Source organism: Streptomyces caelestis, from assembly GCF_001279005.1.
GTDB classification, from domain to species: domain Bacteria; phylum Actinomycetota; class Actinomycetes; order Streptomycetales; family Streptomycetaceae; genus Streptomyces; species Streptomyces heliomycini.
The window spans coordinates 1-56824 of sequence record NZ_LGCN01000196.1; the positions used below are offsets into that span (position 1 = coordinate 1).

Annotated in this window: 51 protein-coding genes, 1 pseudogene and 1 riboswitch (1 of these 53 cut by a window edge); of the genes and pseudogenes, 19 read left to right on the forward strand and 33 right to left on the reverse strand. The window is 72.4% G+C overall.

From position 1 onward, the window contains the following. Positions 1–1007, forward strand: a pseudogene (locus ADK41_RS17875) (IS1380 family transposase); the annotation flags it as partial. A gap of 162 nt (positions 1008–1169) precedes the next feature. On the opposite strand, the gene ADK41_RS17880 reads toward ADK41_RS17875, so the two are convergent. The 5 genes from ADK41_RS17880 to ADK41_RS17900 form a co-directional block, all read right to left on the reverse strand. Continuing rightward, positions 1170–2885 carry an ISAzo13 family transposase gene (locus ADK41_RS17880; protein ID WP_030822157.1) on the reverse strand — a complete coding sequence of 572 codons (1716 nt, stop codon included), beginning with the start codon at positions 2883–2885 and terminating at the stop codon, positions 1170–1172. A 67-nt stretch (positions 2886–2952) separates the two neighbouring features. After that, a complete protein-coding gene (locus ADK41_RS44280; protein ID WP_051843032.1) occupies positions 2953–3201 on the reverse strand; it encodes a hypothetical protein in 249 nt (82 codons plus the stop codon). A gap of 514 nt (positions 3202–3715) precedes the next feature. After that, positions 3716–4285 (reverse strand): hypothetical protein, encoded by a 570-nt coding sequence (locus tag ADK41_RS17890; protein WP_158717644.1) that lies wholly within the window; start codon positions 4283–4285, stop codon positions 3716–3718. Further along, a complete protein-coding gene (locus tag ADK41_RS17895) occupies positions 4282–10506 on the reverse strand; it encodes a DNRLRE domain-containing protein (protein WP_420706733.1) in 6225 nt (2074 codons plus the stop codon). The genes ADK41_RS17890 and ADK41_RS17895 overlap by 4 nt, the downstream gene beginning before the upstream one ends. 1028 nt (positions 10507–11534) lie before the next feature. Then, positions 11535–12299, reverse strand: a complete 765-nt coding sequence (locus ADK41_RS17900; protein WP_030822168.1) for an IS5 family transposase — start codon at positions 12297–12299, stop codon at positions 11535–11537. Positions 12300–13018: 719 nt separating this feature from the next. On the opposite strand from ADK41_RS17900, the gene ADK41_RS17905 reads away from it, so the two are divergent. Together ADK41_RS17905 and ADK41_RS17910 are read left to right on the forward strand one after the other, a co-directional pair. Beyond that, entirely contained in the window at positions 13019–14182 is a 1164-nt protein-coding gene (locus ADK41_RS17905; RefSeq protein ID WP_030822171.1) for an exonuclease SbcCD subunit D, read from the forward strand. Further along, positions 14179–17172 (forward strand): AAA family ATPase, encoded by a 2994-nt coding sequence (locus ADK41_RS17910; protein WP_030822174.1) that lies wholly within the window; start codon positions 14179–14181, stop codon positions 17170–17172. The genes ADK41_RS17905 and ADK41_RS17910 overlap by 4 nt, the downstream gene beginning before the upstream one ends. 8 nt (positions 17173–17180) lie before the next feature. On the opposite strand, the gene ADK41_RS17915 is transcribed toward ADK41_RS17910, so the two are convergent. Next, positions 17181–17627, reverse strand: a complete 447-nt coding sequence (locus ADK41_RS17915; protein ID WP_030822175.1) for an Lrp/AsnC family transcriptional regulator — start codon at positions 17625–17627, stop codon at positions 17181–17183. 94 nt (positions 17628–17721) lie between these two features. On the opposite strand from ADK41_RS17915, the gene ADK41_RS17920 reads away from it, so the two are divergent. The 3 genes from ADK41_RS17920 (at position 17722) to ADK41_RS17930 (ending at position 19779) form a co-directional block, all read left to right on the forward strand. After that, positions 17722–18198, forward strand: a complete 477-nt coding sequence (locus tag ADK41_RS17920; protein ID WP_030822177.1) for a rhodanese-like domain-containing protein — start codon at positions 17722–17724, stop codon at positions 18196–18198. A gap of 43 nt (positions 18199–18241) precedes the next feature. Beyond that, the gene (locus ADK41_RS17925; RefSeq protein ID WP_030822179.1) at positions 18242–18754 is read left to right on the forward strand and encodes an immunity 21 family protein; all 513 of its coding nucleotides are present in this window, start codon (positions 18242–18244) and stop codon (positions 18752–18754) included. Positions 18755–18933: 179 nt separating this feature from the next. Next, the gene (locus ADK41_RS17930) at positions 18934–19779 is read left to right on the forward strand and encodes an SDR family oxidoreductase (RefSeq protein WP_030822182.1); all 846 of its coding nucleotides are present in this window, start codon (positions 18934–18936) and stop codon (positions 19777–19779) included. 6 nt (positions 19780–19785) lie between these two features. Here ADK41_RS17930 and ADK41_RS17935 read toward each other — a convergent pair whose 3' ends face one another. Continuing rightward, positions 19786–21474 carry a DUF885 domain-containing protein gene (locus tag ADK41_RS17935; RefSeq protein ID WP_030822185.1) on the reverse strand — a complete coding sequence of 563 codons (1689 nt, stop codon included), beginning with the start codon at positions 21472–21474 and terminating at the stop codon, positions 19786–19788. A gap of 32 nt (positions 21475–21506) precedes the next feature. Further along, a complete protein-coding gene (locus ADK41_RS17940; RefSeq protein ID WP_030822187.1) occupies positions 21507–21998 on the reverse strand; it encodes an Lrp/AsnC family transcriptional regulator in 492 nt (163 codons plus the stop codon). A gap of 71 nt (positions 21999–22069) precedes the next feature. On the opposite strand from ADK41_RS17940, the gene ADK41_RS17945 reads away from it, so the two are divergent. After that, on the forward strand, positions 22070–23245 hold the full coding sequence (locus ADK41_RS17945; protein ID WP_234318633.1) for a trans-sulfuration enzyme family protein: 1176 nt from the start codon (positions 22070–22072) through the stop codon (positions 23243–23245). A 160-nt stretch (positions 23246–23405) separates the two neighbouring features. Here ADK41_RS17945 and ADK41_RS17950 read toward each other — a convergent pair whose 3' ends face one another. The 4 genes from ADK41_RS17950 to ADK41_RS17965 form a co-directional block, all read right to left on the reverse strand. Then, positions 23406–24665 (reverse strand): GNAT family N-acetyltransferase, encoded by a 1260-nt coding sequence (locus ADK41_RS17950; RefSeq protein WP_030822195.1) that lies wholly within the window; start codon positions 24663–24665, stop codon positions 23406–23408. Between the two features lie 97 nt (positions 24666–24762). Then, positions 24763–26346 carry an alkaline phosphatase D family protein gene (locus tag ADK41_RS17955; protein ID WP_030822199.1) on the reverse strand — a complete coding sequence of 528 codons (1584 nt, stop codon included), beginning with the start codon at positions 26344–26346 and terminating at the stop codon, positions 24763–24765. Between the two features lie 114 nt (positions 26347–26460). Beyond that, positions 26461–27891, reverse strand: coding sequence for a PLP-dependent aminotransferase family protein (locus ADK41_RS17960; RefSeq protein WP_030822202.1), 1431 nt, complete (start codon positions 27889–27891; stop codon positions 26461–26463). A gap of 56 nt (positions 27892–27947) precedes the next feature. Further along, positions 27948–28778, reverse strand: coding sequence for an alpha/beta fold hydrolase (locus ADK41_RS17965; RefSeq protein WP_030822205.1), 831 nt, complete (start codon positions 28776–28778; stop codon positions 27948–27950). Between the two features lie 332 nt (positions 28779–29110). On the opposite strand from ADK41_RS17965, the gene ADK41_RS17970 reads away from it, so the two are divergent. Beyond that, on the forward strand, positions 29111–29872 hold the full coding sequence (locus ADK41_RS17970; protein ID WP_030822208.1) for a GntR family transcriptional regulator: 762 nt from the start codon (positions 29111–29113) through the stop codon (positions 29870–29872). A gap of 129 nt (positions 29873–30001) precedes the next feature. On the opposite strand, the gene ADK41_RS17975 is transcribed toward ADK41_RS17970, so the two are convergent. From ADK41_RS17975 to ADK41_RS17985, 3 genes are all read right to left on the reverse strand, one after another. Further along, on the reverse strand, positions 30002–31159 hold the full coding sequence (locus ADK41_RS17975; protein ID WP_030822210.1) for an ROK family protein: 1158 nt from the start codon (positions 31157–31159) through the stop codon (positions 30002–30004). Between the two features lie 95 nt (positions 31160–31254). Next, the gene (locus ADK41_RS17980; RefSeq protein WP_030822213.1) at positions 31255–31917 is read right to left on the reverse strand and encodes a response regulator transcription factor; all 663 of its coding nucleotides are present in this window, start codon (positions 31915–31917) and stop codon (positions 31255–31257) included. A gap of 14 nt (positions 31918–31931) precedes the next feature. Next, positions 31932–33095 (reverse strand): sensor histidine kinase, encoded by a 1164-nt coding sequence (locus ADK41_RS17985; RefSeq protein WP_030822224.1) that lies wholly within the window; start codon positions 33093–33095, stop codon positions 31932–31934. Between the two features lie 108 nt (positions 33096–33203). On the opposite strand from ADK41_RS17985, the gene ADK41_RS17990 reads away from it, so the two are divergent. The 3 genes from ADK41_RS17990 to ADK41_RS18000 are packed head-to-tail and all read left to right on the forward strand — an operon-like array spanning position 33204 to position 35331. Next, the gene (locus ADK41_RS17990) at positions 33204–34124 is read left to right on the forward strand and encodes an ABC transporter ATP-binding protein (protein WP_030822226.1); all 921 of its coding nucleotides are present in this window, start codon (positions 33204–33206) and stop codon (positions 34122–34124) included. Positions 34125–34126: 2 nt separating this feature from the next. Further along, the gene (locus tag ADK41_RS17995) at positions 34127–34852 is read left to right on the forward strand and encodes an ABC transporter permease (protein WP_030822229.1); all 726 of its coding nucleotides are present in this window, start codon (positions 34127–34129) and stop codon (positions 34850–34852) included. 56 nt (positions 34853–34908) lie between these two features. After that, positions 34909–35331: a hypothetical protein gene (locus ADK41_RS18000; protein WP_030822233.1), complete on the forward strand. Its 423-nt coding sequence runs from the start codon at positions 34909–34911 to the stop codon at positions 35329–35331. Between the two features lie 10 nt (positions 35332–35341). Here the strand turns inward: ADK41_RS18000 and mug are convergent, their stop codons facing one another. The 6 genes from mug to ADK41_RS18030 form a co-directional block, all read right to left on the reverse strand. After that, positions 35342–35890 (reverse strand): G/U mismatch-specific DNA glycosylase, encoded by a 549-nt coding sequence (mug, locus tag ADK41_RS18005; RefSeq protein ID WP_051843049.1) that lies wholly within the window; start codon positions 35888–35890, stop codon positions 35342–35344. Beyond that, positions 35887–37329 carry an adenylosuccinate lyase gene (gene purB / locus ADK41_RS18010; RefSeq protein WP_030822237.1) on the reverse strand — a complete coding sequence of 481 codons (1443 nt, stop codon included), beginning with the start codon at positions 37327–37329 and terminating at the stop codon, positions 35887–35889. Before purB ends, mug begins: the two co-directional genes overlap by 4 nt. Before the next feature lie 72 nt (positions 37330–37401). Further along, a complete protein-coding gene (locus ADK41_RS18015) occupies positions 37402–38178 on the reverse strand; it encodes an SGNH/GDSL hydrolase family protein (RefSeq protein ID WP_030822241.1) in 777 nt (258 codons plus the stop codon). Between the two features lie 58 nt (positions 38179–38236). Beyond that, positions 38237–39250, reverse strand: a complete 1014-nt coding sequence (locus tag ADK41_RS18020) for a hemolysin family protein (protein ID WP_030822253.1) — start codon at positions 39248–39250, stop codon at positions 38237–38239. Further along, a complete protein-coding gene (locus ADK41_RS18025) occupies positions 39247–40614 on the reverse strand; it encodes a hemolysin family protein (RefSeq protein ID WP_030822256.1) in 1368 nt (455 codons plus the stop codon). The genes ADK41_RS18020 and ADK41_RS18025 overlap by 4 nt, the downstream gene beginning before the upstream one ends. A gap of 159 nt (positions 40615–40773) precedes the next feature. Next, positions 40774–41199 carry a GNAT family N-acetyltransferase gene (locus tag ADK41_RS18030; RefSeq protein WP_030822259.1) on the reverse strand — a complete coding sequence of 142 codons (426 nt, stop codon included), beginning with the start codon at positions 41197–41199 and terminating at the stop codon, positions 40774–40776. Positions 41200–41322: 123 nt separating this feature from the next. On the opposite strand from ADK41_RS18030, the gene ADK41_RS18035 reads away from it, so the two are divergent. Both ADK41_RS18035 and ADK41_RS18040 read left to right on the forward strand, forming a co-directional pair. Then, positions 41323–41598 carry a hypothetical protein gene (locus ADK41_RS18035; protein WP_030822262.1) on the forward strand — a complete coding sequence of 92 codons (276 nt, stop codon included), beginning with the start codon at positions 41323–41325 and terminating at the stop codon, positions 41596–41598. 4 nt (positions 41599–41602) lie between these two features. After that, positions 41603–41977, forward strand: coding sequence for a hypothetical protein (locus ADK41_RS18040; RefSeq protein WP_030822265.1), 375 nt, complete (start codon positions 41603–41605; stop codon positions 41975–41977). Here the strand turns inward: ADK41_RS18040 and ADK41_RS18045 are convergent, their stop codons facing one another. The 4 genes from ADK41_RS18045 to bioB all read right to left on the reverse strand — a co-directional run bounded on the left by ADK41_RS18045 (position 41978) and on the right by bioB (position 45891). After that, the gene (locus ADK41_RS18045; protein ID WP_030822268.1) at positions 41978–42679 is read right to left on the reverse strand and encodes a class I SAM-dependent methyltransferase; all 702 of its coding nucleotides are present in this window, start codon (positions 42677–42679) and stop codon (positions 41978–41980) included. Between the two features lie 69 nt (positions 42680–42748). Further along, the gene (gene bioD / locus ADK41_RS18050) at positions 42749–43465 is read right to left on the reverse strand and encodes a dethiobiotin synthase (RefSeq protein ID WP_030822271.1); all 717 of its coding nucleotides are present in this window, start codon (positions 43463–43465) and stop codon (positions 42749–42751) included. 1 nt (position 43466) lies between these two features. After that, positions 43467–44747, reverse strand: a complete 1281-nt coding sequence (locus ADK41_RS18055; RefSeq protein WP_030822274.1) for an adenosylmethionine--8-amino-7-oxononanoate transaminase — start codon at positions 44745–44747, stop codon at positions 43467–43469. Next, entirely contained in the window at positions 44740–45891 is a 1152-nt protein-coding gene (gene bioB, locus ADK41_RS18060) for a biotin synthase BioB (protein WP_030822276.1), read from the reverse strand. Before bioB ends, ADK41_RS18055 begins: the two co-directional genes overlap by 8 nt. A 147-nt stretch (positions 45892–46038) precedes the next feature. On the opposite strand from bioB, the gene ADK41_RS18065 reads away from it, so the two are divergent. Next, complete coding sequence (locus ADK41_RS18065; protein ID WP_030822289.1) at positions 46039–47166, forward strand: 8-amino-7-oxononanoate synthase; 1128 nt, start codon at positions 46039–46041, stop codon at positions 47164–47166. A gap of 53 nt (positions 47167–47219) precedes the next feature. Here the strand turns inward: ADK41_RS18065 and ADK41_RS18070 are convergent, their stop codons facing one another. After that, complete coding sequence (locus tag ADK41_RS18070; RefSeq protein ID WP_030822292.1) at positions 47220–47444, reverse strand: DUF397 domain-containing protein; 225 nt, start codon at positions 47442–47444, stop codon at positions 47220–47222. 9 nt (positions 47445–47453) lie between these two features. Then, entirely contained in the window at positions 47454–48314 is an 861-nt protein-coding gene (locus ADK41_RS18075; RefSeq protein WP_030822296.1) for a helix-turn-helix domain-containing protein, read from the reverse strand. A 211-nt stretch (positions 48315–48525) separates the two neighbouring features. On the opposite strand from ADK41_RS18075, the gene ADK41_RS18080 reads away from it, so the two are divergent. Continuing rightward, entirely contained in the window at positions 48526–48987 is a 462-nt protein-coding gene (locus tag ADK41_RS18080) for an ATP-binding protein (protein ID WP_030822299.1), read from the forward strand. Between the two features lie 37 nt (positions 48988–49024). Here ADK41_RS18080 and ADK41_RS18085 read toward each other — a convergent pair whose 3' ends face one another. The 3 genes from ADK41_RS18085 to ADK41_RS18095 all read right to left on the reverse strand — a co-directional run bounded on the left by ADK41_RS18085 (position 49025) and on the right by ADK41_RS18095 (position 50989). Further along, positions 49025–49498 carry a C40 family peptidase gene (locus tag ADK41_RS18085; RefSeq protein WP_030822301.1) on the reverse strand — a complete coding sequence of 158 codons (474 nt, stop codon included), beginning with the start codon at positions 49496–49498 and terminating at the stop codon, positions 49025–49027. Positions 49499–49501: 3 nt separating this feature from the next. Then, positions 49502–49688, reverse strand: a riboswitch (cyclic di-AMP (ydaO/yuaA leader). A gap of 349 nt (positions 49689–50037) precedes the next feature. After that, the gene (locus ADK41_RS18090; RefSeq protein ID WP_030822304.1) at positions 50038–50346 is read right to left on the reverse strand and encodes a hypothetical protein; all 309 of its coding nucleotides are present in this window, start codon (positions 50344–50346) and stop codon (positions 50038–50040) included. 7 nt (positions 50347–50353) lie between these two features. After that, positions 50354–50989 (reverse strand): ATP-dependent Clp protease proteolytic subunit, encoded by a 636-nt coding sequence (locus tag ADK41_RS18095; protein ID WP_030822307.1) that lies wholly within the window; start codon positions 50987–50989, stop codon positions 50354–50356. Between the two features lie 67 nt (positions 50990–51056). On the opposite strand from ADK41_RS18095, the gene ADK41_RS18100 reads away from it, so the two are divergent. After that, the gene (locus ADK41_RS18100) at positions 51057–51344 is read left to right on the forward strand and encodes a type II toxin-antitoxin system Phd/YefM family antitoxin (RefSeq protein ID WP_030822310.1); all 288 of its coding nucleotides are present in this window, start codon (positions 51057–51059) and stop codon (positions 51342–51344) included. A 93-nt stretch (positions 51345–51437) separates the two neighbouring features. Here the strand turns inward: ADK41_RS18100 and ADK41_RS18105 are convergent, their stop codons facing one another. Beyond that, positions 51438–52439, reverse strand: coding sequence for an ABC transporter permease (locus ADK41_RS18105; RefSeq protein ID WP_030822313.1), 1002 nt, complete (start codon positions 52437–52439; stop codon positions 51438–51440). 107 nt (positions 52440–52546) lie between these two features. Here ADK41_RS18105 and ADK41_RS18110 point away from each other — a divergent pair, with 107 nt between their 5' ends. Next, a complete protein-coding gene (locus tag ADK41_RS18110; protein WP_030822316.1) occupies positions 52547–53176 on the forward strand; it encodes a TetR/AcrR family transcriptional regulator in 630 nt (209 codons plus the stop codon). A gap of 265 nt (positions 53177–53441) precedes the next feature. After that, complete coding sequence (locus ADK41_RS18115; RefSeq protein ID WP_030822319.1) at positions 53442–55040, forward strand: alpha/beta hydrolase; 1599 nt, start codon at positions 53442–53444, stop codon at positions 55038–55040. Between the two features lie 61 nt (positions 55041–55101). On the opposite strand, the gene ADK41_RS18120 is transcribed toward ADK41_RS18115, so the two are convergent. Then, on the reverse strand, positions 55102–55827 hold the full coding sequence (locus ADK41_RS18120; protein WP_030822320.1) for a lysophospholipid acyltransferase family protein: 726 nt from the start codon (positions 55825–55827) through the stop codon (positions 55102–55104). 187 nt (positions 55828–56014) lie between these two features. On the opposite strand from ADK41_RS18120, the gene ADK41_RS18125 reads away from it, so the two are divergent. Then, the gene (locus tag ADK41_RS18125) at positions 56015–56470 is read left to right on the forward strand and encodes an RpiB/LacA/LacB family sugar-phosphate isomerase (RefSeq protein WP_030822322.1); all 456 of its coding nucleotides are present in this window, start codon (positions 56015–56017) and stop codon (positions 56468–56470) included. Between the two features lie 180 nt (positions 56471–56650). Here the strand turns inward: ADK41_RS18125 and ADK41_RS18130 are convergent, their stop codons facing one another. Next, positions 56651–56824: the end of a SpoIIE family protein phosphatase gene (locus ADK41_RS18130; protein ID WP_030822324.1), read on the reverse strand. Its footprint extends 2274 nt past the window's final position; only the last 174 of its 2448 coding nucleotides appear in the window; its start codon lies beyond the right edge, outside the window; its stop codon occupies positions 56651–56653.

Here is a 56824-nt window from a genome sequence, read left to right on the forward strand (position 1 = left end):
AAGGCCCTGCGGGCGATCCGGTCCGCACGGTCCGAAGTCCGTCACCGTGTCTGGTCGTTGGCCGGTGAGAACGCCCCGGACACCGACGGTCAGGTCACCGTCGATCTCGACGGCGTCCTCGTGGTCGCGCACTCCGACAAGGAGGACGCGGCCGCGGCCTGGAAGAAGACCCACGGCCACCATCCGCTGACGGCCTTCGTCGACCACGGCCCGGGCGGAACCGGAGAGCCGGTCGCCGCCCTGCTCAGGCCGGGGAACGCGGGCTCGAACACGGCCGCCGACCACATCACCACCGCCCAGCTCGCCCTGGCCCAGCTGCCCAAGCGCTACCGGCGAGGGCGGCAGACGCTGATCCGCACGGACTCCGCCAGCGGCACCCACGACTTCGTGTCCTGGCTCGCCAGGCGAGGACGATGGCTGTCCTACTCGGTCGGCATGACGGTCACCGAGGTGATCCACGAACACGTGCTGAAGGTCCCCGCCCCGGCCTGGACGGCGGCCGTCGAGACCAATGGCGAGGTCCGTGACGGGGCCTGGGTCGCCGAGCTCACCGGCAAGCTCCTGGACGGCTGGCCGAAGGGCATGCGGCTGATCGTCCGCAAGGAACGGCCTCACCCCGGCGCCCAGTTGAGGATCACGGACGCGGACGGCATGCGGATCACCTGCTTTGCGACCAACACCCCCGGCCGGCCGATCGCCGAACTCGAGCTCCGTCACCGGCTACGGGCCCGGGCCGAGGACCGGATCCGGGCCGCCCGGGCCACCGGCCTGCGCAACCTGCCCCTGCACCGGGCAGCTCAGAACAAGGTCTGGCTCGAGATCGTCCAGATCGCCCTCCCGCCAGGCTCTGGGAACCCCGCCGCCTGCGGCTCCGCCTGTTCACCGCGGCCGGACAACTCGTCATCACCGGCCGCCGGCGGATCCTCCGCCTGGCCCGGCACTGGCCCTGGAGCCGCCACATCACCACCGCACTCGACCGGCTCGCACTCCTGCCGAACCCCGGCTGACCAGCGGATCCACCCGTCCCTACGAGAGCCCTTCACCATCCGGAGCAGTGGAACCCGGCGCCACCCCGAGACGACACTCGGGCCCTCGGCCTGCACGGACTCAACTCAGGACACGGATACGGGCCACCGACTCGGTCGGCGGCCCGTCACGAAACTTCGAGGCTAACTACTGCCTGACTTGATCTTGCTTTCGTAGTCGGTGATCACGTCCTGGAGGGCGTCGATCGTGCGAGGTGGGTGGGTCCGGCGGGGTTGGGTGAGGGCTGCGGTGATGTCGGGGGCGGCGGCGAAGGCCAGCAGGGGCATGGTGCGATGGGCGTGGTAGCTCAGGGTGTTGCGGTCCCGGCCGAGCAGTCGGGCCGTCAGGGTGAGAGTGACGGTGTTGCGGCGGTTCAGGACGGCGGCCAGGACGCGGTGGCGGTGGTCGAGGAAGCCGAAGCCGGGGTTGTATCCGCGCCGGTTGAGGCCCTTCCTCTTCTCCCGCTCGGCCTCGGCCAGGACCCGGCGGCAGGGTTCGAGTTCCTCCACGAGCCGGTCGAACAGCTCGCGGGACATGCCGGTGAGGGCGGGGTGCGTGAGCAGGTGGGTGGCCTCGGCCGGGATTGGCGGTGCCTTCGCCCGGTCCGGCTCGGGTGGCGGTGCCGTCTGGGGATCGTATGGGGCGATGGTGTAGTTCCACTCGCCGTGGAAGTCGTCGCGCTGGACGCGCCGCAGGATGGCCTTGCGCTCGTCCTTGGTGAGCGTGCGTCCAGTGGGGTAGTCGTTCTCGTCGAGGGCAGCCTTGACGGTCAGTCCGGTGCGGGTGCGGGTGCGGGTGCGGGTGGCCGAGATGCTCTGGAGCAGTATCTCGTAGCTGCTCAGGGGCCGTCCGCGCAGGCTGTGGGTGATACGGGAGAACAGACGGTGCTCCACCTTGTTCCACTTCGACGTTCCCGGTGGAAAGTGCAGGACGGTGATGGTAAGTCCGCACTCGTCGGCGAAGGCGGCCAGGTCCATTTTGAACAGGTGGGAGGCTGCGGAGTTGGCTCCTCCGGAGTCTGCGGTGGTCAGCAGCCGGTTCGCGTCGGGATAGTCCTGCCGGCCCTGCTGGCTCCACCAGCGGCGGAGGGACTCCACCGCGAAGGCGGCGGTGTTGTGGTCGGTGCCGACGTTCACCCAGCCGGTGTCCTGTCCCAGGTCGTAGACGCCGTACGGGATTGCGACCGGGGTATCGGGGTCCACGAAGTCGTGGTCCGGGGCCGTGATCGGCACTCCCTTGGGGCGGTAGGCGCGGCCCGCGCGGGCGAAGTCGCCGATCGGCTCCTTCTTCTTCGCATCCACGCTCACCACCGGCAGTCCCTGGGACAGGAACCGCTCGGCTGTGGCGTTGATGTGCCGGAACTGGGCGTCACAGTCCGGGACTTGACTACCGGCGCGTGTCTTCGCCATGCCCTGGAGGCTGAAGCCCATCGAATGCAGCAGGTTGCCTACGGCCGGGGCGCTGACCGGATGGCCTGCCGCGGTCAGTTCCCGGGCCAGGTCACGCAGCGAGGCCGTGGTCCAGCGCAGCGGGGAGATCGGGTCGCCGATCTCCTGCGGCTCGATCAGGGCCGCGAGTGCCGGCACCAGGCCGGGATCACGTTCGGCGGCCGACTTGCGTCCGCCGCCGGGGCGGCGCACCCGCCCCAGTACCGGTGTTCCAGCCGCGAGTTCGTCGCGGCCCCTCGCGATGGTCGACTCTGACACCTCCGCCATCCTGGCCACTGCGGTGATCCCGCCGTGCCCGAGCGCGGCAGCCTCGGATGCCAGATACAGGCGGCGCTGCCGCTCGTCCAAGTGCGGAAGGATCGCCGCGAACTTCACGTCGAGTACTGCCAGGGTTGCTTCCGGAATCCCCACAGATGTTGACTTACCACACCATCAACCTCAGCGGGCCCGAATCCGGCAATAGTTAGTTGACGGCTCCTCATCGTGTCGTCTCCCGCGCGAAATAGGCGGCGGTCTTCCGGAGGATCTCGTTGTCCTCCTTGAGCCGGGCGTTCTCCCGCCGCAGACGTCTGAGCTCTTCCTTCTCGTCGGGAGTCATACCGGCATCACCCCCGCCGTCCGCGTCCAGGCCGGAGGCTCTGGCTTGCAGGAACGCGCTCACCGCGGCGTTGAAGGCGTCGCCGTCGAGGCGGCCGAGCAGTCGCATGACCGTGGTGAGGTGCGGCACCGTGACCGCCTTGCTGAGCGGGTCGAACGCGAAACCGAGGGCCAGAAGGACCCAGCGGGGCGCGTCCGATCCACTCGGCGATCGCGGTCAGGGATCTCGCACCGGCCAGCACGCTCGCCGCGGCCGTCACGATCGCCGCCAGCGGGAACCGCCGGCCACGGCGGTCGCCCGGATCCGGCAGGCCCGCGAAAAACCGGGCCAGGCACACCGCGTCGGGCAGTAGCTGCGGTGACGGGGTACGGGCCAATTGCTCCAGCCCCGTTGGCATAGGAGAAGATGAGACAGCAGGCACGGTCTTCGGTTGTGGTCACGTGAACTCGACACTCACATGATCAACGAGGCTGTGCCTGCACCTGTATCCGGGCCTCGCGACAGCCCAACACCGGGCAACCTCACTCAACCCGCGACCTTGCAGAGTCCCTGGGAGGTACGCCCTCTCCGCATGGCGTGGGCAGCAGGCCGGCCCCGGTCCCGCGCGTGCGGGTTACGGGGCCGGACTGCCGTCAACGACGCGTCAGCATTCCATCGGCTCTCCGTCCAAGGAGGACTCGACGCTCATCAGGAAGGTCCGCGTCGACTCGAAGCGCAGTCGAAGGAGAGCCGGCGCGCCCGCCAGGTCCTTGTCGAAGCAGACATCGAAGGGCGCCTCCGACGCACTCGCTTCAGCGGATCCCGGACCGCTCGGCATCCAGCCACTCTTCTCCGCCGCCTGCCGGTAATGGATGACGACGGCTTCCCGACCACCGTTGAACCGGTAGTAGCGGTCGATGGCGAGCCAAGGCGCACCACTGTCCTCCATGCACTCGCCGCCGGCCTCCTCATGTCCCTCGAGAAGGGCGGCGCCGGCGGGAGGTGGCGGGACGACGGACGCCGAAGAGACCTGCGCCATGCGCTTGCCACTCTTCTCGCAGCTGACTCCCATTCGGTCCAGGAACAGGCCACCCCCGAGGAAGTAAGCCGCTCCGAGCTCCCCAGCGCACAGAACCGCCACGACTGACACGGTGAGGGACACGAACGGTACCCGTGACTTCGTGGGGGCGCGCCCGCCTTTCGGCACGTCTTCCCGGACCTCATTTGTCGTCACTTGAGATACCCCCTCCGGTAGAGCCAGTCGCCCACGGCGTAGAGGTAGCCGAGGAGCTGGCCCCTTCTGTGGAAGCGTGCCATCTCCCTCCTGTTCCAACTGCTGGAGGCGAAAGCACGCGCCTGGCGGTTGTTGAACTGGTCGGTCCTCGTGTCGCAGCGTCCCCTGCGCGGGCACTTCTCTCCCCACTCGTGTGCGTCACCAAGGCGCTTGGCCGCCCTCGCGCCGTACAGGAAGGTGAGGCTCGCCTGCCACATGAAATGCCGGATCGCGTTGTTCCTGCGACCCCGGCCTGTCATGCGCAACGCCATCCCGGAAATCGTGGAGGCGACGACACAGTTCCGGTAACCGAGGCTCATGCACGCCTTGGCCTCGATGGCCTTCTTCTTCGCCTTCTTCGAGATCCGGCCGTCGAGATCATACTGGTTGACCGGGTCGCCGTTCCCGTACTCGTAGGCATTGGCGCTTCCGCCGGGGACCGGGTCGGTCGAGAGGAAGCGGCCGTTCTCTGCGTTGTAGAGGCGGACTCCCATAAGGACAAGGCCACTGAGCGTTTCGGCCGAGCGTTGCTCTCCGCCCAGCCAGTGATAACGGACGGCTGCCCGGTCCGTCCGGGAGTTGCCGTATTCGTCGTTGTCCAGGGCGACGGGTGCGTTGTCGGCGTCCAGAGGGAGTTGCAGGGCGACATCGCCGTGGATCGTGGTGAGGAGCAGAACCGTGCCACCCGACTTGTCGGTGGTGGCGACGAAGTCACCCGCTGTCGACGTCACATGACGCGTCAGTTCGCCCGTGGTGGTGTCCTCAGTGATCCACCGAGGGCTGTCGCCGTCGTCACCGTAGTGGTTGACCTTGGACGCGGTTTTCGTCCATGTGGTGCCACTGCTGGTCTCGACCGTCCAGGACCGCAGTCGCATGGTCGCGTCGAGTTGCCAGGTTTGGCGCTTACCGTTGGCGGTCTGCCGGTGGACGAGGTCGTTGGTGTAGTAGCCGATGGTGCTGCCCGGCAGGGCGGTGGTGCGACCGAAGGCGTCGTACGTGTACCCGGAGTCGACGAGTCGGTCGGCGCTGTCGTAGCTGTGGGTGGTGGTGGTGGCTCCGCTCGAGGTACAGCCGCTGCCGGGCCCGGCGGTCGAGGTGGCCAAGGATGTGCGGTTGGCGCGCTTGTCGAAGGTGTAAGCACGACGGGTGCAGACCTCGCCGACGGTGTCGTCGACCCCTGTCAGACGGCCGGCCTTGTCGTAGGCGTACTTCTGGGCGGACCAGCCCTGGTGACTGGTCACCTGACCGTGGACGGACTCGGCGACGGTGTCGGTGTAGACGGTGGCGCCGTCACTGTTGCGGGTGTAAACGCGCGAGGATTCCGAGCCGGTGGTGTCCTGGGCAACGGTCAGCGTGTAGCCGCCGGGCAGGCTCTCGGTGGCAAGGGAGCCGTTGGCATCGTAGCCAGCGGAGAACTCACCCGCGACGGAGTCGGTGGCCTTTGTGGCCAGACCGCGAGGTTCGGCACTGTGGTCGTAGGTGTAGGTCACCGTCGAGGGAACGGTGTCGCTGATCTTGACCGGGCGGTCCAAGTGGTCGTATTCGCTGGTTGTCCGGCCTCCGTCGGCGTCAGTGTAGGACATGAGGCGACCGAGCTTGTCGTAGGTTTTGGTGATAGTACCGGCCGTCGCGGAAGTCACCTTGGTGACCATGCCCGTCGCCGGATCGTAATTGGTGGTCGACTCCGGGGCCATCTGTCCCGGGCCGCCAGTCACCGTGGTCTTCAGCGGCCGACCCGCCGCGTCGTGCGTAATGGTCGTGGTACGAGTCGCGCCGTTGGCGGTGTCGGTAACTTGGGTAGTCTGGCCGTAGTAGCCGTACTCAGTGGTGGTGTCCACGAGTTCGGCGGGCTGGGAACCACCGCCAGTGGCATTACCAGCTGGACCGGTCCAGCACACCAGGTCGGCCCATTCCGGACGCCCCTTGCAGAAGCCGGTTCCATCGGCAGCCCAGTACTCGGTGATCTGCGTGACCGCGTCCTCACCGGTGCCACCCGGCATGACGTGGGACGTGATCCTTCCCCGAGCGTCGTAGCCGGTGCTCGTCGTCAGGTTCAGACCGCCTGGATCCTGAATGCTGAGGGTGGGGAGTCCCTTGGCCCAGTCGTACTGTGTCTCGGTCAAGCGTTTCTCACCCATGACCGAGTAGTGGTCGCGTATCCGGGCACCGCTGATCTCGAGGGTGACCTGGTCCTTGACGGTGGCGGTGCCGTCGGTGGGCCGTCCCGTGTCGTACTCCTTGACCGTCCAGGAACGGGCGGGCACCGAGGTGCCGGAATCGACCAGGACGGTGGTGCCGTCCTTGAGGTCCGTGGTGAGCTCCACGCGGTGGATCGGGCCGAACTCCTCCTCCTTACGGGTACCGGACTCGTTGTAGTGGGAGGTGGTAGACAGCAGGTGAGCGCGTTCGGCCGCGGGCCGGGAGATGATGCCCAGGTCGGTCAGTGTGGCCTTCTGCATGCCCGTGGTGCCGAGCGCCAGCTCACGGTTGGCCGCGGTCAGCTCACGGACCGCGTTGCCGAATCGGTCGTACTCGGCGGTGGTGACGTTCCCAGCGGGATCTGCGTTGTTCACTTGGTGACCGGAGGCGTTCAGGTAGTGCACTGTGGCACGGCCGTAGCCACCGGCGGTGAGGTCCGCGCCGTCATGGGACAGCGGCACGGAGTCCGCCGGGAAGACGGCGGTGGCGTCGCTCGGTGCGTCGGCTTGACCCCACTTGGCGACATCACCGGTGCCCATGGCGTGGGGCGCCTTGGTGCCGGTCAGTGGAACGCCGTAGACGATACTGGTTGTCGCGGTCCCGTTGATGGTGTCCGCTGTGCCCTGCTGCAGCGTGGGGCGGGCGACCTTTAGCAGCATTCCCGCGCCGGGGGTGGAGCCGCTGCCCGCGTTGCCGTAGGTGAGAGTGTATGGCAGTTCTCCCGGGGGTTCCATCCAGGTGACGCGGCCCTCGTAGTAGGCGTACTGGGTTTCGGCCTGCGCGCCGATGCGCGGGTCCCAGGACTGCCGCAGCCGCCCCTGGGAGTCGTAGCGGTAGGTGGCCACGGCGGTCGCGGTCGCGGCGGAGGCGCCAGGCTCAGTGGCCCAGAGCCTGATCTGCTTGACCTGGCCGGTGAAATCGCCGAAGTCGGCGTCGGTGGTGGTGCCAGTGGCCGTGGTGGCCGTGGCGTAGACAAATTCCAGGACCCGGCAGCCCTTGGTGGACTGATCGGCCTCACACGCGGCCGCGGTCGCGGCAGACGTCGGGGCGATGATGCGCTTGGGGCGGGCCAGCGTTTCGCCGCCCATCGTCAGGGTCTCCGACACCACGGTGGTAGTGGAGTCGGCAAGGTCGTCCACGAGACTGCTGGAGACCTGCCATGTGGTAGCCGTCGAGGACGGTTTGGTGAAGGTGGTGACCGTGCCCTCAGTGTCGGAGAGGGTGAACGAGCCGCTGACGCTGCCCTTGAGTGTGAGGCCACCCGTCCCCGGCTCGGGGATCCAACCGGTCTTGGCGGCGTTCGCAGTGAAGTGGAGGGCATCCCCCTCCTCCAGTACCACGTCGACCGCGGTGTCGGAGACCCTGCGGATGTGGGAGTAGTCCGACTCCGTCATGTCCGCAACCGTGCCTGCCACCCATTCCTTGCCGAAGATTGCGGCCTGGCCCTCTTGCTTGGCGCCCTGATCGGGATTCCGCGAGGAAGCGGTCCGCGTCACCGTCATGCCGAAGAAGGAGGCGTCGGTCTCGGAAAGGGTGTAGTCACCGGTGAGCAGGTTCACCGAGCCGGGACCCACTTCGGTGGTGGCCGCGCCCTCGGCATTGCGGTCCACGACGACGGTCAGCGGAGCGGTGCTGTCAGCGGCCAAATTGGGGCCGGTGAAATCGGCCTTGATCTCGACACTGCCGTCCGGATTCACCGTGTCCGTGGCATTCCAGACCACAACGGCATTCTTGCCGTTCGTCAGAGGTACTGGCCACTCGGTCAGTGCACTGCCACCCGAGGTGACGTCGCCGACGGGGATTTTTATCCATGCGTCAGCCTCGGAACGCCGCCAGGAGAACGAGACCTTGTCGTACGTGCCCGCCTCGGCCTCGGCGACCAGTGGCAGGCGGCGCGCGGTCCGCTCTCCCGCGGACGGCTGAACGAAGCCGCCGGAGCCAGCGTGGAAGACGTACTCCTTCGCCTCGGACTTGTTGTCAGCCTTGTCCACCGATCGCACCTGCAGGGTATGGGTACCGTTCGTCGGCGGAGTGACGGAGATCGCCTTGGTCGCGCTGGAGCCGCCGGTGGCAACCTTGGTCCAGGTCATACCGTCCAGCGACCACTCCAACCAGTTGTGGTCCGTGCCAGAGGGCGGGGTGACGGTGAACGTGCCGGCCTGCCCCTCGCCCTTGACCCAACTCCCGCTCGGATAGTCGGTGGAGGTGATCTGCGTCGGGGCGGACGGGACCGAGGTGTCGACGGTGAACGTCCTCCACGCCGACCAACCGTTGTTGTAGTGCGTCCCGTCGTAGGGGGACGTGCGGAACTTGTACGTCTTGCCGTTGCTCAGCATCCCCGACGGGACCGTCACCGACGCCGCGGAACCCGATGCCACGTACTTGGAGACGATGACGTCGCCGACCTGCGCGTTGGTGACATTGTCGTAGATCTGAAAGGTGCCGTTGACCTTGTCACCGTCGGCGTCGACGAAGGTGTCGCGCAGCGTCGGCGTGGCCGTGTTGACCGCGTAGGCGCCGCCGGAGGAGAAGAACGGCGGTCCGGCCTCCTGCTTGGTGCCGGTCTTGGGCCGGAAGTTGTAGTTCACCACCAGCTTCGGCGGGTTGGAGGCGGCGTTGGCGGAGTTGACCCGCTTCCACTGCGCGACCACCGACTCGCTGGAAGCCTGCAGGCCCATGTGGCCGCGGCTGGTCTTGGCCGACGCCCATTCCTGCACCAGTGACGTCACATCCGCGTTGATCCAGCCGTCGGGCTGCGTCGAGCAGGCAGTGTTGCCGCGGGTCTCGGTCGAGGTGGCCTTTTTCGCGGTCATCGTGGGGCGGTTGGTCCACCGGCTGGAGGTCGAGGCCGCTCCGGAAGACCACACCTCCCACGGGTAGAGCTTGCAGTCGGTGTTGGCGGAATGGAAGTTCCACAGGGACAGCTTGGCGCTGGAGACCAGTGCGTCCTGCAGGCCCGCGGTGTTCCAGGTGATGAAGGACTGCGCGGTGCGCGGCGTGCCGTTGCTGTTCGTGGTGCCGGGGTTGCCGAAGTCCAGCTCGGTGTCGGTGGACAGGTCGACGGTCTCGCCCTGCTGCACGTAGGTGTCGAAGACGTTCGACAGGGACGACGTCGACGGGTCGATGGTGACCGGGTACTTCGTCTCCGGATCCGTCAGGAACTTCGCGTCCGGAGTGACGACCAGGTCCACGCCGTCCTTGGTCTTGACGACCTTCATGGCGACCCTGGCCCGGTTGGTGTGCTCACCGGAGCGCTCGTCGACGCCCGCGTCCCACATTACTGGCGCGGGCATGACAGCCCGCTTCCTGCTCTTCTTGTCAGTGAAGAGCACACTGCCGTCCTTGAGCTGTTTGGTCTTCAGCCCTTTGGCTCTGAGTGGCAGCGTGTAGGAGTAGCCGTCCGTGCCGGGGCGCTGCTTGAGCTCGACGTACTGCTCGAACCCGGTACGGGTCGCCTCCACCACGACGTCGGCACCGGGCACAGCGTTGGTGTACTCCGCCCGCGTGCCGTCCAGCTTCGGCTTGGGCAGACCGCCCTTCCACTGCAATGTGATCTGCTCGTCGCCCTCACCCAGCGTCACCAGATCGACGGCCTCGGCCTGCTGTGCCGCCTTCAGTGACTTCGCCGGCGTGCCCGTCCGCCCTGCCATCCGCAGCTTGTTGGGGTGGGCCACGGGGGCCACCCCGTCGTCCGAGGCGCGCAGATTCACGTCGACATTGACCCAGGTGCTGTCCTGCTTGAAACGGACCGGACCCGCCGACAGCTCCGTGGTCAGGCTGCCGTCCTTGTTCACCCACGTCGTCGACGTCTCGGTGCGTTCGCTCAGCGCCTCTACCCGCCGGCCCGACAAGCGGGCCGCGACCTTGGCCGACGCGATGTCCGACGCAGCGGACACCCCCTCGGCCTGACTTCCCTTCCCCGTGCGGTCCGCATCGGCCGGAGTGGCCGCCCCAGCCGCTCCCTCCAGCATCGCCGCCGACAGGAGAACAGCAAGCCCGCCTGATATCCAGCGCAGACTTTTGCTTTTTTCATGCCACACCCGCCCTCTCTCCTCAGGGGGAGGCAGCGCCACTTCAGATCTCACGAACCCATCTCCGTCTTTTGTAAGGAAACCGTGAACGACTCGAAAAGTAACCAGGGACGCAAGATGATCAAGATCACTAAAGGTGCAACTTGGACACCGCTCCTCCCGTTCACCCACGTGATCCTGATCACAGTAGGTAATGCGATGGATTCGGAAGCTCTACCTCCGCATAATCAAATCAGCCAATGAGGAAATAACGAGCCAGTTGAGTTGGCCAGAAAACATCCCTTGCCGCACTCGCCATTGCCCCCTCCCTGGTCGACCACGGCTGCGCTCTCACGCCAAGCGCGCGTCCAGAGGTAAGCTCCCCGCACGCATGCTCTCACCAGCAGCTTCGTCCACACGCAGCCTCTGCCTCGTGAGTTTTCAATCAGTAAGAAAAGCACCGGAACGGCATCCACATGAGCCCTCGTGCGCCATTCATCTGTGCCTGCATCTTCGTCGCACTCACCTGCGCCGCAGCACTTTTTACACTTGCCAAATACGGCACCCGAATGGCCTTGAATTTTACCGCCCCCACACTCGGATCATTCGTTGCCGTATGGCTTACCCGCCGTGGAACACGTACTCGCGCAAGAAGAGCCCAAGCTGCTAGACGCGCCACTCTCTCTCCTGAATTTTCCACAATTCACATAGATGGAAAAACTCGCCCTCAAAAGGTCGAGAATTAGCTCTGAAGTACCGCACTGCCGTGATTAATTGGTTCGAGGGTGGCGGCTTACGGCTGAACCCGTAACGCGGCAGGGCTCCTGGCCGTTGCGGCTGGTGATCTTGCTCGCCAACGTCACAGCACAAGAACCCTGTTGGTCCCATATCGAGCCATGCTCGACGTCCCGCACGAGGCCGTTGAGCGCGTTTCCTGGCTCATATGTGCCCGAAGGTGTGAGCTGAAAAGTCGTATCTCAACCAATGAGCTGTTTCCAACCTCAGTTTGAGCAGGTCAGGTGCAGGGTGAGGACGGCCTGAACGAGGCTGGTGATGCGGGTGGTGGAGCATCGCAGCTTGCGCAGGAGCCGCCAGGTTTTGAGGGTGGCCATGGCCTGTTCGACGAGCGCGCGGATCTTCGCGTGCGAGCGGTTGACGGCCTGCTGTCCTGCGGAGAGCGTCTCCCAGCGACCCCAGTAGGGCAGCCGTATGGTGCCGCCGGCGCCCCGGTAGCCCTTGTCGGCCCAGCATTCGACGCCGGCTTCGGCCAGGGCGTCGATGATGCCGTGGGTTCGCGCGGCCTTGATGTCGTGGACCGCTCCGGGCAGAGCGGGCGAGGCCCACAGCAGTCTCCCCGCAGGATCGGTGATCACCTGCACGTTCATGCCGTGCTTCTTGTGTTTCCCGGAGTAGAAGGGACGGTCGGCCGCGATCCGGTCGATCGGCAGCAGCGTGCCGTCCAGCATCACGAATGCCTTGGTGGAGGCGGTCTTCATGGCCTCGGCCAGGGTCGGTGCGAGGGAGGCCAGGGCATCGATGGCCTCGGCGATGTATCGGTAGGCGGTCGTGGTGCCGACGCCGAACCCGGCGGCGAGCTGGGCGTAGGTATGGCCGGAGCGCAGGTGCGCGAGAACGAGCAGGGCCTGGCGGCCCACGCTCACGCGGCGCCAACGTGTTCCGCGTTCCTGGCGACGGGCCCGCAGGAGAGCGGACAGGTAGCGCAGGGTCGAGGTGGACACATCGATGCCGGAGGGGTAAACAAGCACGTGGAAGCTCCTGTTGGACAGGCGATCTTGGTCGTGAACCCGTCTACCAGGAGCTTCTTCACGTCCGGACACCGCCCCTCCAGCCCAACTACCCACTCACCCGGTCAGGTTGGAAAGCGCTCAATCATGGAACGTGCAAGTCGAACAGGTTTCCCGCCGGGGTGATCTTCTGGCGATAGGCGCATGAAGGCAGGGCCCCTTGGTGGCTCGGAGGCGCGAACCGAACTGAGCAGCGTTCAGGAGGTCCTGCCGCAGTCATACGCGCACGCCCACTTATCTCAACTCGGGCACTCGATCGGGAGATTGCCTCGCGCACGTGTACGGCAATGCGGCCGATCACTCTGATCGGGTGGGTCGCTGTCCGTCGGACATGGAGGATGCGAAGTGGGCGGCCGTGCAACCGTTACTGCCGGGATGACGTTACCTCGTGGGCGTCCCCTCGTTCGCAGTCCTCCTGGAGTGCTCGCCTCACGCGCTGGCGAGGCCGATCATGAAACATCGGTCCACCAAAACGCACCAAGATCGGCAAGATGTCTGCGTAGTGCACCACGCTACTCCTCAAGGTCCTGAGGCAGGAGACAGGAGACAGGCATTGAGCGCTCAGTGATGGATCAGGGGACGGTAGGCGTTAGCGTGGTGGGTGTTGGCGGCGAGCCCGTGCTGGTTCGTGCTGGTTTTAGAGGCGTAGTAGGGGCAAACATGCAGGTCAGAGCGATTTAATGAAATTGCTGCACACTTCCGACTGGCACCTCGGCCGGTCCTTCCACCGGGTCGGCATGCTCGGTGCCCAGGCCGAGTTCATCGGCCACCTCGTCAGCACCGTGCGTGAGCGCGAGGTGGACGCGGTGGTCGTGTCGGGAGACGTGTACGACCGCGCGGTGCCGCCGCTCGCCGCGGTCGAGCTGTTCGACGACGCCCTGCACCGTCTCGCCGGCCTCGGCGTGCCGACGGTGATGATCTCCGGCAACCACGACTCGGCCCGCCGTCTCGGCGTCGGCGCCGGGCTCATGGGGCGCGCCGGCATCCACCTGCGGACCGAACCGTCCGCGTGCGGCACGCCCGTGGTGCTGTCCGACGGGCACGGGGACGTCGCCTTCTACGGGCTGCCGTACCTCGAACCCGCCCTGGTGAAGGACGAGTTCGCGGTGGAGAAGACCGGCCACGAGACGGTGCTCGCCGCCGCCATGGACCGCGTCCGCGCGGACCTCGCCGCCCGCGCGCCCGGCACCCGCTCGGTCGTCCTCGCGCACGCCTTCGTCACCGGCGGCGAACCCAGTGACAGCGAGCGGGACATCACCGTCGGCGGGGTGGCCGCCGTGCCCGCCGGGGTGTTCGACGGCGTCGACTACGTGGCGCTGGGGCATCTGCACGGCTGCCAGACCCTCACCGAGCGGGTGCGCTACTCCGGCTCCCCGCTGCCGTACTCCTTCTCCGAGGCCACGCACCGCAAGAGCATGTGGCTCGTCGACCTGGCCGCCGACGGGGCGGTCACCGCCGAGCGCGTGGACTGCCCGGTGCCGCGCGCGCTGGCCCGGATCCGCGGCACCCTCGAGGAGTTGCTCGCCGATCCCGCGCTGGCACGGCACACGGAGGCGTGGGTCGAGGCGACCCTCACCGACCCGGTGCGCCCCGCCGACCCCATGGCCCGGCTCACCGAGCGCTTCCCGCACACCCTCAGCCTCGTCTTCGACCCGGCCCGGACGGCGGACGACCCCGCGGCCTCCTACGCCCGCCGCCTCGCCGGCCGCGACGACCAGCAGATCGCCGAGGACTTCGTCGCCCACGTGCGCGGCGCCGGCCCCGACCCGCACGAACGGGCCGTCCTGCGGGACGCCTTCGACGCGGTCCGCGCGGACGACGCGGTGCGGGAGGTGGCGCGGTGAGGCTGCACCGGCTGGACATGACGGCCTTCGGGCCGTTCGGGAGCACCCAGAGCGTCGACTTCGGCGAGCTGTCCGCCGCGGGGCTCTTCCTGCTGCACGGCCCCACCGGCGCCGGCAAGACCTCCGTCCTGGACGCCGTCTGCTACGCGCTGTACGGCTCCGTGCCCGGCGCCCGGCAGAGCGGTCAGGGCATGACCCTGCGCAGCGACCACGCCGCCCCGGGCGTCCGCACCGAGGTCACCCTCGAACTCACCGTCGCCGGACGCCGGCTGGAGATCACCCGGCAGCCGCCCTGGGAGCGTCCCAAGAAGCGCGGCACCGGCACCACGCTGGACAAGGCCCAGACCTGGCTGCGCGAACGCGACGCCGCCTCGGGCGCCTGGAAGGACCTCAGCCGCTCGCACCAGGAGATCGGCGAGGAGATCACCCAGCTCCTCGGCATGAGCCGGGAGCAGTTCTGCCAGGTCGTGCTGCTGCCCCAGGGCGACTTCGCGCGCTTCCTGCGTGCCGACGCCGAGGCCCGCGGCAAGCTGCTGGGCCGCCTCTTCGACACCCGTCGCTTCGCCGACGTGGAGAAGCGCCTCGCCGAACGCCGACGGGCCGCCGAGTCCCGGGTGCGCGAGGGCGACGCCGACCTGCTCGCCGACGCGCACCGGATGCAGCAGGCCGCGGGCGGCTCCATGGAGCCGCCCGAGCTGACGCCCGGTGAACCGGGACTGGCCGAGGCCGTGCTGTCCGCCGCCGCCGTCGCCCGCAGCACCGCGCGGGAACAGCTCACCGCCGCCCGCTGCCGCCTCGCCACCGCCGAGTCCGCCCTCGCCGACGCCGGCCGCGCCCTGGACGCCGTACGCGAACGGGACCGGCTGCAAAGGCGGTTCGCCGAGGCACGGGAGCGGGCGGACCGGCTTCGGGAGCGGTCCGGCGCCCACCAGGAGGCGCGGGCCCGCATGGAGCGGGCCCGCAAGGCCGGGACCGTCGCCCCGGCCCTGGAGCTGCGGGACTCCGCCGGGGCCGAGCACGGACGGGCGGCCGGTGCCGAGCTGCGCGCGCGTGCCCTGCTCCCGGCGGCCCTCGCGGACGCGGGAGCGGCCGGGCTCGCGGCCGCCGCCCGCCGGGCCGCCGAGGAACTGGGCGGACTGGAGTCGGCCCGCCGCGCCGAGCGGCGGCTGACGGAGCTCCTCGGCGAGCGCGCCGACCTGGACCGCCAGGAACGTGCCGACGAGGAGGCGCGGGAGGACGCGGAGACCTGGCTCGCGGACTGGGAGGAGACCCGCGCGGGTCTGCAGGCCGGCATCGACTCCGCTCAACAGGCCGCGACCACGGCCCGTGAACTCGCCGTGCTGCGCGACCCCGCGCGGCAGCGGCTGAACGCCGCGCGGCTGCGCGACCGGCTGGCCGGAGAGACGCGAACGGCCGAGGAGCAGGCCCGCGCCGCCCGGGAGCGGGCGCTCGCGGCGAAGCAGCACTGGCTCGACCTCAAGGAACAGCGGCTGAACGGCATCGCCGCCGAACTGGCCGCCGGTCTCACCGACGGCGAACCCTGCGCGGTCTGCGGCGCCACCGAACACCCCGCCCCCGCCCGCAAGGTCGCCGGACACGTCGACCGCGAGACGGAGGAACGCGCCCTCGCCGACCATCAGCGCGCCGACGACCACCGCGCGGAGGCCGAGCGGCGGCTCGGCGCCGTACGTGAGGCGCTGGCCGCCGCGAGCGCCGAGGCCGGGGACGGCGCCACCGAACAGCTCTCCCGCGCGGTGGACGAGTTGGAGCGGCAGTACGCGCAGGCGCGGGACGCCGCCTCCGCGCTGCACGCCGAGCAGGAGCGGCTGCGCCGCGCGGAGGACGAGCACGAGCTGCGGATCACCGCCCAGCGCGAGGCGGCCGTCCGGGCCGCCTCCCGCGTGGGCCACCGCGAGCGGCTGGACCGGGAACACGCCGCGCTGGAGGAGGAGTTGGCGCAGGCGCGGGGGGACGCCCCCAGCGTGGCCGCGCGCGCCGCGCAGCTGGAGCGGAGCGTCGGGCTGCTCACGGACGCCGCCGACACCGCCCGCGCCGCCGAGGAAGCGGCCCAGCGGCTCAAGGAGGCCGACGCCCGGCTCGCCGACGCCGCCTTCCGCGCGGGCTTCGACACCCCGGAGGCCGCCGCCGAGGCCCTCCTCGACGACGCGGCCCACCGCGAACTCCAGCGGCGCCTGGACGCCTGGCAGCACGAGGAGGCCGCCGTACGGGCCGTCCTCGCCGAGCCGGAGACCGTCGCCGCCGCACAGCAGCCGCCCGCCGACCTCGGCTCCGCGCAGCGGGCCGCCGAGGACGCGGACCGCAGGGTGCGTGAGGCGGCCTCCGCGCGGGACGCCGCCGACCGGCGCTGCGCCGAACTCGACCGGCTCTCCGCGCGGGCCGCCGCCTCGGTGCGCCGGCTGGGCCCTCTGCGCGAGGAGTACGAGCGGGTGGCCCGCATGGCCGGACTCACCGCGGGCACCTCGGCGGACAACGAACGGAAGATGCGCCTGGAGTCGTACGTCCTCGCCGCCCGCCTGGAACAGGTCGCCGCCGCCGCGACCGTACGGCTGCACCGCATGTCGTCCGGCCGGTACACCCTCGTCCACTCCGACGACCGCACCGGCCGCGGCCGCAGCGGACTCGGACTGCACGTCGTCGACGCCTGGACCGGACGGGAGCGCGACACCGCGACCCTCTCGGGCGGCGAGACCTTCTTCGCCTCGCTCGCCCTGGCGCTCGGTCTCGCGGACGTCGTCACCGACGAGGCGGGCGGGGTCCGGCTGGACACCCTCTTCATCGACGAGGGCTTCGGCAGTCTCGACGACCAGGCCCTCGACGAGGTCCTGGACGTCCTGGACTCCCTGCGCGAACGCGACCGCAGCGTGGGCATCGTCAGCCACGTCGGCGATCTGCGGCGCCGGATACACGCCCAGCTGGAGGTCGTGAAGGGACGCTCGGGTTCGGAGCTGCGCCGACGCGGCACCCGCTGAGGGCCGGCTCAGCGCCCCAGCGGGCGGCGCGGCAGCGGCGAGGAGTAGACGACGCTGGTGGTCACCGAGCCGAGCGTGCCGATCCGGCCCGCCACCTCCTCCAGGTGCCGCATCGAACGGGCGGCGACCTTGATGACGAAGCAGTCCTCGCCCGTCACGTGGTGCGCCTCCAGGATCTCGGGCGTCACGGCGACGAGGTCGTGGAACGGCTTGTAGTTGCCGGTCGGGTAGCGCAGCCGTACGAAGGCCAGGATCGGCAGCCCGATCCGTTCCGGGTCCACCACCGCCGTGTAGCCCTGGATGACCCCGGCCTCCTCCAAGCGGCGCACCCTCTCGGTGACCGCGCTCGCGGACATCGAGACGGCACGGGCGAGTTCGGCGAAACTGGCCCGTCCCTCCCGCTGGAGGACGTCGAGGATGCGCCAGTCGGTGGCGTCCGGGGAATACGCGGTCATGTATGAGGAGTAGCAGGGGAATCCCCGGCCGATCAAGGTGAAGGCCGGGGTTCTCCGCTTCAGGGCCGGCTCCCGCGGCCGTAGTTTCTCTCGCATGACGACCACCACCGTGAATCCCGTCCTGCGCGTCGCCCCCGCCTCCCCGGCGGAGGCCGCCGCCCACTTCCGCGCGAGCCTCGCCTTCCACGCCGATGCCTCCGACGTGGCCGCCGCGCTCGCGGCCGGCGGGGACCCCGGGTTCGTCCTGGTGGACTCCCGTTCCACCGAGGCCTGGGACCAGGGACATGTCCCCGGCGCGGTGCACCTTCCCACCGCGCTCGTCCCGGAGCGGGCCGCCGGGCTCCTGGATCCGTCGGTCCCGGTCGTGACGTACTGCTGGGGCCCCGGCTGCGACGGCGCCACCCGGGCCGCGCTCGCCCTCGCCGAACTCGGCTACCGGGTCAAGGAGATGCTCGGCGGATTCGAGTACTGGGTGCGCGAGGGCTTCGAGTTCGAGACCTGGCGGGGCCGGGAGCGCCGTGCCCCCGACCCGCTGACGGCGCCCGTGGGTGCCGACGACTGCGGATGCTGAACCCCCGGTTCCGGTAAGGGAGTCGGCCCGGTAGGTTCTGCGCATGGTGCGATACGCGGAGCCGGGCACGGTCGAGTGGGTGGAGTCGGGCGGCGGTCCGCTCGTCGCGGTGCCGGAGGCGGTGCTGCCGTTCTGGACGGGCGCCGACGGCGAGGAGACGGCCTCGGACTATGACCGGGCCTGCGAGGTGGACGGACTCCTCGGACTCCTCCCGGTCGGCGACGCGACGGCCCTGGTCCTGGGCGACGAGCCCGCCGCGACCGCCTTCCTCCCCGAGCACGGCACCCTCGTCCGCTGGATCGCCGGTGACTCCGAGGCGGAACTCCTGGCGAGCGTCCCGGCCGCGCTGCACACCGCGCGGTGGCAGCCCGAGGTGCACTGGAAGGTGCCCGGCACGGTCGTCCTGTTCGACGCGGCCTGGCCCGGCACCGGCTCCACGGGCACCGACCAGGTGAGCCTCACGCTCGCTGCGGGCCGCTACGCGGTCCGCGCGGCGCGGGTCCAGCCGGGCCCGGAAACCTGGCTGGTCCTCGTCCAGCTCCGCCCGCTGCCCTGACCGGCGTCCGGCCGTCAGGGCGGGCAACCCCGCCGGCCCCGGTCCGCGTACACCGCGGACGGCCACGGCGCGCACGGGCCGGGGCCGGGAGCACGGTGGCGACCGCACCACCGGGCGGGCGGGTCGTCCGGCCGATATTCGCGTGCGCCGGCCCACCCGGCCCCGCATGATGGACGATCATGCCCAAGCTCCCGCACCCCGCACCCGAAACACTCCGCCGCGACCCCCTGCCCCTGCGGGGCCGGACCGCGCTGGTCACCGGGGCCAGCCGGCGCGGCGGCATCGGTCATGCCGTGGCCCGGCGTCTCGCCGCCTACGGGGCGAGCGTCTACCTGCACCATCACGTGCCGCACGACGCCGCCATGCCCTGGGGTGCCGACCGGACCGAGGACGTGACCGCCTCCGTGCGCGACGCCCTCGGCGCCCCCGGTGCGACCGTGCTCGCCGGTCCCGGCGACCTCACCGACCCCGCGGCCCCCGCCGAGCTGCACGCCCGCGCGACCGAGGCGCTCGGCGGACGGCTCGACATCCTCGTCGCCAACCACGCCCTCAGCGGCTCCGACGGCGACCTCGACACCGTCGACGCCGCCATGCTCGACGCGCACTGGGCCGTCGACGCCCGCTCGGTGCTGCTGCTCGTCCAGGCCCACGCCCGGCACCGCGCCGCCCTGCCGCCGCGCACCCCGGGCGGGCGCGTGGTGATGATGACCTCCGGGCAGGACATCGCCGGCGGCATGCCCGGCGAGATCGCCTACGCCCTCCAGAAGGGCGCCCTCGCCTCCATCACCCGCTCCCTGGCCACCGCCCTGGCCGAGCACGCGGTCACCGTGAACACCGTCAACCCCGGCCCCGTGGACACGGACTACCTGACCGGCGACACCTACGACGCCATCGCCGCCCTCTTCCCCGCGGGCCGCTGGGGCATGCCCGACGACCCCGCCCGCCTCATCGCGTGGCTGGCCACGGACGAGGCGGACTGGATCACCGGTCAGGTCATCGACTCCGAGGGCGGCTTCCGGCGCTGAGCCGGCTCACAGCGCCGACAGCTCGTCCACCAGGTCGTCCAGACCCAGCGAGCCCTGCGACAGCGCGGCCATGTGCCACGCCTTGAGGTCGAAGGCGTCACCGTGCCGCTTGCGCGCGTTCTCCCGGCCCAGCAGCCACGCCCGCTCACCGAGCTTGTAGCCGATCGCCTGACCCGGGATCGTCAGATAGCGGGTCAGCTCGCTCTCCACGAAGTCCGCCGGGCGGCTGCTGTGCGCCCCGAAGAACTCCTCGGCCAGCTCCGGCGTCCAGCGCTCACCCGGGTGGAACGGCGAGTCCGCCGGGATCCGAAGCTCCAGGTGCATGCCGATGTCGACGATGACCCGGGCCGCCCGCATCATCTGCGCGTCCAGGTAGCCCAGCCGCTCCTCGGCGTCCGTGAGGAAACCGAGCTCGTCCATCAGCCGCTCCGCGTACAGCGCCCAGCCCTCGGCGTTGGCGCTGACCATGCCCACGGAGGCCTGGTAGCGGGAGAGGTCCTCGGCCACGTGCACCCACTGCGCCAGCTGGAGGTGATGGCCGGGCACGCCCTCGTGGTACCAGGTCGACACCAGGTCGTAGACCGGGAAGCGGGTCAGGCCCATCGTGGGCAGCCAGGTGCAGCCGGGCCGGGAGAAGTCCTCCGACGGAGGCGTGTAGTACGGCGCCGCCGCGCTGCCCGGCGGGGCGATCCGCGACTCCACCTTCCGCACCCGCTCGGCGAGGTCGAAGTGGGTGCCGTCCAGGGAGTCGATCGCCCGGTCCATCAGGCCCTGGAGCCACCGGCGGACCTCGTCGACGCCCTCGATGTGCCGGCCGTGCTCGTCCAGGTGCGCCAGCGCCACCCACGGCGTCCCGGCGCCGGGCAGGATCTTCTCGGCCTCCTTCCTCATCTCGCCGAGCAGCCGGTGGTACTCGGACCAGCCGTACGCGTACGCCTCGTCCAGATCGAGATCGGTGCCGTTGTAGTAGCGGGCCCAGCGGGCGTACCGCTCCCGGCCCACCGTGTTCGGCGCGCCCTCGACGGCCGGCGCGTACACGTCGCGCATCCAGTCCCGCAGCTCCACGACGGCCGCGGTCGCCGCGCGGGCGCCCTCGTCCAGTTCCGTGCGCAGCGCGTCCGGTCCCGCCGCGGCGAAGTCCTCGAACCAGCCCCGGCCCTCACCCGTGTCCGCCCACTCGGCGAGCTGTCCGGTGAACGTCTCCGTCGGGCGCGGAGCCGCGTACAGCTTGCGCTCCAGGCCGAGGGCGAGGGACTCCCGGTAGCCCGCCAGCGCGGCCGGGACCGCGCGCAGCCGCTCGGCGATCGCCGCCCAGTCCTCCTCCGTCTCGGCCGGCGTCACGGTGAACACCTCGCGCACCGAATGCGCGACCGTGCCCAGGTTGCCGACCGCGCGCAGACCCTCGTCGGCCTCGTGCACGGCGAGTTCCGCGGTGAGCCGCTCGCGCAGCAGGCGGGCGCAGCGGCGTTCGATGTCGCTGTCCGCGCCCGGCCGCCGCTCGGCCTCGTCGAGCCGTGCGAGCGTGGCCCGCTGGAGCTCGGCGAGCGCCTCCTGCCCGGCGGGCGAGAGATCGGGCAGACGGGGGGAGCTCTCCCTCACCCCGAGGAACGTTCCGGTGACCGGGTCGAGGGCGATGAGCTCGTCGACGTAGGTGTCGGCGACCTGACGGGGAAGCGCGCTGTTGGTCTGAGACATGCGGACCATCCTGGTACGCGGCCCGTCGCACGTCATCCGGTTTGAGCTGTGGGCGAAGGCGGCAGCAGGGGACCGCAGTCCCACCGCTGGAAGATCAGCCGGGTCTCCACGCGGGCCACCTCCCGCCGCGCGGTGAACTCGTCGAGCACCAGCCGTTGCAGGTCCGCCATGTCCGCGACCGCGACGTGCACCAGGTAGTCGTCGGGGCCGGTCAGGTGGAACACGGTCAGCGACTCCGGCAGCGCCCGGATCCGCTCCACGAACGGCCCCACCAGCTCCCGCCGGTGCGGTCTGACCTGCACCGACAGCAGGGCCTGGAGCCCGCGCCCCAGCTTGGCGGGGTCCAGCTCCAGCCGGTGCCCGAGGATCACGCCACAGCGGCGCAGCCGGGTCACCCGGTCCAGACAGGTCGACGGCGCGACCCCGACCTGTGCGGCGAGATCCCGGTACGTCGTCCGGGCGTCGTTCTGCAACAGCCGCAGCAGGTGGAGGTCCACCGGATCCAGTACGACAGATTCGGCCATCGGCCGAACGTAGCACGGGGAATGGCTCCCAAGACCCGTTCGGTGTTCACCCTTCCCTCATGGACTTGGGCATGGACACGCGACGCACCCCACGCGCACTCGCCACCGAGGCCGTGCACGCAGGCCGCGACGACCTCGCCGGACTGGGACTGCACGCCCCGCCGATCGACCTGTCGACCACCTACCCCTCGTACGACAGCCGCGCCGAGGCGGCCCGCATCGACGCCTTCGCCGCCACCGGGGCCGAGCCGGAGGGCCCGCCCGTCTACGGACGGCTCGGCAACCCGACCGTCGCCCGCTTCGAGACCGCCCTGGCCCGGCTCGAAGGCACCGGGGCGGCGGTCGCGTTCGCCAGTGGCATGGCCGCGCTCAGCGCCGTCCTGCTGGTCCGCGGCTCGATGGGGCTGCGGCACGTCGTCGCCGTACGTCCCCTGTACGGGTGCAGTGATCACCTGCTGACCGCCGGACTGCTCGGCTCCGAGGTGACCTGGACCGACCCGGCCGGGGTCGCCGACGCGCTGCGCCCCGACACCGGCCTGGTGCTCGTGGAGACCCCGGCCAACCCCACGCTCGCCGAGATCGACCTGCGGGCCGTCGCCCACGCCTGCGGCTCGGTGCCGCTGCTCGTCGACAACACCTTCGCCACGCCGGTCCTCCAGCACCCGGCCGAGCACGGGGCGCGGCTGGTGCTGCACAGCGCCACCAAGTACCTCGGCGGACACGGGGACGTACTGGCTGGCGTGGTGGCCTGCGACGAGGAGTTCGCCGGGCGGCTGCGCCAGGTGCGGTTCGCCACGGGCGGCGTGCTGCACCCGCTGGCCGGCTACCTGCTGCTGCGCGGTCTGTCGACCCTGCCGGTACGGGTGCGGGCCGCGTCCGCGAGCGCCGCCGAACTCGCCGGCCGGCTCGCCGCCGATCCGCGCGTGGCCCGGGTCCACTACCCGCGCATCGGCGGGGCGATGGTCTCCTTCGAGGTGCACGGGGACCCGCACGAGGTGATCGCCGGCGTACGCCTGATCACCCCGGCCGTCAGCCTGGGCAGCGTGGACTCCCTCATCCAGCACCCGGCCTCCATCAGCCACCGCATCGTGGACGCCGGCGACCGCAGGGACGCCGGGGTGAGCGACCGGCTGCTGAGGCTCTCGGTCGGCCTGGAGGACGTCGAGGACCTGTGGGCCGATCTGGACACGGCCCTGGGGGAGCGGGCCGGGACGCCCGAACGCCCGAAGGCGTCGGCCCGGGGCTGAGGCCGGGCGCACGGGGAACGGCCCGGCGGATCGCTCCGCCGGGCCCTTCCCCGGCTGTCCGCGCCGTCCGGCGCGCCGTGGCCCTCGCGCCGCGGCCGGGCGGCGGACACGGCCGCGTGCCCGGGCGCGGCGCCGGCGGCGCGTGTCCGCCCGCGAGGGGCTACGACCGGCCGATCCGCTCGCCGTGCTCCCGCTCCCCGGGCCCGCCGCGGCCCGCCACGGCGTCCAGGCGGGCCGTGATGACCAGCGTGCCCTCCTCGATCTGGTAGTCGAGCGGCAGCCCCAGGCCGCGCATCGCGGCGACCATGCCGGTGTTGGACGCCTGTGTCACGGCGTACACCTGGGCGCAGCCGTCCTCGGCCGCCATCGCCACCAGCCGGGTGAGCAGCTCGGCGCCGATGCCCCGGCGCTGCCAGGCGTCCTCCACGACCAGCGCGACCTCGGTCTCGTCGCCGTCCCACAGCAGATGACCGAGGCCGACGACGCGGCCCGAGGCGGTCTGCGCGGCGAGCGTGCGGCCGAAGCGCGGGCTGAGCAGGTGGTTCAGATAGCGGTCCGCGTCGCCGACCGGCCCGTGGTACCGCATGCGCAGGGTCTCGCCGGAGCACCGCTCGTGCATCTCCCGCGCGGCCGCCAGATCGCCGGTGTCCGCGCGGCGCACGGAGATGGCGCCGCCTTCCGGCAGCGTGAGGACGTCACGGCCGCGCGGGATGCGCGGACCGAGCCGGGCGTCCAGTTCCACCAGCGCGCGGGCGCGGGCGAACTCGGTGGGCGTGAACGGCAGGTACGGCCGTTCCACGGTGATCACCCCGCCCTCCGGGGCGCGCAGCCGGATCACGGTGTCCTCCAGGAGGCCCTCCTCGGGGACCGGCCGGCCGCCCCTGGAGGTGGCGGGCCGGGAGCGGATCGTGCACCGGCCCAGCAACTGGCGCAGCGCGAGCGGCAGTTCGGCCGCGTCCTGGGCGGTACGGGCGGCCAGTCCCAGGACCCGGGTCGGCGCGTCCACCAGATCGTGGGCGTCGGCCCGCTCGGTCCAGGTGTCCGTGCCCCCGGCGAGCGACACGGCGGCGACGAGGTCCGTTCCCTCCGGGGCGCGCAGCAGGAACTCGTCGACGGTGTCCTCGCCCAGCGGGTGCGTCTGCAGGCTCAGGATGTCGACCCGCAGCCCGGCCAGCGCCGTGCAGAGCGTGGCCAGCGCGCCCGGTTCGTCCTTCACCGTCGTCCGCATCCGCCACAGCACGCTGCCGCCGGCCGCGGTGGAGGGCGGCCGGGCGCCGCCGGTATCGTGCGCCGGCGGCGCGTGGCCGTGGCGCCGTGCCCACCACGCGTGGAAGGCGGCCGCGCACCGCGCGGTGAGCTCGGCGGGGTTCCACCGGCGGTGCACGGGCCCGCCGTTTCGGGTGTTCGTCACGTCAGACATGTCTCGACTCATACAGTCACTGTGAAGGAATCGTGTTTCGTGATCACGAACGTACTGTGACTGATGGGTAAAGCGCGCTTCTGCCCGTTTTGTTGATTTACTGACCGACCAGGCCCGGCCGCAGCGTCTTCGTGAACAGCACGGTGCCGTCCTGCTCCCGCATCCGCACCGTCAACTCGCCGCTGCCGCCGTCGATGTCGACCTCGCCGAAGAACTGGTAGCCGCCGGCGGGCGAGACGTTCGAGGCGCTCGGCGCCTTCACCCACACCCGCTCGGGGCCGAAGGTGCCGTCGAGCGCGCTTGCCGGGAAGGCGCCCGCGTTCAGCGGACCGGAGACGAACTCCCAGAACGGCTCGAAGTCGTCGAACGCGGCCCGCGAGGGCTGGTAGTGCTGCGCCGAGGTGTGGTGCACGTCGGCCGTCAGCCACACCGTGCCGGTGATCCGCCGGTGCTTGACGAACCGCAGCAGCTCCGCGATCTGCAGCTCCCGCCCCAGCGGCGCCCCCGGGTCGCCCTGGGCCACCGCCTCGACGTGTCGCGCGCCCTCGGTCGTGTCGGGCACGACGAGTCCGATCGGCATGTCGGCGGCGATCACCTTCCACACCGCCCGCGACCGCGCCAGCTCCCGCTTCAGCCATTCCAGTTGCTCCCGCCCGAGGATGCCCTGCGGGTCCACGGCCTGGTCGCCGGAGGAGTTGGCGTTCCGGTACGTCCGCATGTCCAGCACGAACACGTCGAGCAGCGGACCCTGCCGCAGCACCCGGTACACCCGGCCCTCCCGGGCGCCCGGCCGCAGCGTGGACATCGGGAAGTACTCGCCGAACGCGCGCCGCGCCCGGGCCGCCAGCACGTCGACGCTCTTCTCCGTGTACCGGGCGTCCGTCTCCGCGATCCGCTGGCCCGGGTACCAGTTGTTGCGCACCTCGTGGTCGTCCCACTGCACGATGGACGGCACCTGGGCGTTGAACCGGCGCAGGTTCTCGTCGAGCAGGTTGTAGCGGAAGTTGCCCCGGAACTCGGCCAGGGTCTCGGCGACCTTGGCCTTCTCCTCGGTGGTGACGTTCCGCCAGACACCGCCGTCCGGCAGGGCGGCGGTCGCGGAGACGGGCCCGTCGGCGTAGACGGTGTCGCCGCTGAACAGGAAGAAGTCGGGGTCCAGGCGCGCCATCGCGTCGAAGATGCGGTAACCGCCGATGTCGGGGTTGATGCCCCAGCCCTGGCCCGCCAGGTCCCCCGACCACAGGAACCGCACGCCGTCCCGGCGCCGGGCGGAGACCGTGCGGAACGTGCCGGTGACCGGCTCACCGGTGCGGCGCGGGTCGTCGGGGTCGGCGAGCAGCACCCGGTAGTGGACCTGCTCCCCGGACGGCAGCCCGCGCAGCCGGGTCGTGCCGGTGAAGTCGGTGTCCGCGCCGAGCAGCGGACCGTGCCATCGGCGCGGGTGACGGAACGACTCGGTCGCCGACGTCTCGACGATCATCCGCGCCGGACGGTCGGAGCGCACCCACACCAGCCCCGAGTCACGGGTGACGTCGCCGGTCTGCACGCCCCACTCGGCCCGCGGACGCCCCGAGCGGGCGAAGGCGGGCGCCGCGAGCGCGGTGGGCAGGGTCAGGGCCGCCGAGGCCGCGAGCGAGCCGCGCAGAACGGTGCGACGGCCGGGGAGCGGACGGTGTGACATGGATGCGCCTCCAGGGACGGGATCCGGCCAGTGTGTGCGACCACACCTACGCGGGCGGCGCGGCGCGCACGCGAACCCCGGGTGAACAACTCGCGCGGGCGGGGGAGCGGGCGGCTACCGGGCAGCGGCCTTTGCCATCAGGCGCACACCCTCGTGGATCCGCGCGGGCGCCACGTGCGCGTAGCCCAGCACGAGCCGTACGTCCTCCTCGGGCGCCCCGCCGTGCGCGTGGTCCGCGAGCGGGCGCACCGCCACACCGGCCTCCGCCACACGTGCGAGGAAACGCTCCCGCGGCCCGTAGCGCTCGGGCAGCGTGACGATGACGTGCAGTCCCGCCGCGATCCCGGACACCCCGGCGCCCGGGAAGTGCTCCCCGAGGGCGGCGACCAGGGCGTCGCGCCGCTCGCGGTAGGCGCGCTGGCAGCGGCGCAGCTGACGGTCGTAGTCGCCGCGTTCCAGGAACCGGGCGAACAGCGCCTGGTCCAGGGCGGGATGGCCGAGATCCATGGTGCGCTTGCGTTCCACCACCTCCTCGGCCCACCCCCGCGGCACCAGCAGCCAGCCGAGCCGCAGCCCCGGGGCGAGGGACTTGCTGACCGAGCCGGTGTAGGCCACGTGCTCGGGGTCGAGCCCCTGGAGGGCGCCGACGGGCGCCCGGTCGTAGCGGAAGTCGCCGTCGTAGTCGTCCTCCAGGAGGATCCCGTCCACGGACCGCGCCCAGTCGAGCAGTTCGGTCCGGCGCCGCGCGGAGTACGCGATGCCGGTGGGGAACTGGTGCGCCGGCGTCACGACGGCCGCCCGCGCCCCCGAGGCCCGCAGCGGCTCCATCGCGAGCCCCTCGCCGTCCACCGGCACGGGTACGGCGGTGACCCCGGCGGCGGCGTACAGGGACGCGTGCTGCGGACTGCCGGGGTCCTCCACGGCGACGGCGCGCACCCCGCGCGCGTGGAGGGCGGACCCGAGCAGCGCCGACGCCTGCGCCACCCCGGAGACCACCACGATCCGCTCGGGGTCGGCCACCACGCCCCGGCGCCGCGCGAGCAGCCCGGCCAGTGCCGTACGCAGCCGGGGCAGCCCGCGCGGATCGGGGTAGCCCAGCTCCTGGTGCGGAAGGTCCGCGAGCACGCCGCGCTGCGCCGCCGCCCACGCCGCGCGGGGGAACAGCGACAGGTCGGGTGTGCCGGGGACGAAGTCCACGCGGGCGCCGGGGGTGCGCGGGGCGAGGTCGCGGGCGTGCGGGCGGGCGGCCCGCACCGCCGCTCCCACCCACGTCCCGGAGCCCCGGCCGGAGCGCAGGTAGCCCTCCGCCGTCAGCTGCTCGTACGCCTCCGTGATCAGCCCGCGCGACACGCCGAGGTCGGCGGCCAGGTCACGGCTGGAGGGCAGCCGGGTCCCCGGCGCGAGCCGCCCCGACCGCACCGCCTCGCGCAACGCGGCCTGCAGCGAACGGCCCCGCGCGCGTGGCGGTGCGGCGGCGGCCGGCAGCAGCAACTCCCAGGCGGAGGAGGCGGCGGGCCCCTCGGGGCCGGTCTGCGGTGACGTCATGACAGGACCACCCTAGGCGTGTCCGGGCCGCGGGACGCCTCCGTGCGGCCCCGCCCTCAGCGGCTGCCGTCGAGGATGACGCGCGCGACCAGCGCCGGGTCGTCGTTCATCGGGACGTGGCCGCAGCCGGGCAGTCGGACCAGCCGGGCCCGGGGGATGATCCGCTTGGCGCGGATGCCCTGCCGGGGGATCAGGATCCGGTCCCGGGCGCCCCAGGCGACGGTCACGGGGATGCCGGGCACGTCGTCGGTGAACCGTACGGCGGTGCCCGCGCGGAGGGTCTCGGTGAAGCCCGTGGCCCCGGCGAGGGCGAGCGTCTCGGCGACCACCGCCTCGGGGGAACGGCGCCCCGGACGGGCGTAGATGGTGCTGGTCAGCGCCGCCCGGCCGACCGCGGAGCGGGCGAGGCGCTCGACCAGCGGGAGCGGCATCCGCTCCGCGACGCGCCGCATGCCGATCAGCACGCCGAAGGCGTACCGCCGCTCCGCCCGGGTCCAGAAACCCGCCGGGGACAGGGCGGTGACGGACCGCACGAGCCGTTCGCGGCCGAGCTCCAGGGCCAGCAGGCCGCCGAGCGAGTTGCCCGCGACGTGCGGCCGGCCGAGCTCCAGCTCCTCGCACAGGGCGCCCAGGGCGGCGTTCATGGTCGGCAGGTCGTGGGCGAGGCCGTCGGGCAGCGACGGGGAGGCGCCGAAGCCCGGCAGGTCCACGGCGATCACCTCGCGCTCGGTCGCCAGGATGTCCACCACCGGGTCCCAGGCCTGGCGGTGGTGGCCGATGCCGTGCAGCAGGAGCAGCGGTTCACCGCGGCCCACGCGCGCGTAGGACAGGGTCACGGTCTGCGGGCCGAGGGGAGAGGTGACCTCGAAGGAGACGGTCGCGGACATGAAGGTGCTCCTCGTCTGGGACTCGCGGGAACGGACGTCGCCCGACGCCGTGGACAGCTTGTCAGCAATTGCTACCGACGGGTAGCCCCCCGGTCGGCGTGTCCCGCCGGTCGGTCGGGACGGGGCCGTGACCCCGACACGCCGCGTCCGCTCGCCGCGGCCCGGCAGGAGCCCTCGCACCGGAGCGCCCGGCGTGCCTCCGGGGGCCCGCCGTCGTGCCCGATTGGTCTTGACCAAGGGTGAGGGGCGCCTTATGGTCGCAGATAAGTGAAACAACCTTTAATAAACAAGGGCGCTAAACGCGGCCGGACACGGCGATCGTGGAGGACAGGGTGGGGACCACGCAGCTGGAAACGGTGCCGGAACCGAAGTACTGGCACCTCAGGACCGTGCTCAGCGAGGCGCTGGACTCGGAGTTCTCGGTGGGCGAGATCCTGCCCAACGAGCGCGACCTCGCCGCCCGCTTCGGTGTCGCCCGCGCCACACTCCGGCAGGCCCTGGAACAACTCGAACTCGAAGGCAGGCTGCAGCGCCGCCGCGGCGTGGGCACCACGGTCGCCCCGCCGCGCATGGGCGTGTCCGTCGGCACGGCACAGCACGCCTGGCCCGGCGGGCCGCACGACGCCTGGCAGACCCTCGACTGCGCGCTCGAGGTGCCGCCCGCCGCCGTCGCCGAGACGCTGGTGACCGGCCGCGACGAGTCCGTGCACGTCGTGCGGCGCTCCCGCGTCTCCCGCGGCCAGCCCGTCGCCGCCGAACTCCTTTACATCCCGGCGCACTCGGTACCGGACCTGTCCGGCATCGACGCGCCGTCCGGCACCGCACGCGCGCGTGCGGTGCTGCGGGAACTGCAGCGCCTGGAGCTGGAGCGGCAGGAGAACGCGGTGGAGCTCGGCTCCGCCCGCGCGGACGACGCGCGCGAACTGGACCGTCTGCCCGGTGCGCCCGTCCTCGTCGTCACCACCCGCTTCATCGCCCGCGGCCGCACCGCCGCGCTCTCCGTGGCCACGTACCGCGCGGACACCTGCCGTCTGACCTTCGGCGACTCCGGCGGCGTCGAGATCCACCACGGCCCGGAACGCCACGCGTCCTGACACCGCGTCGGCCCGCGGAAACGCGCTCGCGCCCTCACCCCGGCCGGCCGGGCGCGCCCTCGCCGCGGGGCGGCGCGCCCGCCCCGGAGGCGCCCGTGCCGCTCCGCGCCCGCGCGCAAGGCGGTCCCGCTAGCGGCGCGCGGTCACCGTGCCCTCCACCGCGAAGAGCTGCTCCTCCACGTGGTCGAGGGCGAGACGGACCGCGCCGGTGGCGACCGCCGCCTCGCCGAGGTGGGACAGAACGACCCTCGGCGGACGCAGGCAGTAGCGGGCCAGTTCGCGGCGCAGCGGTTCCAGGACGCCGTCCAGGCCGGCCGCCCAGCCGCCGATCACGACCAGCTCCGGGTCGAGGGCCAGCACCAGCGCCGCCACGTCGTGGACGAGCCGGCGGAGGAACCGGTCCATGGCCGCCAGCGCCCGCTGGTCGCCCCCGCGGGCCTGGGCGAAGACATCCGCGACGGCCTGCTCGTCCAGCGGGTGCAGCGGCTCGTCAGTGGTGGACAGCAGGGTTTCGGGGGTCGCTTCCCGGCCCAGCAGATGCAGTGCCCCGATCTCGCCGGCCGCCCCGCCGTACCCCCGGTGCAGCCGCCCGCCGATCAGCGAGCCGGCCCCCGGACTCAGCCCGGCCAGCACGAACACCACGTCGTCGCTCTCCCGGGCGGCGCCCTTCCAGTGCTCGGCGACGACGGCCGCGTTGGCGTCGTTCTCCACCAGCACCGGACACTTGAAGGACCGGCTCAGCCGCTCGCCGAGGCCGAGCCCCGTCCAGCCGGGCAGCGCCGTGCCCAGCCGCACCGTGCCGTCCGTCTCCACGATCCCCGGCGTGCCCACGCCCACGGCGCGCAGTGAGCCGCGCGGGACACCGGCCCGCCGCAGCAGATCCGCGACGGCCGTGCGCAACCGCTCCAGCCGCTCGTCGGCGTCGGCGGTCTCGTCGACGTCCCGGGCCTGCGCGCCGATCACCCGGCCGTCCAGATCGGCCAGCAGCGCGGTCATCCGGTGCGCGCCGATCTCCAGGCCGAGCAGATGCCCGGCCTCCGCCCGGAACCGGAACCGCCGCGCCGGCCGTCCCTGCCGCCGCGCGGCCCCCTCCTCGGCCGCCGCCTCCACGACGAGGCCCGCCTCGATGAGCCCCTCCACGACGCCCTCGACGGTCGGCCGGGACAGCCCCGTCACCCGGGTCACCTCGGTCAGCGTCGCGCAGTCCGTCGCCCGCAACGCGTGCAGCACCACCGCGGAGTTGATCCTTCGCAGCAGCGAGGGGGCCCCGCCGGTCAGCCGACCCACCGTCCGTCCTCCCAGCTCGTGCGCGTGTTGGGCGGATCGTACTCGGCGCGGCGGACCCCGGCGACCTCCGGGCGCGGCCGTCCCGGGGACGCGGTTCAGCCCGGCGCCACGAAGCCCGACTCGTAGGCGGCGATCACCGCCTGGGTCCGGTCCCGTACCCCCAGCTTCGCCAGTACGGCGCTCACATGGGACTTCACGGTCTCCGTCCCCACCACCAGCCGCGCCGCCATCTCCGCGTTCGTCAGGCCCCGCGCCATCAGCCGCAGCACCTCCCCCTCGCGCTCGGTCAGCCGCGCCCGCTCCAGCACGGCGCGCGCCGCGCGGTTTCCGCTCCCGTCCCCGTACTCGGCGGCCAGCCGCCGCACCGAGGCGGGGAACAGCAGCGACTCGCCCTCGGCGACCAGCCGCACCGCGTGCACGATCTCCGCGGGCCGCGCCCGCTTCAGCAGGAACCCGTCGGCGCCCGCGCGCAGCGCCCCGTACACGTACTCGTCGTTCTCGAACGTCGTCACGACGAGGATCTTCGGTGGCGCGTCGACCGACCGCAGCAGCGCGCGCGTGGCCTCGATCCCGTCCAGCAGCGGCATGCGCACGTCCATGGCGACCACGTCCGGCCGCAGCCGCCGCACGAGTGGGACGACCGCCGCACCGTCGGCCGCCTCCCCGACCACCTCGATGTCCGGCTGCGCCTCCAACACGGCCCGCAGACCGGCGCGTACGAGGGGTTCGTCGTCGACGAGCAGAACGGTGACCGGCACCCGGCCAGCCTAGATCAGCCCGTCGGCAGCTCGACGCGCACCCGCCAGTCGCCCTCGTCGGGGCCCGTCCACGCCCGGCCGCCCAGCAGTGCCGCGCGCTCGCGTATGCCGCGCAGTCCGCTGCCGCGCCCGGGACCGGGTACCGCCTCGGTCAGCGGGTTGCGGACCTCCAGCAGCAGGGTGCCGCCGGCCACCCGCACCCCGACCCTCACGGGAACCGCCCCCGCGTGCCGCAGCGCGTTGGTCAGTGACTCCTGCAGGATGCGGTAGCCCTCGCGGGACACCGGCCCCGGCACGGTGTCCAGGGGACCGGTCACGTCCGCGTCGACCTTCGCACCCGAGGCGCGGGCGGACTCCAGCAGCCGGTCCGCGTCCACGAGCGTCGGCCGGCTGCTGACGGGCTTGTCGGGTTCCCGCAGGACGCCGAGGACCCGCTCCAGGTCCTCCAGCGCCGCCCGGCCGGTCTCCTCGATCGCGGCCAGCGCCCGGTCGGTGAAACCGGGATCGCCCGCCGTCCGCGCGGCGCCGGCCTGCACCACCGCGACGGTGAGGGCGTGGCCGATCGAGTCGTGCAGCTCGTGCGCGATGCGGTTGCGTTCCAGCAGCCGGTCGGTGCGGGCCTCGAGCGCGGCCAGGCGCTCGGCCGGGGACGGGCCGAGCAGCGGCCGGGCGAGGGCGGTCATCAGACCGCCCGCCGCCACGACCACCGCGGCGAGGACGAGCAGCGGAAGAGGAACCAGCAGCATGTGCCACCAGTGGTGCCCGGACACCCGCACGAACGTCGAGGGGTCCGCCGGGCCTCCGCGGGCCGTGTTCGCCAGGTCCACGGCGAGCATGGGGAGATGGACGGTCAGGAACGAGACCGCACAGCCGAGGAGCAGCCGGCACTGGAGCCACACCACGGTCCGCCCGCGATCGGCCCAGGTCGCGGACGGCGTCGGCACGATCTCCGCGTCCTGTGCGCCGTACCGCTGCCCGAGGAGCAGCCCGGCGGCCTGCACGCCCTCCACCGTCCGCATCGTCGGCACCAGTCCGACCAGTGCCAGCACTCCCACCGACGCCGGCACCCAGGAGTCGACGACGAGTATCCACACGGTCGGCCACACGGCGGCGATGAACAGATGCAGCCACCGTGTGTACGTCACCGCCCGTGCGAACGGGCGCAGCAAGCGGACCATGCCGTCATCGTGTCAGCGCCCACCGACGACCCGCCTCCCCCGTACGGGGGAGACGATCTCCACCGGCGGGGGAGGACCCGCCCCCGTACGAGCCGTCACGCTGCTGCCATGACCAGCATCGACGTCCAGGACCTCACCAAGGAGTACGGCGCCCGGCGGGCCGTGGACCACCTCGCCTTCCGCGTCCTGCCCGGCCGTGTCACCGGGTTCCTCGGCCCCAACGGCGCCGGCAAGTCGACCACCATGCGCCTGGTGCTCGGCCTCGACCACCCCACGTCCGGCTCCGCCACCGTCGGCGGCCGCCCCTACGCCACCCTCCGAGAACCCCTGCGCCGGGTCGGCGCCCTGCTCGACGCGCAGGCCGCGCACGGCTCCCGCACCGGCCGCGACCACCTGCGCGTCCTGGCCGCGAGCCACCGGATCCCGGACCGCCGGGTCGACGAGATGCTGGAGGAGACCGGTCTGGGCCCGGCCGGGCGCCGCCGGGTGCGGACCTACTCCCTGGGCATGCGCCAGCGGCTGGGCATCGCCGCCGCGCTGCTCGGGGACCCGGAGGTGATCATGCTGGACGAGCCCTCCAACGGCCTCGACCCGGAAGGCATCGTGTGGATCCGCACCCTGCTGCGCCGGCTCGCGGACGAGGGGCGGACCGTCCTGGTCTCCAGCCACCTGATGAACGAGACCGCCTCCTTCGCCGACCACCTCGTCGTCCTCGGGCGGGGCCGGCTGCTGGCCGACACCCCGATGCGGGAGTTCATCGACGCGCGCGTGCGCCCCGCCGTCCGCGTCCGCACCTCCGACCCCACCGCCCTCGGGAACGTCCTCGCCGGGCACGGCCACGACGCCGTGGAACACCCCGACGGCCACTGGACCGTGCCGGACGCGCGCGTGGACGACATCGGACGCCTCGCCTCCGCAGCCGGGGTGCCGCTCCTCGAACTCACCGCGGACGAGGGCACGCTGGAACAGGCCTATCTGGACCTGACCGCCGCCGAGACCGAGTTCGCCACGCGGCCCCAGGAGGCCTGACCATGCAGTTCGCACCCGTGTTCCACGCCGAGTGGCTGAAGATCCGCACCGTCCGCTCGCTCCCGGGAGCCCTGCTCGCGCTGTTCGCCGCCACCACGGCGTTCTCCGCGATCGCCGGGACGGGCGGCACGTCGGACCCCGACCTGGACCCGCTGTTCACGGCCCTGTCCGGTGTCACACTGGGACAGATCGCCGCCCTCGCCTTCGGCGCCATGGCCGTGTCGGCGGAGTATCACAACGGCGCCCTGCGGCTCTCGCTGGCCGCGGTCCCGCGGCGCGGACGCTGGTTCGCCGCGAAGGCCACGGCGATCGCCGTCCCCGTGCTGGTCGTGAGCCTGCCGACCGCCCTGGCCGCTCTCCTCGTGGCGCGGGCGGGGCTCGGCCCGGCGGCGAGCGGTCTCACCCCGGCCGAGCAGATCCGGGGCGTCGTGGGCTGCGCCGTCCACCTCACGCTGATGTCCCTGTTCGCCGCGGGCCTGGCGACCCTGCTGCGCAGCGCAGTGGCCACGCTGTCCGTGCTGATCCCCTTCCTCCTCGTCGTGTCCTTCGTGATCGGCGACGCGGCCGGCACCGTCGTCGAGTTCATGCCCGACCGGGCCGGACAGGTGGTCCTGTACGAGACCCACGACGGAACACTGGGCCCCTGGTCGGGACTCATGGTGACCGCGCTGTGGACGGCCGCCGCGCTGGGGGCCGGGGCGTGGAGCCTGCGCCGCCGGGACGCCTGACCGGAAGTCGGCCGCCGCCCCGCCGATCGCCGGCGGTGGCGGGTTTACTGGACCCGATGAACATCGCCCGGCACATCGCCCTCATCGACGAGCTGTGCTTCCGTCCCTTCCCGGCGGAGCACGGTCCGTCGGACGTCGGCTTCGGGGGACCGGGCCACCATGTCGCCGTACTGGAGGCCGATGACGGGCCGGGCGGCGGTCCCGCGCGGCGGGCGGTCACGGTGGACCGGTTCGAGAAGGACCGCGACGCCGTGTACGAGGTGCTGGCGTCCCGCTGGGGGGACACCGATCCCTGGGATCCGCGCACCGGGCGGGGGGAGACACCCGAGCCGTGGGCCTGGCTCGGCGCCCGTGCCGGCGTGGCTTGGGTGTGGGAGGTGCAGGGAACCGGACGCTGGGTCGCCGTGGCGGTCGCCGACCGGGGCCCGGCCGACGGGATCCAGCTGCTGGCGGTGGTCACGGAAACCGCTCCGCCCTGACCGCCGGCCGTCACTCCTCGGCCGCGGCCTCCCGCAGCCGTCCGAACTCCTCCGCCAGCGTCGCCGGCGTCCAGTGCGCGTTCAGCCCACTGGGATTGGGCAGCACCCACACGCGGGTGCCGCCGATGGTCCGCTCCTGCGGGCCGACCCGCGCCTTCCTGTCGTCGAACGCCGCGCGGTACGCGGTGACGCCCAGCACGGCCAGCCACCGCGGCCGCAGCCGGGCCACCTTCAGGGCGAGCAGCCGCCCGCCCTCCCGGTACTCCTCGGCGCCCAGCTCGTCGGCCCGCGCGGTCGCCCGCGCCACGACGTTGGTGATGCCGAGCCCGTACGACGGCAGCTCCCGCTGCTCGGACGGCAGCAGCTGCCGGGGCGTGAAACCGGAGCGGTGCAGGGCCGGCCAGAAGCGGTTGCCGGGGCGGGCGAAGTGGTGGCCGGTCGCGGCCGTCGTCAGACCGGGGTTGATGCCGCAGAACAGCACGCGCAGGCCGTCCGCGACCACATCCGGTACGAGGCGGTCGCGGGCGGCCTCCAGCTCCTCCTGGGTGAAGCGCGTCAGAGGATCGCCCCGGGGGTGTAGCCGGCGGCCGCCGGGTGCTGCTTGACGATCTCGTCGACGCGGCCCACGACGGCGGCGACCTGGTCGCCCGCGGCACCGGTGAAGGACAGCTTGTCCGCCATCAGCGCCTCCAGTTCGGCCCGGCCGAGCGGCAGCCGCTCGTCGGCGGCGAGCTTGTCGAGGAGGTCGTTGCGCTCGGCGCCCCGCTCCCGCATGGCGAGGGCGGTGGCGACGGCGTTCTCCTTGATCGCCTCGTGCGCGACCTCGCGGCCGACACCCGCGCGCACGGCGCCCATCAGCACCTTGGTGGTGGCGAGGAACGGCAGGTAGCGGTCCAGCTCCCGGGCCACGACCGCCGGGAAGGCGCCGAACTCGTCGAGCACCGTCAGGAACGTCTCCAGCAGGCCGTCGAGCGCGAAGAACGCGTCCGGCAGCGCGACCCGGCGCACCACCGAGCAGGACACGTCGCCCTCGTTCCACTGGTCGCCGGCCAGCTCGCCGGTCATCGAGGCGTAACCGCGCAGGATCACCATCAGGCCGTTGACGCGCTCGCAGGAGCGGGTGTTCATCTTGTGCGGCATGGCGGACGAGCCGACCTGGCCCGGCTTGAAGCCCTCGGTCACCAGCTCGTGCCCGGCCATCAGCCGGATCGTCTTCGCCAGCGACGACGGCGCGGCGGCCAGCTGCACCAGCGCGGTGACGACCTCGTAGTCGAGCGAGCGCGGGTAGACCTGGCCGACGCTCGTGAACGCCTGCGAGAAGCCCAGGTGCCCGGCGATCCGCCGCTCCAGCTCCGCCAGCCCGTCCGCGTCGCCGCCGAGCAGGTCCAGCATGTCCTGGGCGGTGCCGACCGGGCCCTTGATGCCGCGCAGCGGGTAGCGGCCCAGCAGCTCCTCCACCCGGCCGTACGCGACGAGCAGCTCGTCGGCGGCGGTGGCGAACCGCTTGCCGAGGGTGGTGGCCTGCGCGGCCACGTTGTGCGAGCGGCCGGCCATGACCAGCTCGCCGTACTCGCCGGCCAGCTTGCCCAGGCGGGCGAGCACGGCCACCGTGCGGTCGCGCACCAGCTCCAGCGAGAGCCGGATCTGCAGCTGCTCGACGTTCTCGGTGAGGTCGCGGGAGGTCATCCCCTTGTGCACGTGCTCGTGCCCGGCGAGGTCGTTGAACTCCTCGATCCGCGCCTTCACGTCGTGCCGGGTGACCTTCTCGCGTTCGGCGATCGAGGCCAGGTCGACGGTGTCGAGCACCCGCTCGTAGTCGGCGATCGCCGCGTCGGGCACCTCGATCCCGAGGTCCTTCTGGGCCCGCAGCACGGCGAGCCAGAGCCGGCGCTCCAGCCTCACCTTCTGCTCGGGCGACCAGAGCGTGGCGAGCTCGGCGGAGGCGTAGCGTCCGGCGAGGACGTTCGGGATGCGGGGTTTGGCGGGCGCAGCAGTCACGTACAGGGAGTCTACTGGCGATTCCTGCAGGCCCGCGCCACCGGGTGACCTGGAGGAAACCACAAGGAGGCGCTACCGGCCCTCGTAGGGCAGCAGCTCGGGCCGCTTCGGCGGCAGCCCGTCACCGGAGGAACGGCCGGTGAGCCGACGGCCGATCCACGGCAGCAGGTGCTGCCGGGCGAACCGGGCGTCCTCGACCCGCCGGGCCACCCAGCGCGGGGGAAGCGTCGCCTCCGGGGGCAGGTGCCACTCGGGGTCCTCCGGCGGGTGACCGAGCGTCTGCCACACCGCCTCGGCGACCCTGCGGTGCCCGTCCGCGGTCAGGTGCAGCCGGTCCACGTCCCACAGCCGGGGGTCGGCGAGCGACGGCGCCCCGTACAGGTCGACGACCAGCGCGCCGTGCTTTTCGGCGAGCTCGTCGACGCACTCGAACAGCGCCTCCATGCGCGGGCGGAAGCGCTCCAGGACCGGCCCCTGGCGGCCGGGGCTGCGCATCAGCACCAGCTGCCCGCAGTGCGGCGCCAGCCGCTCCACGGCCTCGGTCAGCAGCTCCCGCACCCTCCCCATGTCGCACTTGGGCCGCAGGGTGTCGTTGAGCCCGCCGACCAGGGTGACGACGTCGGCCCGCATGGCGGCGGCGACCTCGACCTGCTCGTCGACGATCTGCTGGATCAGCTTGCCGCGCACCGCGAGGTTGGCGTACCGGAAACCGGGACGGGCGGCCGCCATCCGCGCGGCGAGGAGATCGGCCCAGCCCCGGTAGGTGCCGTCGGGAAGGAGGTCCGACATGCCCTCGGTGAAGGAGTCGCCGAGGGCGACAAGGCTGTTGTAGGTGGGATTCGTCTGCATGGCGACACAGATGGTATCCCGCGGCACATACCCGGCGGTCGGTCGCCCGTCCCCGCGCTCAGGCCCGCTGCCCGAACAGCTCCTGCAGCACGTCCTCCATGGTCACCAGTCCGGCCAGCCGACCGTCGGCCCCGAGGACGGCCGCCAGATGCGTACGGCTGCCCCGCATGGCGGTGAGGACGTCGTCCATCGGCGTGCTCTCCCGCACGCGCGCGATGGCCCGCATGTCGCCCAGCCGGAACGGCAGGTCCCGCGGCGAGGCGTCGAGGGCGTCCTTCACGTGCAGGTAGCCGACGATCCGCCGCTGCTCGTCCACCACCGGGAAGCGGGAGAACCCGAACTCCGCCGACAGCCGCTCCAGCCCTTCCGGGGTGACCCCCACGCTCGCGTAGACCACGCGCTCCAGCGGCATCACCACGTCCCGCACGGGCCGCCGGCCCAGCTCCAGCGCGTCGTGCAACCGTTCCCGCGCGCGGTCGTCGATGAGGCCCGCCTCGCCGGAGTCCTTCACGATCTGGGCCAGTTCGGAGTCCGAGAAGGACGCGACGACCTCGTTCCGCGTCTCGACCCGCATCAGCTTCAGCAGCGCGTTGGCGAACGCGTTGACCGTGAAGATCACCGGGCGCAGCGCGCGGGACAGCGCCACCAGCGGCGGACCCAGCACCAGGGCGCTGCGCACCGGCTCGGCGAGCGCGATGTTCTTCGGCACCATCTCGCCGAGCAGCATGTGCAGATACGTCGCGAGCGCCAGCGCGATCACGAACGACACCGCGTGCCCCGCGCCCTCCGGCACGCCCACCGCATGGAACACCGGCTCGAGCAGGTGCGCGATGGCCGGCTCGGCGACGACGCCGAGGACCAGGGTGCACAGCGTGATGCCGAGCTGCGCGGCCGCCAGCAGCGCGGACACGTGCTCCAGGCCCCACAGCACGCTCTTCGCGCGCCGGTCGCCCTCGTCCGCGTACGGCTCGATCTGGCTGCGGCGGACCGAGATCAGCGCGAACTCGGCGCCGACGAAGAAGGCGTTGACGACCAGGGTCGCCAGACCGATCAGCAGCTGTACGACGGTCATCGCCGTGCCCCCCTGTCATCCGTGGTCCCGGCCGTCCGCCGGTCCGTCGCGTGCCGGTCCTCGAGGGGCGCGTGCAGCAGGACGCGTGCCGCGCGGCGGCCGGCGGCGTCCACCACGTCCAGGCGCCAGCCGGCGACCTCGAAGGTGTCGCCGACGGCCGGGATCCGGCCCAGCTCGGCCGCCACGAGTCCGGCGAGGGTCTCGTACGGCCCCTCCGGCGCGCGCAGGCCGACCCGGGCGAGCTGGTCCACCCGCGCGGAGCCGTCGGCCGAGAACAGGGCGCGCCCGCTCGCGTCGGTGCCGGCGCGGGCCAGGTCGGGGGTCTCGTGCGGGTCGTGCTCGTCGCGGACCTCGCCGACGACCTCCTCGACGATGTCCTCCAGCGTGGCCACGCCGGCCGTGCCGCCGTACTCGTCGATCACCACGGCCATGGTGCGCCGCCCGGAGAGCCGGTCGAGGAGCCGGTCGACGGTGAGCGTTCCGGGGACCAGCAGCGGTTCGCGCATCAGCTCCGACACGGGCACCCGGGCGCGGCGCTCGGCGGGCAGCGCCAGTACGTCCTTGACGTGCGCGGTGCCGACGACCGCGTCGAGGGTGTCGCGGTAGACGGGGAACCGGGACAGCCCGGTCGCCCGGGTCACGTTCGCCACGTCCTCGCAGGTGGCGTGCGTCTCCAGCGCGACGACCTGGACGCGCGGTGTCATCACGTTCTCGGCGGTGAGGTCGGCGAGGTTCAGCGTGCGGACGAAGAGCTCGGCGGTGTCCGGCTCCAGGGCGCCCTCCCGGGCGGAGTGCCGGGCGAGCGCCGCGAGCTCCTGCGGTCCGCGCGCGGACTCCAGCTCCTCGGCGGGTTCCACGCCGATACGGCGCACTATGCGGTTGGCCGTGTTGTTCAGGTGCGTGATGAACGGGCGGAAGGCGGCGCTGAACCAGCGTTGCGCGTTGCCCACCCGTCTGGCGACGGCCAGCGGCGAGGAGATCGCCCAGTTCTTGGGCACCAGCTCGCCGACCACCATCAGGAACACCGTCGACAGGGCCGTGCCGATCACCAGGGCGAGGGAGCGCGCCACCGAACCGGAGACACCGATGTCCTCCAGCGGGCCCGCGAGCAGCGCGGCGATCGACGGCTCGGCCAGCATGCCGACCACCAGGTTGGTGACCGTGATGCCGAGCTGCGCGCCGGAGAGCTGGAAGGTCAGGTTCCGTACGGCTTTGAGGGCGCCCGCCGCCCCCCGCTCACCGCGTTCGACGGCCCGCTCCAGCTCGGCCCGCTCGACCGTGGTGAGGGAGAACTCGGCCGCGACGAACGCGCCGCAGGCGAGCGAGAGCAGGATCGCCGCCAGAAGGAGGAGCACTTCGGTCATCGGGTCACCTCTGTCCCATGGTCGGACAGGACGGGAACGGACGCGCGGTGTCGTGGACCGAAGGGCTCGCCCATGGGCGGACGCACACAACCTTTCATGGAGGACCGAGTGGCCGTCCAAGGGTAAAGGACCGGCAAAGTGGCGCCGTCGGGCCGTGGATCACCCGGTGAGGGGCTTCACCCAGCGCCGCCGGCTTTCCTCCCGCGCGTACCCCGCGGCGCCCCATGCATGATGGGCCGTCTCGTTGTTCTGGAGCACCATCGCGTCCGCGCGGCGCCCGCCGAGCCGTGCGAACCGTTCCTCCGCGGCGGCCAGCAGCGCGGATCCGATGCCCCGGCAGCGGCGGTCCGGGTGCACCGCCAGCCGGTAGAGGTGGCACCGCCAGCCGTCGAAGCCCGCGATCACCGTGCCGACCAGCTCACCGCCGCTCTCCGCGAGGATCAGCGCCCGGGGGTCGCGGGCGACCAGCCGCTCCACGCCCTCCCGGTCGTCACTGATGCTCGTGCCCTCGGCGGCCGCCTTCCAGAAGGCCAGCACGGTGTCGAGATCCTCGGGCGTCGCGGCCCGTATGCGCAGCTCAGTCATACGGTGATCACAGCACGCGGGAGTCCGTACGGCACGGCATTCCACGATCCGGACCTCCGACCGCGCCGGTCGCCCCGTCCGCGGCACTTGTCGCTGCCGGCGTCCCGGTGCCGGCTTCGAGGCATGGCGAAGACCCGGCTGAACGTGCGCGTGGACGAGGGCACCGCCCGCGCGGCGCGGGAACGTGCCCCGGCGCGCGGGATGAGCGTGAACCGCTCCATCGAGGAACTGGTCCGGCAGGACACCGGCGAGGCGGGCCGCGCCTTCGTCGAGGCCGCCGCCGACTTCATGAAGCAGTACGAGAGCGTCTTCGCCGAGGAGTCCGGTGGGGGTCCTTCCGCTCGAGCGAAGCCGGGAGTGGCGGCGGAGCGCGAAGGCACGAGCGAAGGTCGCCGCTGAGCCGTTGGACGAGCTGCGTATCGACCTCGCGTGGCTGTTGATGCCCGCCGAGCGGCAGACCCCGGGAGACCCCCAGGTCACCGACTGGGGCGCCCTCGTCGCCGCCGTCGCACGCCACGAGGCCGAGATCTTCGACGTCCCCGTCCACGACAGCCCGCACGCCCGCGCCGCGTCGCTGCTCCCGTTGCTGACCCGCGTCCCCGCGCTGGAGCGCTCCAACGCCCTGTTCGCCCCCGCCGTCGCGTACGCCTGCCTCGTCGCCGGCGGTCCGAAGGTCGTCACCTCGCCGGAACAGGTGCGCGACCTGGCCCGGCTCGTCCACGACGGCGGGGCGACGGTGGACGACAACGCGGCCGGGCTGCGCCGCTGGTGCGACTGATCAGTTCCCGGTGGCCGCCGCGTCGCCCGGTGGCCGCCACGCGGTGCCCATGACGCAGTACGAGGTGGGCAGCGCCGGCCCCCTGTCCGGCACCAGCACCCGCCGGTACGGGCCGAGCTCGAACCCCGCCTCCCGCAGCGCGCCGACCGGGTCCCGCGCCACGTGGCAGCCACCGGCCAGCGACGGCCACACCGTCCGGTCCAGCGCCCGCTGGGCGAGACGCATGCCCCGGCCGCCGCCCCGGCCGTGCTCGAAGAACCGCACCTCGCCGCCCGGTCGCAGCACCCGCCTCAGCTCCGCGAGCGCCCGCGGCACGTCCCGGACGCTGCACAGCACCAGCGAGAGCACCGCCGCGTCGAACGCCTCGCTCTTGACCGGCAGCGCCTCCGCCACACCCGGCACCACGTCCACCGGCACCCGGGCGCGCAGGGCGGCCTTCACGGCCGGCGCCCGCAGCTGCCGCTCCGGTTCGATGGCGACGATCTCCGAGACGGCGCCCGGATAGTGCGCGAAGTTCAGACCGTTGCCCGCGCCCACCTCGATCACCCGGCCGGACAGCCCGCCGAGCAGTCTGCCCCGCACCCCGGCCATCCCCGCGCGGGTCTCGGCGACGACGCTGAGCCGGGCGTAGCACCGCGCGAACAGCGGATGGTGCACGGCATCCCGCTCCACCCTCGTGGACCGGCCGGACCGCAGCTGCATGAGGACCTCCCTCGGGACGGGCCTACGCCGATTCTCCCCCGAACAGGTGATCCGCACCCCTGTCCGCCGTCAGGGCGCCTCGCGCGCCCGGAACGTCTCCGCGTCCCAGGTCCCCGCCAGCCGGGGAGCCAGCCAGTGCGGCGCCGAGGCCCGGAACCCGGCGGGGTCCAGCGCGCCCGCCCCGGCCGGCACGGCGCCCAGCAGCGGGGCGCCGGTCACGTCCGGCAGGTCCAGCAGATTGCACCGCGAGGCCAGGTCGGGCCCGGCGGGCCAGCTGCCGATCACCACACCCGCCAGGTCCAGCCCTCGCCCGCGCAGTTCACGGGCCGTCAGCTCCGTGACGTTCAGGGTGCCGAGCCCGGCCGACGCCACCACCAGCACCGGCGCGGCCAGCAGCGCCGCCGCGTCCGCCAGCGTCCCGCCGGCCGCGTCGAACCGCACGAGCAGCCCGCCCGCGCCCTCCACCAGCACCAGATCGTGCTCCGCGGCCAGCTTGGCGGCCCGCTCCGCGACCTCGTGCGGACGCACCGGCGCCCGGCCGGCCCGGCGGGCCGCCGTGGCCGGCGCCAGCGGATCCGGGTACCGGGCCAGCTCGTCCGTCGTCACCGCACCGGCGAGCCGCGCGACCTCCTCGGCGTCCCCGGCCTCGTCCGGCCGCACACCCGTCTGCGCCGCCTTCAGCACGGCCACCGACCGGCCCGCCGCCAGCGCCGTCGCGGCGAGGGCGGCCGTCACCACCGTCTTGCCGACCTCGGTGCCCGTGCCCGTGATCACCATCACCGGCATGTCATCCCTCCTTCGCCGCCGCGCACACCGCATGGGCGATGCGCGCCACGTCCGCGTCACCCGTGACGTACGGCGGCATGGTGTAGATCAGATCGCGGAACGGCCGCAGCCACACGCCCTCACGCACGGCGGCCTCCGTGGCCGCCCGCATGTCGACGGCGTGGTCGAGCTGGACGACCCCGATGGCGCCGAGCACGCGCACGTCCCGCACCCCGGGCAGCCCGGCCGCCGGCGCCAGCCCCTCCCGCAGGCCCGCCTCGATCCGCTCGACCTCCGCGAGCCAGTCCTGGCCGAGCAGCAGCTCGACGGAGGCGCAGGCCACGGCCGCCGCCAGCGGATTGCCCATGAACGTCGGGCCGTGCGCCAGCACCGGCACCTCACCGCGCGAGATGCCCCTCGCCACCCGGGCGGTGCACAGCGTCGCCGCCATGGTCAGATAACCGCCGGTCAGCGCCTTGCCCACACACATCACATCCGGCGTCACCGCCGCGTGCCCCGCCGCGAACAACGCGCCCGTGCGCCCGAACCCGGTCGCGATCTCGTCGAACACCAGCAGCACGTCGTGCGCGTCGCACGCCTCGCGCAGCACCCGCAGGTACGCGGGGGAGTGGAACCGCATCCCGCCCGCGCCCTGCACCACCGGCTCCACGATCACCGCGGCCAGCTCGCCGGCGTGCCGTTCGACCGTGGACCGCAGGTGTTCCGCGTAGGCCTCCTCGTACCCGGCGGGCGGCGCGTCCGCGAAGACCTGGCGCGGCAGCACCCCGGACCACAGCTCGTGCATCCCGCCCTCGGGATCGCACACCGACATCGGCTGCCAGGTGTCGCCGTGGTAGCCGCCCCGCCAGGTCAGCAGCCGTTGCTTCTCCGGCCGGCCCAGCGAACGCCAGTACTGCAGGCACATCTTCACCGCGACCTCGACCGACACCGACCCGGAGTCGGCGAGGAACACGTGCTCGAGACCGTCCGGCGACACGTCGACGAGGAGCTTCGCCAGCCGCACGGCGGGCTCGTGGGTGAGCCCGCCGAACATCACGTGGCTCATCCGCTCCAGCTGCCCGCGCGCGGCCTCGTTCAGCACCGGGTGGTTGTAGCCGTGGATCGCCGACCACCAGGACGACATCCCGTCGACCAGTTCGCCCGAGCCGTCGGCGAGCCTCAGCCGCACCCCGCTCGCCGACTCCACGACGAGCGGTTCCCGACGGCCCGGCATGGGCCCGTACGGATGCCAGACGTGCCGCCGGTCGAGCTCCAGCAGCTCGGCGACGGACCGCTCAGGCATTGGGCGCGAGGTCCGTTCCGGCGCCCCGGCGGCGTACCGCGACCAGGTCCGTACGGGGCTCCTCGGGCGCGCTCCCGACGGGCTCCGCGGTCGCCGGACCGCACGCGCCGGAGCCCTCGTGCGAGCCGCAGCCGCCGCCCGCGCGGTGCTCGGGCAGCGTCACCTCGCCGGCGCCCTCCACCTCGAACCCGGCGTCCGCGATCATCTCCAGGTCGGCCTTGCCGGCCTGGCCCTCACTGGTGAGGTAGTCGCCGAGGAAGATCGAGTTGGCCAGGTGCAGCGCGAGCGGCTGCATCGTGCGCAGGTGCACCTCACGGCCGCCGGCGATCCGCACCTCGACGTCCGGGCAGACGAACCGCACCATCGCGAGGATCCTGAGGCACCGCTGCGGGGTCAGGTTCCACTCCTTGGCGAGCGGCGTCCCCTCGAACGGGATCAGGAAGTTGACCGGCACCGAGTCCGGGTCCAGCTCGCGCAGCGAGAAGACCACGTCGACCAGGTCCTCGTCGGACTCCCCCATACCGGCGATCAGCCCGGAGCAGGCGGACAGACCGGCCGCGTGCGCCTTCCGCACGGTGTCCACCCGGTCGGCGTACGTGTGCGTGGACGTGATGTCCCCGTACGTCGACTCGGACGTGTTGAGGTTGTGGTTGTAGGCGTCCGCGCCCGCCTCCCGCAGCCGCTCCGCCTGGCCGTCGGAGAGCAGGCCGAGGCAGGCGCACACCTCGACGTCCTCGTGCCGCTCCTTGATGGCCTTGATGGTGTCGGAGACCCGGTCCACGTCACGGTCGGTCGGGCCCCGGCCGCTGGCCACCAGGCACACCCGCTTGGCGCCGCCCGCGAGTCCGGCGGCGGCCGCCTGCGACGCCTGGTCCGGCTTGAGCCAGGTGTACTTCAGGATGTCGGCCTTGGAGCCGAGCCGCTGCGAACAGTAGGAGCAGTCCTCCGGGCACAGGCCGGACTTGAGGTTGACGAGATAGTTGAGTTTCACCCGTCGGTCGAACCAGTGCCGCCGCACCTTCCCGGCCGCGGCCACCACATCGAGCAGGTCGTCGTCGGACGTCGCGAGGACGGCCAGAGCTTCCCCGCGGGTCGGCGTCTCGCGCCGAAGCCCTTTGTCCACCAGCGTGTTCAGCAGGTCCATGGGAGCTGATCCTGTCCTACCCGACCCACCCGGGCCAAGGAGGGTTCGTACAACAGGGGCACTTCGAGGTGTGGGTATCGCCACACAGTGGTCCCTCCGGCCGCCCGCTACTGTCTGTGCACTGCCTACAAAATCCCCGGAGGACCCATGGCGTTCGGCTGGATCGACGAGCAGGCGGAACTGCGCCGCCGGGCCGGACTCGTACGCGCCCTGCGCCCCCGGGCCGCCGACACGCCCCTGCTCGATCTGGCGAGCAACGACTACCTGGGCCTGGCCCGGCACCCGGAGGTCACCGAGGGCGCCGCACGGGCCGCGCGGACCTGGGGCGGCGGATCGACGGGCTCCCGGCTCGTCACCGGCACCACCGAACTCCACGCCGAACTGGAACGCGAACTGGCCGGTTTCTGCGGCTTCGAGGCGGCCCTGGTCTTCTCCTCCGGCTACGCGGCCAACCTCGCCGCCGTCACCGCGCTGGCCCCGCACGGCTCCAGGATCGTCTCCGACGCGGGCAACCACGCCTCGCTGATCGACGGCTGCCGGCTGGCCCGCGGTACGACACGGGTCGCGGCGCACTCCGATCCCGACGCCGTGCGCAAGGCGCTGGACGGGCACCACGGGCCCGCGGTGGCGGTGTCCGACACGGTCTTCTCGGTGGACGGCGACGCCGCCCCGCTCACCGGGTTCGCCGCGGCGTGCCGGGAGCACGGCGCGGGTCTGGTGCTCGACGACGCGCACGGCCTCGGCGTGCTCGGCGACGGCGGGCGCGGGGCCCCGTACGCGGCGGGACTGGCGGGCGCCGACGACGTCGTCGTGACGGTGACGCTGTCCAAGTCTCTCGGCAGCCAGGGCGGAGCGGTGCTCGGCCCGGCCCGGGTGATCGAGCACCTGGTCAACGCGGCCCGGACGTTCATCTTCGACACGGGGCTCGCCCCCGCCGCGGTCGGAGCGGCCCTGAGCGCCCTTCGGCTGCTGCGCCGTGAGCCGGGGCGCGCGGCACGGGCGGGCGAGGTGGCGCGGGAACTGCACTCCCGGCTGACGGCCACGGGCCTGGAAGCGGTGCGTCCGGACGCCGCGGTCGTCTCCGTGCGCGCTCCGTCCCCGGAGCAGGCCGTGCGGTGGGCGGCCGACTGCCGGGCGGCCGGCCTGTCCGTGGGCTGCTTCCGTCCCCCTTCCGTGCCCGACGGCGTCTCACGGCTCAGGCTGACCGCCCGCGCGGACCTTTCCGGGGCGGAGATCGAACGCGCTGTACGGGTGATCGGCGAGACGCGGCCATGAGTCGGCGGGGCACGGCCGTGCGTCGCCCGATGACGGGCCGACCGGTCGGGTCGTCAGCCGACCGCGGTCACGAACTCCGTCCAGCTGGCGGGGGAGAAGAGCAGCGCGGGCCCCGCCGGGTCCTTGGAGTCGCGCACGGCGAGCAGTCCGGCCAGGGGGCCGGCGACCGGCCTGGCCGTCTCGACGCAGTTGTTCGCCCCCGTGCTGTAGCTGCTGCGCAGCCACCCCGCATCGTGCACTGCGAGGCTGGAAGGGATGGTCCGAGGCGGTGCGGGCATCGTGCCTCCTTACGCGCCGGCGGCTGCGCCGGCGATGAAATCCAACGAGTCCTCGGGTGAAAGGGCGTGGATCGAGAGGGCGTCGAAGGCCTCCGAGTACACCCGGAGGTCTTCTTTCCGCTCCAGGTGGAGGCTACTCGTCAGGTGGTCGAGAACTACCACGTCCAGATCAGAAGTGCGCGAAAATGAAAAGATTACGAAAGGGCCGGTCATGCCGATGTGCGCGCCGGCGCCGAACGGCAGGACCTGCAACCGCACGTGGGGGAGACGGGCCGCCTCGACCAGCCGGTTCAACTGGCGGGCCATCACGCCGGGGCCGCCGACCTCCCGGCGCAGCACGGCCTCGTCCAGGATCGCGCTCAGTTCCAGCGGCGGCGTCGCCCGCAGCACGTCCTGCCGGGCCAGCCGCACCTCCACCAGCGTGTCCAGGCGCTCCTCGGACGCGCCCTCCAGTGCCGCCTCCGTCACCGCGCGCGCGTACTCCGGGGTCTGCAGCAGCCCCGGGATCACCGTGGTCTCCAGGGTGCGCATCGCGCTCGCCTGCGACTCCAGGCTGATGAAGTCCCGGTAGGTCGGCGGCAGCACACCGCGGTAGGCGTGCCACCAGTGGTGCCGGTCGTCCCCGTCGCCGGAGCCCGACAGCACCAGCAGCAACTCCCGCAGCTGCGGGTCGGCCACGCCGTAGACGTCGAGCAGCAGCCGCACGTCGGGCGGTTTCACCCCGCTGGCTCCCGTCTCGATCCGGCTCACCTTCGACTGGTGCCAGCCCGCCAGCCGGGCCGCCTCGCCGCTGGTGAGTCCCGCGGAGGTGCGCAGCGCGCGCAGTTCGGCGCCCAGTTTCCGGCGGCGCACCGCGGGGCCGTGCTGCATGGACTTCTCCTTACTCCTTCCGGGCCGCCCGGATACGGTCTCCCGTCGCAGAGTTCACCGCTTTGAGCGACAGATATATGCACATCTTGGTGGATCGCCGTCCTGCGCCGTGCGGTGATGGCAGTCTGGCGGCGAAGCACCAGTGCGGGACCGTACTCGAACCATCCGCTCCGTGTCGGACTGCGGCCCGTGGGAAAGGGACGACGTCGCCATGGCAGACCATCTGGAAGCATCCGTCACTCTGCCGAGCGATCCCGCCTCGGTCGCGGCCGCCCGTGCCCATGCGGTGGGCACGCTGGAGGAATGGGGCATGCCGGCGGACGCGGAACTGTGCGACACCGTCCGGCTGATCGTCTCCGAACTCGCCACCAACGCGGTGCAGCACACGTTCGGGCAGTCGCCCACGTTCACGGTGGACGTCGTCCTGGTCCGTGACGAACGGGTGCACATCGGCGTCACGGACAGTCACCCGCGGTTCCCCAAGCGGCTGCCCGCGGCGGTCCAGCAGGACAACGGCCGCGGGCTGGTCATCATCCGCTGGCTGGCCGTGGAGTGCGGCGGCAGGCTCAGGATCAGCCCCACCCGGGAGGGCGGCAAGACCGTGTCGGTGGAACTCCCGTGGACCGTCCGGGCCGCCGAAGCGGTCACGGCGGCCGGGCGGCAGGAGCAGTAGCCGGGCGGCGGCGCCCCGGGGCGCCGCCGCCCCGAGGTCACTTCACCCGTCCGTACCAGACGTTGGAGGTCCAGATCTTCTGCAGGCGCACCACGTCCCCGGTCTTCGGGGCGTGCCAGATCTTCCCCTTACCCGCGTAGATGCCGACGTGGTAGACGTAGCTGCCCGAATGGAAGAACACCAGGTCTCCCGCCCTGCGGCTCCCGGCGGAGATGTGGCGCGTCTTGTTGTACTGCTGGGCGGCGGTGCGCGGCAGCTTCTTGCCCGCCTTCTTGAACGAGTACAGCGTCAGGCCCGAGCAGTCGAACCTGTACGGCCCCGTGGCGCCCCACCTGTAGGGCGCGCCCTTCTTGGAGGCGGCGATGTTCAGCGCCTTGGTGGCCGTGCTCGCCGCGGCCGCCTCCGAGGCGGCTCCGGGGACCACGAGGGAGCCGCCCACGGCGGCCAGGGTGAGGGCCGAGGCCGTGCCGGCCCGGGCCATGAGAGACGGGACACGATTGAGCGCAGTCATGCGCAACCCTTCGTCAGCCGCCTGTGAAGGATGACCTGTCGGATTCGGGCTGGCGAAGTGGCCCGGCCGCACGTGTGCGGCTTCACCCCAAGGACTGCTCGGAACTGACGTCCCGGCGGCCCGTCGTGCTTGGGTCCTCCACTCCTGCCGATCCACTCCTGTCGACCGGTCATCCAGGCGGCGGCAGGACTCGGCGTCCGCCCGGATCGCCCCGCCGCGGCGGCGGGGTCTTGTCGTCAGTCAGGGATCTTGGCTCATGACGCGATCGAAATCCCAACGGAACGTGGGGTTTGTGTTGTTACTCACCACTCATCCGTTCGGGTGGACACCCCCCTGTTCGGACTCCCGCCGGAGCCCGGAGGAGCCGCGGACCAGGGGAGAAAAGGACCGTTCCGGTGGTGCGGTACGCGCGTCGCGCAACTCCGAGGGCCCGAAAACAGCAGGTTCGTCTACGCCGGACGGGGGTACGCCGTTTGGTCCGTTTCAACCCCGGCCGGGGCGCGCCGCCGGCCGGGACCGCCGCCCGGGACCCGCGGGCGTCAACTGCCGGGGTCCGGCGGCAGCGTGACCCGGGCCGTGCGCCGTTCGCCGTCCAGCACCCGCAGGGCCCGGGCCAGCGTGCCGGAGTGCAGTTCGCGCTCGCCGCGCCGGTGCATCAGGGTCAGCGCGTCGCGCAGCGCGACGGCCTTGCCGACCAGTGCCTGGGCGGCGCGCAGTCCGCGATAGGTGTCACCGCCCAGGGCCGGGTTGATCCGGCCGAGCAGGTCGACGGCCTCGAGATAACGGTCGATCAACTCGGCCTCCGCGCGGGTCAGCGCGGGCAGCGGCGGCAGCTCCGGTGGCAGCATCCGCGGCTCACCTCGCACCGGAGGCGGGGGACACGCTCCTGCGGTCGGGCACGATCCGGTCCGCCAGCCCGTACTCCACCGCCGCCCGCGCGTCGAGGACCGTGTCCCGCTCGATGTCCGCCCGGACCCGCTCCGCGCTGCGGCCGGTGTGCCGGACCAGGATCTCCTCCATCCGCGACCGGACCCGGAGCAACTCCTCGGCCCGGATCGCCAGATCGCTGGTCTGTCCCTCCACCGGCTCCGGGAGGGAGGGCTGGCGGAGCACCAGGCGTGAGCCGGGCAGCAGCATGCGCTTTCCCGGGGCGCCGGCGGCCAGCAGCAGCGCGGCGGCGCCCTCCGCCTGGCCCAGGCAGATGGTCTCCACGTCGCAGGAGACGTAGCGCAGCGTGTCGTAGATCGCCGACATGGCGTGGAAGGAGCCGCCCGGGGAGTTGACGTAGAGCGAGATGTCCCGGTCGGGGGAGTGGTGCTCCAGGTACATGAACTGCGCCATCACGTCGTTCGCGGAGGTCTCGTCGATCCGTGTCCCGAGGATGACGATCCGCTCCTCGAGCAGCTTCGAGTAGGGGTCCGTCGTCCGGTTCCCGGACGCTGTGCGTTCGGTGAGCTCGGGCAGGACGTGGCGGGCGGACGGTCGGGTCATGAGGGCCCTCCTGTCTGGTCGTCTCTGTAAAAAATGTACAGGACGTACGTGACGTTATGATGGGTTCATGGCCTACGAGATTCCGGTTACCCAAGCCAGGGCTGAGCTCGCCGACCTCATCAACCGTGTGGTGTACGGCGGTGAGCGCGTCGTCGTGACCCGGCACGGAAAGCCCCTCGTCGCCCTCGTCTCCGCCGATGACCTGCGACGACTCGAAGAACTCGGGGAGGCGCGGGAGCCGGTCGAGGAGCAGGTGATCAGCACGGTGGCCGGCGTCCGCGAGGTCGCGTCCGCTCCCCGCGAACGGCAGCGTTTCGGCATCGCGGCGGAGCACCGGGGGACGGCCGGTTCGTAAGCCCTCGCGGCAAAACCGTGCACCCCCGTCCACCTCGGAGGGGGTGCACGGTTTTGCCGCGAGGCCCGGGACCGGCCGTCGAGCGGCCCGCGGTCAGCCGGCGGGGACCGGTTCGCGCCCGGACGCGGACCGCGCGCTCCTCGTACGCTCCTTCAGCGCGCCGCCGACCAGTACGGCGCCCAGGCCCAGTGCGGCCCACCAGGTCAGCGTCAGGGCGGGCCCGGCCGCCCCCGCGCCGTCGAAGAAGGACACCGAGCGCAGCAGCGACACGCCCGCCCCCGGCGGCAGCCACCGGCCGATCGCCCCGGCCGGCTCGGGCAGCATCTCCGGCGCCGAGGACGCCCCCGAGAAGGGGTTGCCGAGCAGCATGATCACCAAGCCGCCGAGCGCGATGCCCGCCCGTCCGAGCAGCGCCGCGAGTCCGGCGACCGTCGCCCCCATGGCCAGCGCGGCCAGCGCGAAGGTACCGGCCACCGTCCACAGGTTCCCCGGAACGGCGTCCAGCCAGCTGTGCGCCAGCGCCGCGGCCGCCGCGCCCACCAGGGTGGCGGAACCGGCCAGCGCGGCCACCGCGCGGGCGCCGCGCAGCCCCAGCAGCGTCACCGCGGCCCCGGCGCCGATCCCGGCCAGGGCCAGCGGCAGCACGCTCGCGCTCAGGACCGCGCCGCGCGGATCCCCCTCGGCGGCGGGCACCACGTCCACGGTGGTGACCCGGCTGCCGGAGGCGGCGGCCTGCTGGGTCACCGCCTGCTGCAGCAGCTGGGCCACGACCGGGCTCGCGGCGGACGCGGTGAGCAGTTTCGGTCCCTGCCCGGTGACGACGACCGCGCCGTAGACCTCGCGGTTCTCGACCGCTTCCCGGGCGGCGGCCTCGTCGGCGTAGTGGTGGAGGTCGAAGGCGCCCTCCTGGTGCTCCAGGCGCTGTTCCACCGGTGCGGTCGCGGCGGTGGGGCCGGCCACGCCGAGCGGCAGGTCGCGGGGCGCCGTACGGGCCGCGGGCCAGGCGAAGGCCCAGAGCGCCAGCGCCACCAGGGCGGGGATCAGCAGCGTCACGGCGACGACGCGACGGTGCGGCGACGGTGTCGAGAGGGACATGAGGACTCCGGAGATCAAAAAGAAGGATCGTTCGTTTTAGGTTCACCGTCACCGTCCCGCTCCGTCCGCTCCTTGTCAAGAAGGAATGTTCGTTTTAGATTGCGGCCATGGCCCGCGTATCCCAGCAGCACCTCGACGCCCGCCGCCGTCAGATCCTCGACGGCGCCGCGTCCTGCTTCGCCCGCAACGGCTTCCACGCCACCTCGATGCAGGACGTGCTCAAGGAGGCGGACCTCTCCGCGGGCGCCGTCTACCGGTACTTCCGGGGAAAGGACGAGCTGATCGCCGCGATCGTGACCGATGTGCTCGACACGGTGCGCGGCATCCTCGAACAGGCCGCCCGGGAGAGCCCGCCGCCCACCCCGGACGTGCTCGTCCCGAGGTCCCTGGCCCGGATGAGGGAGGAGCGGCCGGCCACTCTGGACGGCGGTGAGTGGATGTTCCCGCGGCTGATGATCCAGGTGTGGACGGAGACCACGCGCAGTCCTGAGCTGGCTGCTGTGCTGGGGGAGGGGTACGACGACGTCCGCAGGGCCTGGGGGAGGGTCGTCGAGAGCTACCAGGACGCCGGTCTGATGTCCGCCGACGCGGACACGGACGCCGTGGCGCGGGCGATGATCGCGCTCGTGCAGGGGTCTGCCGCTCAGATGGCGCTTTTCGGCGGGATCTCCGAGCGGACGCTGGGGGAGGGGCTGCGGGCGCTGATGGCCATGGGGCCTGCTCGCGCGGACAGCTGACGGATGGTGGTCGCCCCCGCCGCCCGTTTCCGTTCCCCACCCCCCGGAGGGCTGCGCCCCCGGGCCCCCCTTCGGCCTGAACGGCCTCGTCCTCGAACGCCGGACAGGCCGGAAACGCTCGGCCCGCTGAAAAGCGTGTCCGATTGACGGGGTGTCGGCATCCGGTCATCGGATTGGCAAAGAACCGCCCCGAACCCTGTTCCCAGCTGCCTCACAGCGGAGAGGATCCCCCTGCCCATCGCAACGATGAACGGGGAGGCTCCCCTTGAGGGACAGCAGACCGAAGAGGCGGGCGGCGGCGCTCGGTTCGGCCGGAGTGCTCGTCACGGCGGCGCTCATAGCCGGCGCCGTCGCGGCACCCACGGCGAGCGCGACGGCCGACCACCACGGCAAGGACCGCGAGGCCGGGGGCGTGGCGATCGCCGCCGCACGGGCCGCGAAGACCGGCGTCGACTGGCAGGACTGCCCCGAGGACTGGAACCTGGCCCGGCCGATCCAGTGCGGCCGGGTCTCGGTGCCGATGGACTACGCCAAGCCGTACGGCAAGCAGATCGAGCTCGCCGTCGACCGTATCGGCAACACCGGCGCCAAGAGCGAACGCCAGGGTGCGCTCCTCTACAACCCGGGCGGTCCCGGCGGTTCCGGTCTGCGCTTCCCGGCCCGGGTCACCGCCAAGAACCCGGTCTGGGCCGACGCGGCCAGGGCGTACGACTTCGTGGGCTTCGACCCGCGCGGCGTCGGCAGGTCCGCGCCCCTCTCCTGCGCCGATCCGCAGGAGTTCGTCAAGGCGCCCAAGGCGGACCCGGTGCCCCGCTCCGAGGCCGACAAGCTCGTCCAGCGGGGGCTCGCCCGCGAGTACGCCGAGGGCTGCCACGAGCGCAGCGGCGAGATGCTGCCGCACATGACCACGCCGAACACCGCGCGCGACCTCGACGTGATCCGCGCCGCCCTCGGCGAGAAGAAGCTCAACTTCCTCGGCGTCTCCTACGGCACCTACCTCGGCGCCGTCTACGCCACCCTCTTCCCGGGCCACGTCCGCCGCATGGTCGTCGACAGCGTCGTCAACCCCTCCCGCGAGAAGATCTGGTACCGGGCCAACCTGGACCAGGACGTCGCCTTCGAGGGCCGCTGGAAGGACTGGCAGGACTGGGTCGCGAGGAACGACGCGACCTACCACCTCGGGGACACCCGCGCCGAGGTCCAGGAGCGGTGGCTCGAGCTGCGCGCCACCGCCGAGAAGAACCCCCTCGGCGGCGTCGTCGGCCCGGCCGAGCTGATCTCCTTCTTCCAGAGCGCCCCGTACTACGATTCCGCGTGGGCGCCCACGGCGGCCGTCTTCAGCCGGTACGCCGCCGGCGACACCCAGGCGCTCGTCGACGCGGCCGCCCCCGACCTCTCCGACACGGCGGGCAACGCGGCCGCGGAGAACGGCAACGCCGTCTACACGGCCGTGGAGTGCGCCGACGCCAAGTGGCCCACCGACTGGCGCACCTGGGACCGCGACAGCACCCGGCTGCACCGCGACCACCCGTTCATGACCTGGGCCAACGCCTGGATGAACCTGCCCTGCGCCACCTGGCCGGCCAAGCAGCACACGCCCGTGGACGTGAAGTCCGGCAAGGGCCTGCCGCCGGTGCTGATCGTCCAGTCCGAGCGTGACGCGGCCACTCCGTACGCGGGCGCCGTCGAACTGCACCAGCGGCTCAGGGGCTCCCGCCTCATCACCGAGCGGAACGCCGGGTCCCACGGCGTCACCGGCCTGGTCAACCCCTGCGTCAACGACCGGGTGGACACCTACCTGCTCACCGGCGAGGTGGACCGGTCCGACGTGACCTGCGCACCGCACGCCACCCCGAAGCCGTGACACCCACGGGCGAGGGGCGGCCGGGGCTCCGGGCCGCCCCTCGCCCGTGGGCGCGGAGGGATCAGCTCAGCGGCATGCGCGGGAAGCGGCGCCTGTCCTCCGCCTCGCGCTCGGCGTCCGCCGCCTTGGCGACGGCCGCGTACTGGTCGACGTACTCCTGACCGGACAGGCTGAGGATGGCGTACATGATCTCGTCGGTGGCGGCGCGCAGGACCGCCTTCTCGTTCTCCATCCCCGCGTAGCGCGAGAAGTCCAGCGGCTCGCCGAAACGGATCGCCACCGGGTGGATCCGGGGGATCTTCCTGCCGGGCGGCTGTGCCTCGAAGGTGCCGATCATCGCGCAGGGAACCACCGGGACGCCCGCCTTGAGGGCCATCACCGCGACGCCGACCTTGCCCTTGTACAGGCGGCCGTCGTGCGAGCGCGTGCCCTCCGGGTAGATGCCGAGCAGTTCCCCCTTGCCCAGCACGCCGAGGCCCTCCCGGATGGCGGCCTGCCCGGCCTCCTTGCCGGAGCGGTCGACGGGGATCTGACCCGCGCTGTGGAAGAAGAACGCCGTCAGCCGGCCCTTGAGGCCGGGGCCGGTGAAGTACTCGGCCTTGGCGAGGAAGGTGATGCGCCGCTTGAGCACGGCCGGCATCAGGAAGTGGTCCGAGAACGACAGGTGGTTGCCCGCCACGATGGCCGCGCCGGACGACGGCACGTGCTCCAGGCCCTCTATCCGGGGCCGGAAGACCAGACGCAGCAGCGGGCCCAGCAGCACGTACTTGAGCAGGTAGTAGAACAAGGACACGCTCCTCGACTCCGGCGGACGGGCGGTGCCGCCGCATCCCGGCAGGCCATCCGGCACGTCGTGGGGTGCCAGTCTAGGTCCGGGCGCCGCGGCCCGGCACCACGTCCGACGCGACGGAACGCACCGTGCCGGGACGTTGAGTGCCCGTCAGGGGTGCGCCTCGGGGAGTAGGCTCGGACGCATGCGGATCTCCGTCTCCTCCGACATGGACGAGCCCGTGGCCCGGGCCCTCCTCGCCGAGCTCCGTGAGCGCGGCCACGAGGTACGCGCGCACGGCGCCCTGAATCCCGGCGACGACCCGCAGTGGGCCGTCTGCTCCGCGGCGGCGGCCGGTGAGGTCGCCGTCGGCACGGCCGATCAGGCGGTGGTCTGCTGCTGGACCGGCACCGGCGCCTCGATCGCCGCGAACAAGGTGCCCGGCGTCCGGGCCGCCCTGTGCACGGACGCCTCCACGGCGGACGGCGCGCGCCGCTGGAACGACGCCAACGTGCTGGCGCTCAGCCTGCGGCTCACGTCCGCGCCGCTGCTGACGGAGATCCTCGACGCCTGGTTCGCCGGCGCGCCCGGCGACGCCCCGGAGGACCGGCGCAACAGGGAACACATGGCACGCCTCGACCGGGAGCGCACCGGCTCCTGAGCCGGGGACGGCCGCGGGGGCGGAAGCGGTCACAGCCGTGCCACGGCCGGCGCCGTGTCGTGACGAAGGCCTCGTCGACGTCCGCGTCCACCAGCTCCGGGGTCGGCGGCGCCCCCGTGCCGGGCAGGGCCCGGTGGACCGCCGCGCAGTCGGTCGACGCCTCCGTCATGGGCCCTCGCCCTACTCCGACGGCACGCTCAGCGACTGCTCCGCCCAGATGATCTTCCCGCCGGGAACGAACCGGGTGCCCCACCGCTGGGCCAGCTGGGAGACCAGCAGCAGCCCGCGTCCGCCCTCGTCCATCGCGCGGGGATGCCGCAGATGGGGTGCGGCGCCGCCGCCGTCGAACACCTC

Bases quoted from the DNA above. Each gene is read 5' to 3' on its own strand.
- ADK41_RS18030 (WP_030822259.1), bottom strand. From the start codon at position 41,199: ATGACTGAGCTGCGCATACGGGCCGCGACGCCCGAGGATCTCGACACC.
- ADK41_RS18045 (WP_030822268.1), bottom strand. From the start codon at position 42,679: ATGCAGCTGCGGTCCGGCCGGTCCACGAGGGTGGAGCGGGATGCCGTG.
- ADK41_RS17930 (WP_030822182.1), top strand. From the start codon at position 18,934: ATGCCCAAGCTCCCGCACCCCGCACCCGAAACACTCCGCCGCGACCCC.
- ADK41_RS18025 (WP_030822256.1), bottom strand. From the start codon at position 40,614: ATGACCGAAGTGCTCCTCCTTCTGGCGGCGATCCTGCTCTCGCTCGCC.
- ADK41_RS18035 (WP_030822262.1), top strand. From the start codon at position 41,323: ATGGCGAAGACCCGGCTGAACGTGCGCGTGGACGAGGGCACCGCCCGC.
- ADK41_RS18125 (WP_030822322.1), top strand. From the start codon at position 56,015: ATGCGGATCTCCGTCTCCTCCGACATGGACGAGCCCGTGGCCCGGGCC.
- ADK41_RS18080 (WP_030822299.1), top strand. From the start codon at position 48,526: ATGGCAGACCATCTGGAAGCATCCGTCACTCTGCCGAGCGATCCCGCC.
- ADK41_RS17955 (WP_030822199.1), bottom strand. From the start codon at position 26,346: ATGTCACACCGTCCGCTCCCCGGCCGTCGCACCGTTCTGCGCGGCTCG.
- ADK41_RS17990 (WP_030822226.1), top strand. From the start codon at position 33,204: ATGACCAGCATCGACGTCCAGGACCTCACCAAGGAGTACGGCGCCCGG.
- ADK41_RS17935 (WP_030822185.1), bottom strand. From the start codon at position 21,474: ATGTCTCAGACCAACAGCGCGCTTCCCCGTCAGGTCGCCGACACCTAC.
- ADK41_RS17995 (WP_030822229.1), top strand. From the start codon at position 34,127: ATGCAGTTCGCACCCGTGTTCCACGCCGAGTGGCTGAAGATCCGCACC.
- ADK41_RS17945 (WP_234318633.1), top strand. From the start codon at position 22,070: ATGGACACGCGACGCACCCCACGCGCACTCGCCACCGAGGCCGTGCAC.
- bioD (WP_030822271.1), bottom strand. From the start codon at position 43,465: ATGCCGGTGATGGTGATCACGGGCACGGGCACCGAGGTCGGCAAGACG.
- ADK41_RS17915 (WP_030822175.1), bottom strand. From the start codon at position 17,627: ATGACCGCGTATTCCCCGGACGCCACCGACTGGCGCATCCTCGACGTC.
- ADK41_RS18020 (WP_030822253.1), bottom strand. From the start codon at position 39,250: ATGACCGTCGTACAGCTGCTGATCGGTCTGGCGACCCTGGTCGTCAAC.
- ADK41_RS17960 (WP_030822202.1), bottom strand. From the start codon at position 27,891: ATGACGTCACCGCAGACCGGCCCCGAGGGGCCCGCCGCCTCCTCCGCC.
- ADK41_RS17950 (WP_030822195.1), bottom strand. From the start codon at position 24,665: ATGTCTGACGTGACGAACACCCGAAACGGCGGGCCCGTGCACCGCCGG.
- ADK41_RS17965 (WP_030822205.1), bottom strand. From the start codon at position 28,778: ATGTCCGCGACCGTCTCCTTCGAGGTCACCTCTCCCCTCGGCCCGCAG.
- ADK41_RS17920 (WP_030822177.1), top strand. From the start codon at position 17,722: ATGACGACCACCACCGTGAATCCCGTCCTGCGCGTCGCCCCCGCCTCC.
- ADK41_RS18095 (WP_030822307.1), bottom strand. From the start codon at position 50,989: ATGACCCGACCGTCCGCCCGCCACGTCCTGCCCGAGCTCACCGAACGC.
- ADK41_RS18090 (WP_030822304.1), bottom strand. From the start codon at position 50,346: ATGCTGCCACCGGAGCTGCCGCCGCTGCCCGCGCTGACCCGCGCGGAG.
- ADK41_RS18015 (WP_030822241.1), bottom strand. From the start codon at position 38,178: ATGCAGACGAATCCCACCTACAACAGCCTTGTCGCCCTCGGCGACTCC.
- ADK41_RS18110 (WP_030822316.1), top strand. From the start codon at position 52,547: ATGGCCCGCGTATCCCAGCAGCACCTCGACGCCCGCCGCCGTCAGATC.
- ADK41_RS17905 (WP_030822171.1), top strand. From the start codon at position 13,019: ATGAAATTGCTGCACACTTCCGACTGGCACCTCGGCCGGTCCTTCCAC.
- ADK41_RS18070 (WP_030822292.1), bottom strand. From the start codon at position 47,444: ATGCCCGCACCGCCTCGGACCATCCCTTCCAGCCTCGCAGTGCACGAT.
- bioB (WP_030822276.1), bottom strand. From the start codon at position 45,891: ATGGACCTGCTGAACACGCTGGTGGACAAAGGGCTTCGGCGCGAGACG.
- ADK41_RS18085 (WP_030822301.1), bottom strand. From the start codon at position 49,498: ATGACTGCGCTCAATCGTGTCCCGTCTCTCATGGCCCGGGCCGGCACG.
- ADK41_RS17940 (WP_030822187.1), bottom strand. From the start codon at position 21,998: ATGGCCGAATCTGTCGTACTGGATCCGGTGGACCTCCACCTGCTGCGG.
- ADK41_RS18065 (WP_030822289.1), top strand. From the start codon at position 46,039: ATGGCGTTCGGCTGGATCGACGAGCAGGCGGAACTGCGCCGCCGGGCC.
- ADK41_RS17985 (WP_030822224.1), bottom strand. From the start codon at position 33,095: ATGGTCCGCTTGCTGCGCCCGTTCGCACGGGCGGTGACGTACACACGG.
- ADK41_RS18055 (WP_030822274.1), bottom strand. From the start codon at position 44,747: ATGCCTGAGCGGTCCGTCGCCGAGCTGCTGGAGCTCGACCGGCGGCAC.
- ADK41_RS18100 (WP_030822310.1), top strand. From the start codon at position 51,057: ATGGCCTACGAGATTCCGGTTACCCAAGCCAGGGCTGAGCTCGCCGAC.
- ADK41_RS17925 (WP_030822179.1), top strand. From the start codon at position 18,242: ATGGTGCGATACGCGGAGCCGGGCACGGTCGAGTGGGTGGAGTCGGGC.
- ADK41_RS18000 (WP_030822233.1), top strand. From the start codon at position 34,909: ATGAACATCGCCCGGCACATCGCCCTCATCGACGAGCTGTGCTTCCGT.
- ADK41_RS18105 (WP_030822313.1), bottom strand. From the start codon at position 52,439: ATGTCCCTCTCGACACCGTCGCCGCACCGTCGCGTCGTCGCCGTGACG.
- ADK41_RS18075 (WP_030822296.1), bottom strand. From the start codon at position 48,314: ATGCAGCACGGCCCCGCGGTGCGCCGCCGGAAACTGGGCGCCGAACTG.